General features: G+C 41.2%; 50 protein-coding genes, 1 tRNA gene, 2 pseudogenes and 1 riboswitch (1 of these 54 running past the window's edge). Of the genes and pseudogenes, 1 reads left to right on the top strand and 52 read right to left on the bottom strand.

The features are described 5' to 3' along the window. The 44 genes and pseudogenes from GT508_RS05965 to GT508_RS05770 form a co-directional block, all read right to left on the bottom strand. Nucleotides 1–1,167 carry the 5' portion of an alanine/glycine:cation symporter family protein gene (locus GT508_RS05965; protein ID WP_161143779.1) on the bottom strand. 231 nt of this gene lie to the left of the window's left edge, so only the first 1,167 of its 1,398 coding nucleotides appear in the window; it begins with the start codon at nt 1,165–1,167; its stop codon lies beyond the left edge, outside the window. 132 nt (nt 1,168–1,299) lie between these two features. Then, the gene (locus GT508_RS05960; protein ID WP_161143778.1) at nt 1,300–2,289 is read right to left on the bottom strand and encodes a guanosine polyphosphate pyrophosphohydrolase; all 990 of its coding nucleotides are present in this window, start codon (nt 2,287–2,289) and stop codon (nt 1,300–1,302) included. A 31-nt stretch (nt 2,290–2,320) separates the two neighbouring features. Beyond that, nucleotides 2,321–5,476, bottom strand: coding sequence for a diguanylate cyclase domain-containing protein (locus tag GT508_RS05955; protein WP_161143777.1), 3,156 nt, complete (start codon nt 5,474–5,476; stop codon nt 2,321–2,323). Nucleotides 5,477–5,501: 25 nt separating this feature from the next. Continuing rightward, nucleotides 5,502–6,869, bottom strand: coding sequence for an MATE family efflux transporter (locus GT508_RS05950; protein ID WP_161143776.1), 1,368 nt, complete (start codon nt 6,867–6,869; stop codon nt 5,502–5,504). Nucleotides 6,870–6,896: 27 nt separating this feature from the next. Continuing rightward, nucleotides 6,897–7,748, bottom strand: a complete 852-nt coding sequence (locus GT508_RS05945; protein WP_161143775.1) for a bifunctional 5,10-methylenetetrahydrofolate dehydrogenase/5,10-methenyltetrahydrofolate cyclohydrolase — start codon at nt 7,746–7,748, stop codon at nt 6,897–6,899. 51 nt (nt 7,749–7,799) lie between these two features. Continuing rightward, nucleotides 7,800–8,444 carry a cyclodeaminase/cyclohydrolase family protein gene (locus GT508_RS05940; RefSeq protein WP_161143774.1) on the bottom strand — a complete coding sequence of 215 codons (645 nt, stop codon included), beginning with the start codon at nt 8,442–8,444 and terminating at the stop codon, nt 7,800–7,802. Between the two features lie 78 nt (nt 8,445–8,522). Next, on the bottom strand, nt 8,523–9,275 hold the full coding sequence (locus tag GT508_RS05935; RefSeq protein WP_161143773.1) for a TSUP family transporter: 753 nt from the start codon (nt 9,273–9,275) through the stop codon (nt 8,523–8,525). 100 nt (nt 9,276–9,375) lie between these two features. Beyond that, nucleotides 9,376–10,077 (bottom strand): pentapeptide repeat-containing protein, encoded by a 702-nt coding sequence (locus GT508_RS05930; protein ID WP_055283554.1) that lies wholly within the window; start codon nt 10,075–10,077, stop codon nt 9,376–9,378. A 149-nt stretch (nt 10,078–10,226) separates the two neighbouring features. Further along, entirely contained in the window at nt 10,227–11,288 is a 1,062-nt protein-coding gene (gene trpS / locus GT508_RS05925; protein WP_055283552.1) for a tryptophan--tRNA ligase, read from the bottom strand. A 189-nt stretch (nt 11,289–11,477) separates the two neighbouring features. Continuing rightward, on the bottom strand, nt 11,478–12,491 hold the full coding sequence (locus tag GT508_RS05920) for a DnaJ C-terminal domain-containing protein (protein ID WP_161143772.1): 1,014 nt from the start codon (nt 12,489–12,491) through the stop codon (nt 11,478–11,480). 110 nt (nt 12,492–12,601) lie between these two features. After that, nucleotides 12,602–13,054: an Hsp20/alpha crystallin family protein gene (locus GT508_RS05915; protein ID WP_118225082.1), complete on the bottom strand. Its 453-nt coding sequence runs from the start codon at nt 13,052–13,054 to the stop codon at nt 12,602–12,604. A gap of 377 nt (nt 13,055–13,431) precedes the next feature. Next, entirely contained in the window at nt 13,432–15,171 is a 1,740-nt protein-coding gene (locus tag GT508_RS05910; protein ID WP_161143771.1) for an ABC transporter ATP-binding protein, read from the bottom strand. A gap of 1 nt (nt 15,172) precedes the next feature. Beyond that, complete coding sequence (locus GT508_RS05905) at nt 15,173–16,927, bottom strand: ABC transporter ATP-binding protein (protein WP_161143770.1); 1,755 nt, start codon at nt 16,925–16,927, stop codon at nt 15,173–15,175. A 106-nt stretch (nt 16,928–17,033) separates the two neighbouring features. Beyond that, nucleotides 17,034–17,663: a TetR/AcrR family transcriptional regulator gene (locus GT508_RS05900; protein ID WP_161143769.1), complete on the bottom strand. Its 630-nt coding sequence runs from the start codon at nt 17,661–17,663 to the stop codon at nt 17,034–17,036. Between the two features lie 451 nt (nt 17,664–18,114). Next, nucleotides 18,115–18,237 (bottom strand): helix-turn-helix domain-containing protein, encoded by a 123-nt coding sequence (locus tag GT508_RS14615; protein WP_227275352.1) that lies wholly within the window; start codon nt 18,235–18,237, stop codon nt 18,115–18,117. After that, nucleotides 18,237–19,025: a helix-turn-helix domain-containing protein gene (locus GT508_RS05895; protein ID WP_243144077.1), complete on the bottom strand. Its 789-nt coding sequence runs from the start codon at nt 19,023–19,025 to the stop codon at nt 18,237–18,239. Before GT508_RS05895 ends, GT508_RS14615 begins: the two co-directional genes overlap by 1 nt. A 120-nt stretch (nt 19,026–19,145) precedes the next feature. Then, nucleotides 19,146–19,322 carry a helix-turn-helix domain-containing protein gene (locus tag GT508_RS05890; RefSeq protein ID WP_003864535.1) on the bottom strand — a complete coding sequence of 59 codons (177 nt, stop codon included), beginning with the start codon at nt 19,320–19,322 and terminating at the stop codon, nt 19,146–19,148. 247 nt (nt 19,323–19,569) lie between these two features. Beyond that, nucleotides 19,570–20,322: an alpha/beta fold hydrolase gene (locus GT508_RS05885; protein WP_044925292.1), complete on the bottom strand. Its 753-nt coding sequence runs from the start codon at nt 20,320–20,322 to the stop codon at nt 19,570–19,572. A gap of 59 nt (nt 20,323–20,381) precedes the next feature. After that, nucleotides 20,382–20,870, bottom strand: a complete 489-nt coding sequence (locus tag GT508_RS05880) for a hypothetical protein (RefSeq protein ID WP_161143768.1) — start codon at nt 20,868–20,870, stop codon at nt 20,382–20,384. A 17-nt stretch (nt 20,871–20,887) separates the two neighbouring features. Beyond that, on the bottom strand, nt 20,888–21,130 hold the full coding sequence (locus GT508_RS14610) for a hypothetical protein (RefSeq protein WP_243144076.1): 243 nt from the start codon (nt 21,128–21,130) through the stop codon (nt 20,888–20,890). Continuing rightward, nucleotides 21,120–21,641 carry a hypothetical protein gene (locus GT508_RS05875; RefSeq protein WP_243144075.1) on the bottom strand — a complete coding sequence of 174 codons (522 nt, stop codon included), beginning with the start codon at nt 21,639–21,641 and terminating at the stop codon, nt 21,120–21,122. The genes GT508_RS14610 and GT508_RS05875 overlap by 11 nt, the downstream gene beginning before the upstream one ends. A 25-nt stretch (nt 21,642–21,666) precedes the next feature. After that, nucleotides 21,667–22,602 carry an acyl-CoA thioester hydrolase/BAAT C-terminal domain-containing protein gene (locus GT508_RS05870; RefSeq protein WP_161143767.1) on the bottom strand — a complete coding sequence of 312 codons (936 nt, stop codon included), beginning with the start codon at nt 22,600–22,602 and terminating at the stop codon, nt 21,667–21,669. A gap of 13 nt (nt 22,603–22,615) precedes the next feature. Further along, the gene (locus GT508_RS05865) at nt 22,616–23,422 is read right to left on the bottom strand and encodes a class I SAM-dependent methyltransferase (protein WP_161143766.1); all 807 of its coding nucleotides are present in this window, start codon (nt 23,420–23,422) and stop codon (nt 22,616–22,618) included. Next, nucleotides 23,422–24,201: a hypothetical protein gene (locus GT508_RS05860; RefSeq protein ID WP_161143765.1), complete on the bottom strand. Its 780-nt coding sequence runs from the start codon at nt 24,199–24,201 to the stop codon at nt 23,422–23,424. Before GT508_RS05860 ends, GT508_RS05865 begins: the two co-directional genes overlap by 1 nt. Then, nucleotides 24,188–25,090 carry a ketopantoate reductase family protein gene (locus tag GT508_RS05855; protein ID WP_161143764.1) on the bottom strand — a complete coding sequence of 301 codons (903 nt, stop codon included), beginning with the start codon at nt 25,088–25,090 and terminating at the stop codon, nt 24,188–24,190. Before GT508_RS05855 ends, GT508_RS05860 begins: the two co-directional genes overlap by 14 nt. A gap of 263 nt (nt 25,091–25,353) precedes the next feature. Next, nucleotides 25,354–25,518: a DUF6040 family protein gene (locus tag GT508_RS15045; protein WP_334296712.1), complete on the bottom strand. Its 165-nt coding sequence runs from the start codon at nt 25,516–25,518 to the stop codon at nt 25,354–25,356. A 57-nt stretch (nt 25,519–25,575) separates the two neighbouring features. Beyond that, nucleotides 25,576–25,872, bottom strand: a pseudogene (locus tag GT508_RS15040) (TnpV protein); the annotation flags it as partial. A gap of 61 nt (nt 25,873–25,933) precedes the next feature. Further along, on the bottom strand, nt 25,934–27,754 hold the full coding sequence (locus tag GT508_RS05845) for an amylosucrase (protein ID WP_161143784.1): 1,821 nt from the start codon (nt 27,752–27,754) through the stop codon (nt 25,934–25,936). Nucleotides 27,755–27,859: 105 nt separating this feature from the next. After that, nucleotides 27,860–29,344 carry a glycoside hydrolase family 32 protein gene (locus tag GT508_RS05840; protein ID WP_161143762.1) on the bottom strand — a complete coding sequence of 495 codons (1,485 nt, stop codon included), beginning with the start codon at nt 29,342–29,344 and terminating at the stop codon, nt 27,860–27,862. 377 nt (nt 29,345–29,721) lie between these two features. Beyond that, the gene (locus GT508_RS14410; protein ID WP_117598541.1) at nt 29,722–29,922 is read right to left on the bottom strand and encodes a hypothetical protein; all 201 of its coding nucleotides are present in this window, start codon (nt 29,920–29,922) and stop codon (nt 29,722–29,724) included. Further along, nucleotides 29,885–30,478, bottom strand: a complete 594-nt coding sequence (locus tag GT508_RS05835; RefSeq protein WP_138375812.1) for a cytidylate kinase-like family protein — start codon at nt 30,476–30,478, stop codon at nt 29,885–29,887. Before GT508_RS05835 ends, GT508_RS14410 begins: the two co-directional genes overlap by 38 nt. Nucleotides 30,479–30,491: 13 nt before the next feature. Next, the gene (locus GT508_RS05830) at nt 30,492–31,859 is read right to left on the bottom strand and encodes an MATE family efflux transporter (RefSeq protein ID WP_161143761.1); all 1,368 of its coding nucleotides are present in this window, start codon (nt 31,857–31,859) and stop codon (nt 30,492–30,494) included. A 350-nt stretch (nt 31,860–32,209) separates the two neighbouring features. Further along, nucleotides 32,210–32,881 (bottom strand): ABC-2 transporter permease, encoded by a 672-nt coding sequence (locus GT508_RS05825; protein WP_055282737.1) that lies wholly within the window; start codon nt 32,879–32,881, stop codon nt 32,210–32,212. Beyond that, complete coding sequence (locus GT508_RS05820) at nt 32,881–33,729, bottom strand: ABC transporter ATP-binding protein (protein WP_161143760.1); 849 nt, start codon at nt 33,727–33,729, stop codon at nt 32,881–32,883. The genes GT508_RS05825 and GT508_RS05820 overlap by 1 nt, the downstream gene beginning before the upstream one ends. Continuing rightward, on the bottom strand, nt 33,723–34,106 hold the full coding sequence (locus tag GT508_RS05815) for a GntR family transcriptional regulator (RefSeq protein ID WP_028086730.1): 384 nt from the start codon (nt 34,104–34,106) through the stop codon (nt 33,723–33,725). The genes GT508_RS05820 and GT508_RS05815 overlap by 7 nt, the downstream gene beginning before the upstream one ends. A 229-nt stretch (nt 34,107–34,335) precedes the next feature. Continuing rightward, a complete protein-coding gene (locus tag GT508_RS05810) occupies nt 34,336–35,046 on the bottom strand; it encodes a hypothetical protein (protein WP_161143759.1) in 711 nt (236 codons plus the stop codon). A gap of 12 nt (nt 35,047–35,058) precedes the next feature. Then, nucleotides 35,059–35,553, bottom strand: coding sequence for a hypothetical protein (locus GT508_RS05805; protein WP_117598547.1), 495 nt, complete (start codon nt 35,551–35,553; stop codon nt 35,059–35,061). Between the two features lie 14 nt (nt 35,554–35,567). Next, nucleotides 35,568–36,056 carry a hypothetical protein gene (locus GT508_RS05800; protein WP_161143758.1) on the bottom strand — a complete coding sequence of 163 codons (489 nt, stop codon included), beginning with the start codon at nt 36,054–36,056 and terminating at the stop codon, nt 35,568–35,570. A gap of 10 nt (nt 36,057–36,066) precedes the next feature. After that, nucleotides 36,067–44,268, bottom strand: coding sequence for an InlB B-repeat-containing protein (locus GT508_RS05795; protein ID WP_161143757.1), 8,202 nt, complete (start codon nt 44,266–44,268; stop codon nt 36,067–36,069). 152 nt (nt 44,269–44,420) lie between these two features. Continuing rightward, nucleotides 44,421–45,431 (bottom strand): response regulator transcription factor, encoded by a 1,011-nt coding sequence (locus GT508_RS05790; RefSeq protein WP_161143756.1) that lies wholly within the window; start codon nt 45,429–45,431, stop codon nt 44,421–44,423. A gap of 15 nt (nt 45,432–45,446) precedes the next feature. Beyond that, the gene (locus GT508_RS14600; RefSeq protein WP_243144074.1) at nt 45,447–45,812 is read right to left on the bottom strand and encodes a hypothetical protein; all 366 of its coding nucleotides are present in this window, start codon (nt 45,810–45,812) and stop codon (nt 45,447–45,449) included. Further along, nucleotides 45,802–46,432, bottom strand: a pseudogene (locus GT508_RS15035) (substrate-binding periplasmic protein). Before GT508_RS15035 ends, GT508_RS14600 begins: the two are co-directional and overlap by 11 nt. Nucleotides 46,433–46,490: 58 nt before the next feature. Continuing rightward, a riboswitch (cyclic di-GMP riboswitch) is annotated at nt 46,491–46,566 on the bottom strand. Between the two features lie 59 nt (nt 46,567–46,625). Then, the gene (locus tag GT508_RS05775) at nt 46,626–47,099 is read right to left on the bottom strand and encodes a YbaK/EbsC family protein (RefSeq protein ID WP_028086734.1); all 474 of its coding nucleotides are present in this window, start codon (nt 47,097–47,099) and stop codon (nt 46,626–46,628) included. A gap of 46 nt (nt 47,100–47,145) precedes the next feature. Then, nucleotides 47,146–47,216: transfer RNA gene (locus GT508_RS05770), tRNA-Gly, on the bottom strand. A gap of 196 nt (nt 47,217–47,412) precedes the next feature. Between GT508_RS05770 and GT508_RS05765 the strand changes: the two genes are divergently transcribed. Then, nucleotides 47,413–48,198: a hypothetical protein gene (locus GT508_RS05765; RefSeq protein ID WP_161143755.1), complete on the top strand. Its 786-nt coding sequence runs from the start codon at nt 47,413–47,415 to the stop codon at nt 48,196–48,198. A gap of 39 nt (nt 48,199–48,237) precedes the next feature. Here GT508_RS05765 and GT508_RS05760 read toward each other — a convergent pair whose 3' ends face one another. The 8 genes from GT508_RS05760 to tnpB form a co-directional block, all read right to left on the bottom strand. After that, nucleotides 48,238–48,993 (bottom strand): hypothetical protein, encoded by a 756-nt coding sequence (locus GT508_RS05760; RefSeq protein ID WP_117598553.1) that lies wholly within the window; start codon nt 48,991–48,993, stop codon nt 48,238–48,240. Nucleotides 48,994–48,997: 4 nt separating this feature from the next. After that, entirely contained in the window at nt 48,998–49,681 is a 684-nt protein-coding gene (locus GT508_RS05755; protein ID WP_161143754.1) for a hypothetical protein, read from the bottom strand. Between the two features lie 27 nt (nt 49,682–49,708). Continuing rightward, nucleotides 49,709–52,525, bottom strand: coding sequence for an ABC transporter permease (locus GT508_RS05750; RefSeq protein WP_161143753.1), 2,817 nt, complete (start codon nt 52,523–52,525; stop codon nt 49,709–49,711). Between the two features lie 4 nt (nt 52,526–52,529). Continuing rightward, nucleotides 52,530–53,204, bottom strand: a complete 675-nt coding sequence (locus tag GT508_RS05745; protein ID WP_161143752.1) for an ABC transporter ATP-binding protein — start codon at nt 53,202–53,204, stop codon at nt 52,530–52,532. Between the two features lie 91 nt (nt 53,205–53,295). After that, nucleotides 53,296–54,237, bottom strand: coding sequence for a sensor histidine kinase (locus tag GT508_RS05740; protein WP_161143751.1), 942 nt, complete (start codon nt 54,235–54,237; stop codon nt 53,296–53,298). A gap of 36 nt (nt 54,238–54,273) precedes the next feature. Further along, nucleotides 54,274–54,939, bottom strand: a complete 666-nt coding sequence (locus tag GT508_RS05735) for a response regulator transcription factor (protein ID WP_161143750.1) — start codon at nt 54,937–54,939, stop codon at nt 54,274–54,276. 18 nt (nt 54,940–54,957) lie between these two features. Then, a complete protein-coding gene (locus GT508_RS05730; protein ID WP_117598558.1) occupies nt 54,958–56,304 on the bottom strand; it encodes an MATE family efflux transporter in 1,347 nt (448 codons plus the stop codon). 178 nt (nt 56,305–56,482) lie between these two features. After that, a complete protein-coding gene (tnpB, locus tag GT508_RS05725) occupies nt 56,483–57,586 on the bottom strand; it encodes an IS200/IS605 family element RNA-guided endonuclease TnpB (RefSeq protein ID WP_055282764.1) in 1,104 nt (367 codons plus the stop codon). Nucleotides 57,587–57,671 lie beyond the last annotated feature (85 nt).

Here is a 57,671-nt window from a genome sequence, read left to right as displayed (position 1 = left end):
ATTACTTCTTGCATAGAAGAGGATTCCCAGGAATGTCGAGAAACTGAACAGGAATAAAGTTACTGCAATGAAGATCACTCCAAATTCTCCCAGATGATACTTCATCGCTGTCTGTAAAAGATCCATTCCTTCTTTTCCTGCCACCAGTTTTTCCGGTGCCAGAAGCATGATCATGGCCGTACAGCTGCAGATCACAATCGTATCTATAAATACCCCAAGTGCCTGTGTAAATCCTGCCTTTACCGGTTTGTCACATTCTGCTGCCGCTGCCGCACATGGTGCGGAACCGGATCCGGCTTCATTTGAAAACAGTCCGCGCTTTACTCCATTCATCAACACTGCTCCGAATCCACCCGCTACTACCTGACGGGCTCCGAATGCCTCCTGGATAATCCTTGCAAATACTCCAGGAAGACTTCCGATATTCGTTACGATGATGAAGATTGTAATAAAGAAATAACATACCGCCATAAACGGAACCATCAGATCCAGTACTTTCACTGTGGCATTTTTACGAAGTACAATGACAGCCGCAAGGATTACCAGCACAATCGTCGTGTAAAGCGGCGGAATCGAAAATGCATTTTCAAAAGAAGCGGCTACCGAATTACTGATCACCTGGCTGATCCCACACCAGCAGATCAGTCCGGAGACAGCAAATAGCACCGATACCAATACATGTTTTTTCTCTTTTCCTGTCCTGCCTTCTATATAATCATGGATATAATATGCCGGACCTCCGCGGAATCCACCATACAGGGGATCTCTTTCTTTATGAATCTGTGCAAGCGTTGCCTCTATGAATGCAGTTGACGATCCGATCAGTGCCGTCACCCACATCCAGAAGACAGCTCCTGCGCCTCCGGCCGATACTGCCGCAACCACACCTACCAGATTACCCATACCGACACGGGTTGCCGTTGATACGATCAATGTCTGGAAAGTAGACAGACTGTTCTTATCATCCTTTTTACCGGTCAATGCCACCACCATATCCGGGAACAGGCGGATGGGAAGTCCCCTTGTGCGGATCGTAAAGTAGATTCCCGCCGGGATCAGCAGGATGATTAGCAATGAGATCCCGACACTTCCGCCGCCCGGAAGCGGTATCTGTAACAAATCTCCCCACAAAAAGCCATATATCCGTTCTATCAAATTAACTATCATAGTATAAATATCCTTTCAAAATCTCAGGACTTTAAAGCACTACACTTTAAAGCCCTGAATCATATCATACTATATTCTGCTTTGTATTGCAAATTCAAACTGTATTTTCATCACTTTTTCTGCGATTCTTCCCTAATCGATCAGATCATTCTGAAATCTGGACAAGTGCTCATACGGCAGGATCAGACGTCCCCGGTAAAGTCCACATCCATCATTGATCAGACTGTTATTAACCGCAGAGAACATATTCACATCCAGTTCTGCAAGATCCAGATTCAGCAGTTTCATTCCTCTCTCATAGGCCTCATCAAAATACTGACATTCACCCTCCGGGACTGCGTCTCTCCTTGCCCTGTCATGCTCCTGCTCTTTCTCATATCCAATATGATTCGCCGTACCGATCTCTGCCACATCATCCATCATTTTTGTCCTGAGCTGTACCTCCATATAACACCTGGAGCTGTTATCATAGAAGGTGATATGAAGAGACTGATAATTATTCAGGCTACTGCTGCAGATATAATCTCTGTAATATGGTTTCACCGACTCGTTCAGAAACGGGGATGTACTCTCCTTAATCCCCATAGCCGGTTCCGCACTGAATCCCTGTTCCTCCAGAAAACCTGGAAGGGCATTTGCAATCTGATATAGATATTTCCGTTCCTGTTCTTCCCTGTCCTCTTCACTGTTCAGATGACATCTCGGAACAGAAATAATGATCCTGTAAGCAATTAAATCTCTAAAGCAACGCAATCGTTTCTTTAGTTCTGCTACACTTGGATACTCCCCATATTCCTCATAATAATCATAGATGAATTCCACAATATATCCGTTGAATTTCTCTTCTGCACGGATCAGAGACTTGATTCTTCCCTTGAAAGTAAATGCCATAAACGGATATTCCTGTGCCATGTATTTGTAGAATTCTCTCATCTTCTGCGACTGGGCTGTCAGGAAGTCATTATGTTCCAGTAATTCCTGAATCTGTAAAAGGAAATTACAATGAATCATGTCAATTTCATTTCCTGTCATTTTGGCATCTTTTCTCAGGTCTTTAATGTAATTATGAAGAATCCGGAGTACTGTATCTCCTGAATAGAGATAATCATTTAATGATACCATGTCTGTCACCTTCCTCTTTTGTCACTTTTCTTTAACGCTTCTGATACATTCTCAATATCCGGATCAGATTCTCCGGATCTACCGGTTTGGATATATATGCATTCATTCCCGCCAGACTGCAGCTTTCTTTACTTTCTCTTTCCGACTGTGCGGTCATTGCAATGATCGGGATTTCTTTTCCCCCATTCTTTTCCTTGCGCCGGATATTCCTTGCGGCTTCTATACCATTCATCACAGGCATCATGATATCCATCAGTATTGCACTGTAATACCCCTTTGGTGTACCTTCATATTTCTCTACAGCCTCTTTGCCGTTCCATGCTTTCTCTACGATTATTCCTGCATCTGTCAGATAGAATTCTGCAATTTCCATATTGATATCATTATCTTCTACCAATAATACACGCATTCCTGCCAGATCATCTTTCGCGTCTTCCTTATTATCAGCCGCCTGCTGCCTTTCCTCTTCTGCCAGACGAAATGCCAGCCGGAATGTGAATTCACTCCCCTCTCCCGGGGTACTGCGGACACTGATCGTACCATTCATTCTATCAATCAGACCTTTAACAATCGACATTCCAAGTCCGGTTCCTTTATACTGCGTTCTTGCATCTGCCTTTTCCTGCGTAAACGGCTGGAACAATTCATGTTCCATATATTCCCTGCTCATACCGATCCCACTGTCTTCAATCCTGAATTCATACAAAACATTCTTACCGTCACACGAAATCTCTGTCACATAAGTATCTATGGTTCCATTTTTTTTATTGTATTTGACTGCGTTGCCAAACAGATTCATCATAATTCTCTGTAGCTGAAGCGCATCCCCTTTCAGCATAGTATGTTGCATATTTTCCCTGTGCTTGCGGTGTATAATTCCAGTTTCTTCCAGCTGTCCCTGCATCAGTACTGCCACTTCTTTCATAAGATCTTCCAGATCAAACGGTTCTTCATGCACTGTCAGATGTCCCGATTCAAGCTTACTCATATCAAGTACATCATTCACCAGATCCATCAGATGTCTTGTCGAAATCTCGATCTTATCTACCGAATCTTCCAGCTTCTCCTGATTGTTCCAGCTCTTTCGGATCACATGTATCATTCCCAGGATTCCATTGATCGGGGTTCGTAGATCATGACTCATCCGATTCATGAATTCTGTCTTTGTCTTACTTTCCATATCTGCCTTTTCATAGGCAATCTGCAATTGTTCTTTTTCTTTCTGATCCTTTTCGTGGAATTCCGAAGTATTCCGGAACATAATGATTCCGCGAACCACTGTATGCTCCCGTTCTTTCTCGTTATCATAGACTGTATCCTGCGACATCAGCACTGTCTTCTGGATCCAGATTTCTTTTCCGTCTTTGTTGCTTTCCTGATATTCCACAGTCACCTGCTTCTCACCGGCATAAAAACGATCCAGAAGACTCTTTGATGTATCTATGATCTTATACGTTTCCAATGTATCTTCTGTAATATGCTGCCGTATTTTCCTGCAATATCCATCATACGAACATGGAAGTTCTCCCTGAAAGTCAAATATACGCTCTTCTTTCTTTCTATGCTGAAATATCTGTTCCAGACGATCCTGTGTCAGGTTCACTGTATACAAAGCTTCCGCTGTTTCAAGAAGCGCTTCTATATAATTACTATTTTCCAGAATAGACTGCTTCATCTGCTCATAATACTGTTCCAAGTGCAGCCTCTCATCTTCCAGAACCTGCTCCATGTCATGAAACACTTCAAATCCAACAATAAAGTGATGCAGCTTCCCGGCTGCCATATCATCCAGACGCAGAAATGTCATACGGCCTCTCAGTATCTCTTTTCCATTCTTCCTGCAATAAGGGAGTTCATATCTTGCACTTTCTTCTTTCTTTTCCGAAAGATTGGAAATGATATATGGGATCTGCAGCCGTTCCCACATTCTTTTTCTTGATGAATCATCTGCAAATTTCTGCACGATCTGTTCTACCGCTCCTGAATAACTTCCATCTTCTGCAAGGAAGAAATTCGAGCTTGCACGTAAAACTGTATACTGATCCTGCAAAGCATCACAATACAGGCAGTCCGAAAATTGAAATCCCTGCTGTCTGATTCCATCCAGGATCTGAATATGAAGCGCCCGGCGGTCCGCTGCCTCTTTTATCTTCGCCTGATTCTTATCTATATACATATTCTTATCGGCATGCCGGAAGAGTTCCCGCATCGTACATCCTTCAAAATCTTCCGCCAGTGCATATCCTACCGCATAACTGATCGGCATCTCCGGATGTTCCTGGGAATATCTGGCAATTTCCGAACGTATTGTCCCCAATATTTCCCGTACTTTTTCATGATCCACACACTCAAGTACAGCAATAAACTCATCTCCGCCATCGCGCCCTGCAAAATATTCTTCCGGCAGCGCTTTTCTTAACTGCACCGCAAATGAACGGATATACGCATCCCCTTGAGCATGTCCGAACCTGTTATTAATAATACGCAGATTATTCAGATCGAATACACACAATGCTACTGACCCATTCGTACATTCCGGCATTTCTCCGTCTAAGATCTCCTCACAGCGGTTCTTATTCGGAAGTCCGGTTGCCTCATCCAGATAGACTTTTTTCTTAAGTGCTTTATTCTGCGCCGCGTATTTTACAGCCTTAATCAGTTCATATGCCAGAAGACACACCAGACCGATAATATCTGCGATCACAATCTTTTCCAGCCGTTCCAGTGCAGTTGCTTTCTTCTGTGCATACTTTTCCGCAAGCCCGGTCGCTTCATCACAGATTACAAAGAACTCTTCGCTTTTTTCTATGATTTCCGTATTCTCATAACCTTCTTTACGCACTTGCCGGATCTCTTTTTGCAACTTCTGAAAATGTTCATCCAGTTCTTTCATCTTATTCTGGAATGCGTGGTCATCCAGACGGACCAGATTCAGCTCATCACTTCCATACCGAAGTCCTTCTATAAATGAAGCTACCGATTCAATCATCTCATCCTGCGGTTCTTTTGCATCCTCAAGTTTGATAATACGCTGCGTCTTTCCGCGGACCAGTCCGGCATAATTTACGACACGGGCTGTTCCCTGAATCTTACTCACCAGAACCATGAGCGTCAAAAACAGTGCAATCAATATGACTGTCAGAGCCGTCATCAGTCCTCTTGTTATTTTTAAAATCTTTTTATCCATATCTCCCCTAAAAATCACATCATTTTTATTCTCTTGCTTCCATTCTTTTCAGCTCCGGCAGTACCGTACAAAGCATCGTGATAAAGCAGATACTTCCACCGATCACATTCGAAACCGGTTCTGCAAGAAATACCCCATCCGTTCCCATATGCAATGCATACGGCATGAGATAAGTGAGCGGAACTACAATTACCCCTTTCCGAAGTATTGAGAAAAAGATTGCCTGTTTCTTTTTATTCAATGATTTGAATACTGTCTGCCCCATATACTGCAGATCCATGAAAATAAATGCGGCGAAATACTGTCTGAGTGCAGGTACCGCATCTTTTAACAGCATCTTATCAGAACTGAAAATACGGATAAGAACTTCCGGAATTACAATAATACTCCCCCACATCACAGCAGTATAGAGAAGGATCATAACTGCAAGCACTACCATAGCTTTTCTCACACGTCCGGGACGGCGTGCGCCGTAATTATAACTCAGGATCGGAGATGTACCTTCATTTATCGCACTGATCGGTGTCTCCACAAGCTGACGCACACTGCTAATAATTGTCATAACCGAAATGTAGATATCTCCTCCTGTAACGGAAAGTACATGATTGCAGCAGATTGATACCAGACTGTTCGTAAGCTGCATAATAAATCCTGCCATTCCAAGACTTACAATATTCCCGGCATATCCGATACATGCTCCAATCTCTCCTTTTCGTAAAATCCGGACTTTCAATTCTGCTCTTCTTGAAAGGAAGAAATATACAAATATTGCGGATATCGTCTGTGACAATACTGTTGCGATTGCTGCTCCTCTTACGCCGAGTCCAAGGATAAAAATAAATACCGGATCCAGGATCAGATTTGCAGCTGCTCCGACAGCAACCGAAGACATCCCTATCACCGAGTATCCCTGTGCATTAATAAACGGATTCATTCCCACCGCAATCATCGAAGGTAGTGTACCGATCAAATAGATCATCATATATGGGTATGCATAGAGCATTGCATCTTTGGAAGCTCCAAACAAAATCAAAACAGGATACGCAAAAAGGAATCCTCCGATCATCAGCAGTACTGCACTGGCACAGATCATGGAAAACGATGTATTCATAATTTTGACTGCTGTCTTCTCTTCTTTTTTTCCTCTGTAAATTGAAAACAGAGGTGCACCACCGCCACCGAAGAGATTTGCAAAAGCAGTAATGATCATGATTAACGGAAAACAGATCCCGACTGCCCCGAGTGCTGCCGTTCCCACATGCGGAATACGTGCAATGTATACACGGTCTACAATGTTATACAGCAGATTTAACAGCTGGGCAGCAAGCATTGGAAGAGCCGCTCCAAGAATGTTCCCTGTTACTGTTCCATTTTCGAAATCTATCCTCTTCATTTTCTCTGCCTCTCGCCTCTTAACTCTCTATCTGTTCTGTGCAATTGCAGCATCCACCACATGCTCCAGCAGAATGGAAGTCGTTACCCCTCCGACTCCACGCGGAACCGGTGTGATCGCATCTACAATCTTCTCTGCTTCCTCAAAATTCACATCTCCACAGAGTTTTCCTTCTTCATTCACATTAATTCCGACATCAATAACGATCTGTCCTTCTCTCAGATAGTTTCCATCGATAACTCCGGCTTTTCCGGCCGCTACAACTACAATATCCGCCTCTTTTACCACGGACGGCATGTCCACTGTTCTGGTATGGCAGACAGTTACGGTCGCATTCTTCTTCAGCAGCATCATGGCTGCCGGTTTTCCGACTACCAGACTTCTTCCGATAACTACCACTTTTTTACCTGTGCAGTCTATTCCGTAATGCTCCAGCACCTCCATGCAGGCACTTGGCGTACATGGTGCGTATCCCATATCTTTTCCCATGAAAACTCCTGCCATAGAAAGATCCGTAATTCCATCTACATCTTTTTCTACCGCCAGCGCATTGACAATCCTGTCCTCGTTCAGATGCTTCGGAAGAGGTCTGAACAACAAAACGCCATGAATTTTATCATTCTTATTTACCTGACTGATCGTCTTTAATACCTCTTCTTCTTTTACATCTGCCGGAAGAAGGAATTTCTCATATGCTACGCCAAGCGTCTCACATCGTTTTGCTGCACCTTTTTCATATGCGATATCGTCTTCTCTTTCGCCGATACGGATGATTCCAAGCACCGGTGTAATATCCTGTGCTTTTAACTTTTCTACTTTTGCCTTGATTTCTTCATTAATAGAAGCATTTACTTCTTTTCCTAATAGTAATTTTGCCATTATTTGTCCTGCTGCTTTCTTTCTACTTTCTTTTTCTTTCTAACACTGTCTTTACCGGATGCGGCTGCTTACTTCCTCAAATATACGGTCTGCTTTTGCTTCATATTCTTCCCTGAGGGAATCTGCCAGCTGATTGAGTTCTTCCGCTCTTTTTCTGTCTTTCATTGATTTCGTATTGATGTATACATTCAATGATGCTCCCTGCATGGCAGATTTTAAAAGTGTTGCTCCGACTCCAGCGTCACTTAATGCGATCCGGCTGCCCTTTGCAGCAAATACTTCGACAAGGTCAATGCCTCTGGCACAGGTCTTCATGATCTCGATCGGAACACCACATGCCACATTCAATGCATTCTCCATGATCTCTTCTTTTTCTGCAATCTCTTCCGGCGTAGACTTCGGAAGTCCGTATGCTCTACTGAGCGGCTCAAATGCTTCCGCATCCTTATCCATCAGTTCTAAGAATTCTTTTGCGATCTCATCCGCCTCTTTCTTGCATTCGATAATTTCATCTTCTACATCTGCATATGTTTTCTTTCCCACTGTCAGGCTTCCAACCATATTGCCAAGCGCAATTCCGATAGCCCCGGTTAAAGCGGCCGCTCCGCCACCTCCCGGAACAGCCGCTTTACTTGCAAGCACTTCTATAAAATCTTCACATGTCTGTAATTTAAAGTTTCTATTTGAATCTTCCATGTTATACCTCATTTCCTAAAATTATGGGTACATTATACACTGCGGGCTCTTTTACTGCAATATGCTAAATTGTTCCATCTATATTCCGAGAATAATCTTGATCATCAGTAATACGAGCACAAGTAAGATAATCGGCTTGATGACCTTTACCCCGTTCTTCACAACCATGTGTGCACCAAGATAATGTCCTGCAATGCTGAATATGGATGCCGAAAGTCCCAGTACCCATAAGATCTTCCCTGCCAGAACAAATGTAATTAACGCCGATATATTCGATGTCAAATTGACAACTTTTACGTTTCCTGTTGCTTTCTCTATATTGAGCTTTCCTAATTTGGTAAATGTAAGCAGTAAAAATGTCCCGGTTCCCGGTCCATAAAATCCATCATAGATGCCGATCACGAATGAACATGCCGCCATGATCAGATACTGTTTCTTTCTGGTAAATCCTTCCGGGATCACCGGCTTCAGATTTTTGTCACGTAACACACAGAACGCCACAACCGGAAGAACAAAGACCAGTACCGTCTTTAATACTTTGTCACTGATGATCAGTGCCAGGTTCGCCCCTGCGATCGAACCAACGAACGCACATGCTACCGTTCCCGGAACCAGAAACAGATCCACACATCTGCTCTTCACAAGATGCCATGTTGACACCGCCGTTCCCGTTGCCGATGATAATTTATTCGTTGCAATTGCATTGTGTACCGGAACCCCTGCGAACATATAGGCCGGCAATGAAATCAAGCCTCCTCCTCCAGCAATCGCATCCACAAATCCGGCAAGAAATACCAGCGGGCATACGATAAAAAATTCATGTAAATTCATAAGTTTCTCTCCTTCATACTCTCTAATCCATAAATTAATCTATCGCATCGCTGTATTCATGTCAAGTTTCTGAGTCCTGATTTCTAATGCCTGTTAGATATCAATAACCAAGAGCCTCTTTTCTCTCCATCCAGAAATGAATCCCTGTCGTGGAATCCATCCATCTGTCCTCATTAAAATCTTTCACCTCAACCCACTGTCCTTTTCTGTATACAAAATTTTCATCGACCAGCGACCAGGCTTCTTCAAATTCTTCCGTCTCATCAAAACTTTTTATCGAAAGCACCTTTGCCTTACTGCAGCGGCAGGATGGAAGTGTTGCCGAAGTACGCTTTGCATCAGCAGGAATCAGAAGCTGTACCACCCTGTCATTCACACATTTCTTATATCCCAGGATTGGTCCGGTCTCCGGGCAGTGCATACGGAACCACTGGGTTGTATGATCGGACTGAATGCCGTCTAACTTTGCATGCTCAAGTACTGCTCCATAAAGGTTCGCTCCCCTGATATTGCATTCACGCATATCGCATTCACGAAATGCTGCTGTCTTCATATTCGCATTCTGAAAATCCGCACCATGCAGGGAATTCCCGTCAAACAATGCATTTTCCACACTGCTGTTTTTCAAATTCACATACTCCAGATTTACATTCTGAAACGAACTTAATGTGAAGTCCATATTATGCAGATCTGCTCCGCTCAGATCCATGTCTTTGAACTCACATTCCCGGAACGCCGGATGTTCTCCGGTATCTCTTAATTTTAAAGCTTCCAGAAGTGCTTCTTTTGTTATCTCTTTCATATGATCACGCCTCTTCACTCCCATTATTATCTATACAATTTCCATTTTTTACTGATAGTTTTATTATACAACAATTCCCAATAAAAGAAATCCCCAAAATACCAGGTATCGTCTGATATTTCGAGGATTCTATAATATCTCTGCTATTCTTAATTCAGGAAATCTGCATCATCAAAATAGTTGATTCTCATAGCAGCCTTTACATCCTGCAGTGTCTCTGCTGCTTTTGCCTCGGCTGCTTTGCTTCCTTCTTTCAGTATTGCGAATACTTCCGGAAGCTTCTGCTCCCATTCTTTTCTTCTCGCACGGATTGGTGCCAGCTCCGCCTGAAGTACCTTGTTCAGGAACTTCTTAACTTTGACATCACCAAGACCTCCTCGCTGATAGTGTGCTTTTAACTCATCCAGATTCTTATATTCCGGCCAGAATTCTTCAAAATATTCATCTTTGCAGAATGCATCGAGATAAATGAATACCGGATTACCTTCTACCTGCCCCGGATCTTCTACACGAAGATGGTTCGGATCTGTAAACATAGACATCACTTTCTTCTTCACAACATCTTCTTCGTCAGAAAGATAGATACAGTTGCCAAGCGATTTACTCATCTTGGCCTTTCCATCGATTCCCGGAAGTCTTAAGCATGACTTGTTAGATGGAAGTACGATTTCCGGATCTGTTAATGTCTCACCGTATACACTGTTGAACTTGTGCACGATCTCTTTACACTGCTCGATCATCGGCATCTGGTCTTCTCCAACCGGAACTGTTGTTGCACGGAATGCTGTAATATCGGCAGCCTGGCTGATCGGGTAACAGAAGAAGCCTACCGGGATACTTGCTTCAAAGTTTCTCTGCTTGATCTCTGCTTTTACCGTAGGGTTTCTCTGCACTCTGGATACTGTAACCAGATTCATATAATAGAATGTTAATTCTGTAAGCTCAGGAACCATTGACTGGATAAAAATGTGACATTTCTCAGGATCGATTCCACAAGCCAGATAATCCAGTGCTACGTTCATGATGTTCTGACGTACTTTTTCCGGATGTTCGGCGTTATCTGTCAGTGCCTGCGCATCTGCAATCATAATATAGATCTCATCATATTCTCCTGAATTCTGTAATTTTACACGTTCTTTTAATGAACCTACATAATGACCAACGTGAAGACGTCCTGTCGGGCGGTCACCTGTTAAAATAATCTTGCTCATCTTACTTATCTCCTTAGCATATATTTTCATAACCTGTATGGAAATACAGATTCTTTGTCCTAATTCTTTTATTATAATTCTTTCTAAAGAGAGCGTCAATACAGAAAAAAATGCATCCTTCTACCTTCCGGATCCAAGCTGGATTCTTCTGATAAAACAATGCATTTATTCTATATTTATATTTAAAATTTATGCTGCTCCCCGGCTTCCGTTCCTGCATGCAGCTTCAAATTCTTTTAATTTTCTCTTAGCTTCGTTACTGAGATTCTTTGGTACATCTATCTGAACAGTCACATACTGATCTCCATATCTTCCTGCATCCTTCATAGACACGATTCCTTTACCTTTTAGCCGGATCTTCGTTCCGGACTGCGTTCCCGGATTGATCTTGCAGACCACTCTTCCGGTAAGTGTCTGTACCACTGCTTCTCCTCCCAGCACTGCTGTAGTAAACGGAATCGTGACTTTTGAATATACATCCATATCTTTTCGTTCGAATCCCGGACGTTTACCGACTCTGACTTTTAATAACAGATCTCCTGCTTTACCTCCGGACACTCCCGGCATTCCTTTTCCTCTCAGACGGATGCTTTTTCCGTCGCTGATACCTGCCGGAATATGCACTTTCAATGATTTTCCTGCCACATTGCTGCCCTGTGCATCTGACAGCCGGATAACTTTATCTCCACCGAATGCAGCCTCATCAAATGTTACATCTATTTCAGCTGTCACATCGGAACCATCCTGCCGGAAATTTCCGCCACCGCTAAATCCTTTTCCGAATCCTTCAAATCCGTGAAAGCCACTTCCTGCTCCTTCCGAGAATCCACCGCCGAATATATTCTTCAGGATGTCATCCATATCGCCGCCTTCAAAATGATATTCATGAAAACTCCCATTCGGTCCGTTATAGCTATAGGTGCCGCCTCCCGGTTCACTTCCATAACCGTAAGCTCCACTGCCCCCGGCACTGCCGTCAAAAGCTGCGTGGCCAAACTGATCATACAATTTCTTTTTTTCCGGATCACTCAGCACATTATAGGCTTCCGTTGCTTCCTTGAACTTCTCTTCCGCCTGTGCATTTCCGGCATTGGTATCCGGGTGGTATTTCTTGGCCAGTTTACGATATGCTCTTTTGATCGTTCCCTTGTCTGCACTCCTGCTGATTCCAAGAACATCATAATAATCTCTTTTTGCCGCCATTGTTCTCCCTCCCGTCATTTGCTTTTCTATATGTGTTTTTATGATATGATACCCCACAGGCTCAATACCTGTGGGGTACCATCACTCTTTTTTATGTCTATGAGCTTTCATTAACCTTCAATTGAAATGTAATGTTTCTTCTCTTCTACCGGTTTTGCTTCCTCTTTCGGAACACTGAATGAAAGGATTCCACTTTCATATTTCGGATGTACATCCTCTACCGTTACATGTTTTCCTACATAGAAGCTTCTGCTCATGCTGCCCGCATAACGTTCTTTTCTGATATAGTTACCTTTCTTATCTTCCTCGTCTTTATCCAGTCCTTTAGCTGCACTGACGGTAAGTACACCGTCTTTCAGTTCCATCTGGATCTCATCTTTCTTAAATCCCGGAAGATCAATATCAATCTCGTATGCATTTCCGGTCTCTTTTACATCTGTCTTCATCAGATTCTTAGCATGTTTTCCATACAGTTCTTTGTCGACATTCGGAAATGTCGGGAATGAAAAATCATCCATAAAGTCATCAAATAAGTTTTCTCCAAAAATACTAGGCATCATCATAAGTCATATCTCCTTCCAAATGATAAAAAATATATTATTTGCACGTTCGGAGAATTCCGAGGTGTTGTTTACTAAAACTTCAGGATTCCAGATTTCAAATCATCTATGAATGCTGTCTGCTTCATATCTTTGATTCTTTTTCTCTCTTCCTTTGTTCTATTTGTACTATAGCACCTAATATTAGCACTGTCAACACTTGAGTGCTAATTTTTTGAGATTTTTTTTGCAAACCTTGATTCCAACGGTTTTCAGTGCTTTTTCCATATTACTTTATTGAATATCCCTCATTCTGCCTATATAAGTGAAACTTAACGAAACTTAAATTAAATCTCTTTCAGACAATTCAATTTGGATATTCACCAACTGTGGATTATTTCTCAGTGCACCAGTTTCCAGCTTACCGCCTGCTGCCTTGCATCCACAAATCTCTTATAAATACCTTCCTGCTTCATTAGTTGCTCATGTATTCCCTGCTGCACAATTCGTCCTTTGTCAACAACCACAATCTGGTCTGCATGTCTGACTGTTTTTAATCTGTGGGCAATCATAATAATCGTTTTTTCCTTTGTAAGTGCATCTACTGCATCCATCAGCTCCTTTTCATTCTCCGGATCAACATTTGCCGTTGCTTCATCCAATATGACGATTGGCGCATCCTTCATAATCGCTCTGGCTATCGAAATACGCTGCTTCTCACCACCGGAAAGTGTGGCTCCTCCTTCTCCGATCACTGTGTTGTATCCATTCGGAAGTTTGCTGATGAAATCATGACAACATGCTTTCTTCGCCGCTTCCACCACTTCCTCATGACTTGCATCCTGGCGTCCGAATTTAATATTATTCTCAATGGTGTCTGCGAACAAATACACCGACTGAAATACAAATGAGAAATTACTCATCAGACTGTTCATGCTGTAGTCTTTTACATTCACGCCTCCAAGTGTCACTTCCCCGGAATCCACATCCCAAAATCTGGCAATCAGATTGCAAAGTGTTGATTTTCCTCCACCAGATGGTCCAACGATTGCTGTCGTCGTTTTCTGCGGAATAGAGAGCGATATATCATCAATGATCTTCCGTTTGTCATAAGAAAACGAAACACTAGAAAGTCTGATATCGTAATTTTCCGGCTGTATTTCTTTACCGTCGATATCCATGGTATCCAGCTCCAATATTGCATTTGCTTTATCTACACATACGCTTACCACATGTAAAAGAGATGAATAATTCCCTGCACATTCCAGACTGGCATAAAGCATAAATGCTGAGATTGTCATACCAATTGCATAGACCGCACTCATAGTTCCATTAATATAAAAATATGCACTGCACGCTACGATTACCGCACCTGTGATTTTTGTTATGACGCTTTGCAGAAAATGATAGGGCACAAACAGCATTTCCATCTTTGTATTGATCTTTTCACATGCTTCATTTGCATCATTTAATCTTTTCGCCTGTTTTCCAAGCAGATTGTATGATTTTACTTCTGATATTCCTTGCAGATACTCCATGATCTGGTTTACAAGCTCTGTATCGCATACCACTTTTTGCTCTGAATCTTTTTTACCCGCATTCTGCATCACAGAATTGACCCCAAAGAAAAAAAATACTCCTGCTGCAGCGATCAGTCCAATTCTCCAGTCAAAAATAAACAGCATAAGAATGATCATTGATGTTTCCAGAATTCCCTGCATGGTCAGCATGACCACTCTCGCAGCCACATCGCCAAGTATTTCCATTGTATTGGTTGTAATAGAAGAAATTTCCCCGATACTATTGGAATTAAAATATCCCATCGGCAGATAGCGCAGATGCTCTGCAATCTTGATTCTCATAAAAGCACTTGCATTATATCCACCTTCTGTCTGAAGCACTGTAGAATATCTCTTACAAATTACATCGATTACAATTGCAAGAACCATAATCGCAATGGAGCCTCCAATATATTTTCCTGTCGGTTTCCCACTCAGCAGACCAATCAGTATGTACATAATAGCCGGAATTTTCATTGCTGAGGCAAGAGCCTCTATGAGTCCGATCACTATCGACAGTTTAAATTTATTGCCATTTTCTCTGCCTGAAAAACGAAAGAATTTTGCCAGAATCCCAAACATATCATTCTCCCTCCTTCACAGTATCTTTTACAGAAATATGAGCATTCCACATTTCCTTATAAAGTGGGCATGACACCAGAAGTTCCTCATGTGTGCCATGTGTTGTTACATTTCCATCATTTACAACAAAGATCTGGTCACTGTCCTTAACGGTAGAAAGCCTGTGTGCTATTACGATCAGGGTCTTCCCTGCTACCAGTTTTGCAATAGAATTCTGCAGGATTGCCTCATTTTCCGGATCTGTGTAAGCAGTTGCCTCATCAAGGATCACGACCGGAGCATCTTTTAACATTGCTCTTGCAATCGAGATACGCTGTCTCTCGCCTCCTGACAGATGTCCTCCTGCGCCTCCTACAACCGTATCAAATCCATTCTCCAGCTGCATGATAAATTCATAGCATCCACTTTTCTTTGTCACCTCGATGATCTGTTCATCTGTAGCATTCGGATTTCCCTGTCTGATATTTTCACGGACTGTTTCATTAAACAGATAATTGTCCTGTGCAACATATGCAATTTTCCGGTTAAAATCTGCAAGTGCCATTTCTTTTACATCAACTCCGCCGATTTTGATACTTCCAGAATCCGCATCCCACAGGGATGCAATCAGCTTTGCAATGGTTGACTTTCCGCTTCCGGAAGGTCCTACGATTGCATTTACCGTTCCTGCTTTCAACTCCATAGTTACGCCATGCAAAATCTCTTTGTCGTGATAACCAAATCTGACATCTTCAAGAGTAACGGAATTATCTTTTGGAACACTTTTACTTTTCTCCGGACGTTCAAGCTCCGGCTGTTCCAGAATTCCTGCCACTTCACCAACAATCACTCCGATCTTGCCAAGATCATCTGTATAGGAACCCACTGTGATCAACGGTCCAACGATTCCAAGTGATAAAATAATGCAGATGACAAAATCAGAAACCGCAAGTGTTCCATTCGCTACATAATGTGCCCCAAACGGCAATACCGTAAGAAGCGTATAAGGTGTGACCACCATCATCAGTGCATGAAAGATCGAGCACCGTTTCATCCAGGAAATAAAGGAATCCGCATATTCAAAAGCCGCCTTTGTAAATTTGGCATAAGAACTTTCAGTCTTTCCAAATGCCTTTATTACTTCGATCCCGTCAATATATTCCACTGCCGCATCATTCAGATCTTTTGTTGTCTGAACCGTTCTCTCGAAACTTGGCTTATAATCCAGCATCATTCCAAAATAGGAAAGAAATCCCACTATAACCGGCACCAATGACCAGAGTGCCAGTCTCCAGTCTATCAGGAAGAAATAGATCAAAATCACAACCGGTGCCAGCAGATTGGACGTGAATTCCGGGACAATATGCGCCAGTGTTGTCTCGATACTGTCGATTCTTTCCACCATAATATTTTTAAATGTACCGGAAGGTGTGTCTTTCACATAGCCAAGAGGTACCCGCGCCAGCTTGTCACAGCAGGATTTTCTTATATTTGCGAGTACCGCAAACGTTGCTTTATGTGACAATGCTGTCGAGAGCGAATGAAGCAGTTCTGCAATGATAAACGACAGTGCAATGAAAACTGCTTTTGCAAGATATGGTTCAAACTCCTTTTCACCACTTAAAAACAGCTTAACTACATCTGCAATGATAAAATACGGAAAAATCTTAAAAATCACATTTCCTATTGCAAGTAACACACTCCACACATAGGCAATTCTTTTTTGTCCGGCCCATGTCAGGATCCAGCTGACTGCCGACTTCTTTTTTTCTTTCACATCTGTTCACTCCTTACTTTGATTTTATTGTTGTTTCTTTCGTTAGTTCTTTCTAACTCGCGTATAATAAAATAGGTGGCTTACTGGCATTAGCCACCTGTATCAGTTATACCGGAAATTCAATATTCCACAATCGTTCCCAGCCACCTGTATTAAATTCTTTCAGCTGATGCACATTTTTCTTTGCAGTCTCTCTATCTATATCATGCTCAATGATCTGAAATACTGATGAAAAAAATCCCGTATAGATCATATGCATAAGGCTTTCCTCTACAATCGGTATTTTTACACCGTTCTCTTTCATCTTTTCCATATAATTCAAGCTGGACTTCATTTCCCGCTCTACCATATTGTGTATGAATAATTCAAATTTTCCACTGTCTCCGCATTTCAACAATAATCTGAAATTATCATAATGATCATAGATATAATCAACCATCTGTTCCATCCCAGCACTGGATGTATCCGACATATTCCTTGTCTGATCACTGGCAGAAAGCTTTTCAAACTCCTCAACGATCTGGTCATAAATCTGATAAATATGTTCCATATAGGGATCCGTCAGTGCATCAAAAAGTGCCTCTTTCGTCGGATAATATTTGTAAAATGCGCCTGTAGTAAGTCCGGCATCTTTTACAATGTTTCTTAAAGATGCTCCGGTCAGACCATCTTTCAGGAAATGTTTTCTGGCTGTATCTAATATATTTTTTTGTGTATCTTCTGCTTTCGTCGACATGCTTTTTGTATCCTCAAAATTTTCTTTTCATAAATATAACAGTGTTATATAGCACTGTTATATTTTAACTCATTATAGAAATTTGTCAAGTCTGCTCTTTAGATTTTTTATTTTCCCTTGTATTCAGTTTCCACTTAGCAGATACTGGTCCTATGTCAAGAAAAAGTACAAATTAAATGTTCATAGATCAGAAATCTGTATCTCTTTCTAAGTTTTTCAGCATATGGCATCCACAACCGTTGTTTGATATGGGAATTTTTGCTGAAAAATATCATATTCTTTCTTGAAATCTCTGTTATTGCTCATAATTGTTATCCCCCTTAACTTTCGCTTTCACACTCTCTTTAATTACTCGACAAACTGTTAAGGAAACAATCGGAATTGGTGTAATCGAAAAAGCAGCCTTGAGTTCTGATAAAAACTGCCATTTCGTTCTCTTATTGATGCCATATCACTGTATGCTCCTTTCCAGATTCCGCTGTTCCAGCCATGCCTCAAAATCCTCTCTACTAATCCGGACACGGCTTCCTACTTTTATCACTTTAAACTTTCCTTTATCCGCCCATTTATTGATCAGGCTTCTGCTGACTTTTGCCAGATATGATGCTTCATCAAATGTAAGATACCCAAGGCAAGTTCTTCATAATCATTTGCCGGGTCCAGATGAAACTGATTCTGTCCTTCCAGGCATTTTTGAAAGTTCTCTTTTGTGATGCGTTTCTTTTCTGCAATCACAATCGTTTCAAAAAAATGGCTATACTTCGGATTTCTCAAGATCTGATACACCTGCGATCTGGTCAAGCCAAGAAGTCTTGCCATTTCTGGCATTGTGATCGTTGCTTCTTCTACAATGGCATCCTTTTCCCTGTCTTCTTTTGTTCGATACCGGGACTGACTGTCATACCATTTCTGAAAAGAATCTTTCGGAATCCGTTTCCAGTAATCTACCACTACGACTTCCATATTGTTTTTGTTGATCAGGTCATAAACAACGGTGTCATTAATCTCAAGAATTTCAGCTATTTCTGGTACAGAATATGACCACGCTTTTAATTCCTTTCCTGGCTCTTCACCGGTCACCTTATGATATTTAATCTGATTGGCATACCATTTTTCAAAACTGGCGATATTGATTCGCATCTTTCCGGCAATCTCTTTAGATTCAAAAACATTTTTATGTACCAGCCAGTATCGATCTGTCTTTTTTAATCCCAGCAGCTTTCCCATTTCCGGCACGGTCATCCAGGTTCTCTTTTTCGTTGGATGACGTTTGTAATGACTGTCCTCTGATATCTTCGAAATGATCTCTGCAACATCATCCATTTCCGGAACTTCTTTTTGTTTCATAATTGCTGTTGCCATTTATTCTTCACTTCCTGTCTTTTTTAGTGTTAGTGTTTTTTCTTATATCATATCTCAAATCCAGATAAAAATTTAGGATGTCGATTGCAGACAAAATCTGCCTGATCAACACCCTGTTTTTTACTGTTCCAAGTTATCGAGCCAGTCATCGAAACTCTTCTTAGAAATGCGATACTTTCCACCATCCAACTGGATCCACCGAAATTCCTTTTTCTTTAAAAGGTTATAAATAGTAGGTCTGCTGACTCCTAAGATTTCCTGTAACTCTTGAACTGTATAACATCTTTTCTCTGACATTTCTTTATCCTCTTTTCTTTGAAATACGAAAGAAAAATTATTCCTTCATATAACGAAACGCTCAGAGCAGATTTTACAGTGGTCAAAAGCAAATTTTTTTACTTTTTTTCTTACGAGTCTTCTTGCGAGTTTTTTTTATACCACTCGTAAGAAACTCGTAACATTAGATTTCTGCATTTTTCCTGGAATTAAGTAAAAAAAGAGCATATGAAGTTTGAATCCATACACTCTATAAAAAGTTCACATCTCACGAAAGTTTACAAATCATTTCTGAGAATACTTCAGGTTTCAGTAAAACTAACCCTCCATGTCCCAAGTCCGGCAATTTTGTAAATTCTGTTTGAGGAAACTTGCGTTTCATATAGGCAATATCCTGTTTCCGCTCTTTTTCCTCATTTTTTGCACACCAGTAATGAATTTGCGTGTTAATATCCGAAACAGGCTCAGGTACTCTGTAATTATTGCAGGAATCAAAGGTACGCCATAGTGTTTTTCTGCTACAATGTCGCAGAACATCTACCACATATTGTAAATCTTCCTTAGAATATTCATCTGTTGCAAATGCCTTTTCCAATAAGCTAATGCCACCCACCCTTCCAAGCATCATCATCAAATAATCCTTTAGAGCGATAAAACGTGTTACAAACCACGGAAGCTGATACGGTGTGATTCCGCCGTCCATAATACAATGATTTATCTTGATCCTTTGTTCCAATGTTACCATTAATGCAATAGATCCACCCATGGAGCAGCCATATACTGCATATAGATTTCTGTAACCTCTTGTACTGAGCCAATCATTCAATTCTGAGGCAATTTGTTCTACGCTTGTAAAATCACTATCATTCTCAAAATCATATCCTGGAAGTGCCGGAATCAGCAAATGGTATTTTTCCTGTAATAAAGGAATCACGTTTTCAAAATAATCCCACTTTACGACTGATGGATGAATCAGCAAAATAATTTCATTATTTTCTTTACCAAATTCATGGATATTCATAATTAAATACACCTCTGTCTCTACAACAAAATATTTTTACTTAATGAAACTGAAATTTATCATATTTTACCAAGTAATTCCACAATCCCTGCTACTACAAATGCAACCACCAAATACAGTACAGTAGCCGCTCCTCGTTTTACCAACACAGTCTTCCAAGGCTTTACATACGGAATTCCTTCCATACCATCTATATGCCAGATTCTGCTGTGTCCCACCCATAATCTGTCAATCACAATACCATCAAACCAGTTCATGACCACAAGAAAAAGGCAGGCTTGAAGATATGCTGTTTTAAAATCCATAACATGATTCCAAACAGAAATAATCAAAATCAGAGCCACAAATATAATAATACAAAATGGTATCATAAACCACTTTGACCTTTTCATCACAGTTTCTTTATCAGCAATTCCACGTTTCTGTGCTTCTTCTATATATTCTTTTGGATAAAAATATAAACAGTTACGCCCGTCGTTCCTCACTGCACATTTTATCAGTGATGCATACAGCAGACAATACAATACATTTTGCAACAATAATAACATTTTTCTGATACCTTCTTTCAAAATAGCAATTCAGGTAATCTATCTATCTCAATAATTTTTTTGAGCATTCTGGCAAATCCTTCCGGATTTTGGATTTGATACTGCATATGGTTAAATCCCTCAAAAACGGGAAAGTTACCGTGTATATAGGTCTGCATCACTGCATTTCTATATTTAAAATGTTCTTCTATACTTCCAAATTCCCAAAATGTATGTTTCTGCAATTCTTCTGACAGTTCTGGAAATGGTTTATCTTCCAAGCTGTCTTCTCAGATTCCCATATGTCAAGTTCTTCCCTGCCTCTATAAAATAGGGTTTAATTTTGTCATCGTCACACCACATGATTCTCTTTAGTGTCTTTCCTTTTGACCAATATAAACTTTTCATTGCTATATATAAGAACGGGACCATGATTCTGCGAGTTGCTTTTCCAATCTGGGCAAACTGTCCGCCATCAAAAAAAACATGCTTTACCGTTATTTTTGTCTCTGTCAGGAATACCATGGCAAGATCTGCACCAATCGAAGATGCAACTGCAAGTTCTATCTCTTTGATTCCATGATTTTCCAGAAATCGTACAATTTGCTGTATTTCATCTCTTTTACTTTGATATCTCTGCCCAGAGCAATACACGGTTGATGTTGGCATAATACAGTAATATTTTTCTTTCATTTTCTCTGCAACCAGCATACTACTTTCCCCAATTACTCCCATTGCATGGAAAAACAAGATGACTGGATTTGATTTATTTCCTATTGTTTTAAATACCATACTTATACCTTCTATCTATTTTAATCTATCTTTCTGTACTCTTCCATTCAGCAACAGCATTTCTCACCCGCTGGTCAATATCCAGCCGTGCTCTCTGGCATTCTTTCGGATACTTTCTTGTCGCCTGAAATGCCAGTTTCATAAAGATTCCAGAACCAATTGGCAGCATCATCTCTAACATACTCTCCGGAAAAACGAAATGGGTCGCATGCTCGTAAATAACAGACTCCAACCTGCATGTGTGGGGACGCTCTTTCATACGCAGCTCCATACGGCGTATATATTTTGCAGTATCCCACAACACATCATCTTCTGCGCCAATCAGCAATAATGTTCCATGAATTTTTTCAATCTTGATCATTTCTTCTTCTGTAATTGGATGAGCTGTTTCTGAGTCATCAAACAATTTTCTCGAATTAATCATATCACCGGTCCGTTTTGTTTCTTTCTCAATCACGTGCCAATAGTCCGGATGTTTATAACAAAACGGCATATACGGAAGCGGTTCACCTTTATAAGAGAAAAGTGATTCTCCCTCAATCGGCCATTCCTTACAACCATCTTTTTTCCCCTGCATAAACCCCTGCCAGATAAAATCACTCGGTGTCAGACCTATTGTCAATGTAAGATCTTCAAAATAAGAAGCGGCAGTTAAAGCAAGTGTTCCTGTAGTAGATGCCCCGACAATTCCTATCTTCCGATTACCATGTGTTTTTAACCAACTGATTGCTTTTTCTATACGTTCCAGCGGATAATTATGATGTCCATAATCCTTTTTTGCCGGAGACATTGTCATCACATTCACACCAAGTTTATGTAACCATTTTACGGATGTTCGTGCCAGATAATCTTCCGAATCATCTCCGATCATTGCAATCATTGCACAGTCTGAGTCGGTTTTACATTTCCAATATGCACCATAAAATCCATCTGTTTCCACATCAAAATGTCTTTTCTCCATTTGTATCATCTCCTTAATATCGGCCACGTTTCTCCAAAACTATTATTTTGTTTGAGATATTCCGAACGATTTGAATCTTTCCTATCACACGATAAATCGGCATAAGCTTTTTCATTCCTTCAACCAGACTGACTTCCTGTTGAACAGAAAATCCCGGCACAATTCTTTGCAGTTCTGTTCCGTTCTTAACTCCCCATGTGAATTTTGCATTGCTTCCCTCTATGGATTTTTCTTTCACATGGTTTACAACAAAAGGTGACATGGTTTCGACCATTACGGTTACTTCCTGAAATGATTTTTCAATAATAAAAAACATCTTTCTGATATCTTTTTCACACAAATACATTGTAAGCCCTTCGATTATTACCAGAACATTCTCACAGTGGTAATCTATATCATCTACATAGGAATCATCCATTGCAGACTTTGCAATCTGATATATCGGACCTGTTTCTGGAAGAAACTGCCGCCTTATCTTCATAGTCTCAGGCAGATCCACATTGTACCAGCGCAGATATTTTCCCTTCATCCGATAACATCTGGTATCCAGTCCGCATGCAATATTTACAACAACTGTATTTTCATGCTTCTTCAAATATTGCTCAACCATCCGGTCTAATACAATTGTTCTTGCAATCACACCATAGTTCATAGCGTTATCTTTATCTGCTATAGAAAAGTCATAGTCCAGCTTTTCCACAAGTTCTACTGCAATCTCATCCTTAATCTTTGCATTTTGTTTTTTTGTTTCTTTTGCTCTTGCATACAAGGTCTGTACCATCGTTTCCGGAACACCTGTCACATTCACTTTTTCTTTCATTATCTATCGCCTTCCACTGCCTTTCTTACTTCTTCCACCCACTCTGCACTATGACAGCAAAACAGTTCTTCATGCTGCATGTTGTGTCTCCGAATATCCGGATTTTTAAAATAAGTACAATATCTCTTTTCATATTTTCTGCCCATCTTTGTTGCGTAAAACACGTGTATCGTAGTTCCCGGCACATCAATTCCATGCTGGACTTTCGTAACCAAATCCGAATAGAACTGATTATAAATACTCTGTTTTGTAATCCACGGATTTCCTCCTTTACCGATTCCAAACATATTCAAAAATCCATTATATAATTCTTTTTTAACCTCATCTGTCTTATTCAGTTTTTTCTGCATAAATTTCGGAAGAGCACCTGTATGTATCATTTTATACATGAAAGGGACTACCATGGATGACTTGATTTTTGCCACAAGACGACCTGCTTCGTCCATATCACTGCTCCCAATAATACCATGATCTATATGAATTCTTTTTCGCTGAATCAAAAGGGATACAAAACTTCCTCCAAGGGAACACCCATACGCTGCTTTAATTCTTCCATCATACTTTTTCTTGATTTCCTGCTCAATCTTTTCGCATTCATCTTCCATTGAATAAAATTCTGTTTTCTCATTTGGATCAAATCCATCATAAGAAACTGTTACCGTGTAAAAATAAGAATGTAATCTATCCAGTATATGATCAAAGCTGCTATACAAGCAACAGGTACCAGGAAATAAAAATATCACTGGTTTACTACTGTCTCCACTTTCATAAAATTTCATATCTGGCCTCCTTTAGTTTTTTCATATAAGCATAAAATTGCTTATGCAGCTCCCTCATTTCATCTGGTGCCTTCCTGGCATGTTGATACATAAATTTATCTCCAAAGCTACTTTCGAATGTAACAGCAAGCATAATCGTCATAATTGGCAGTGGTAAAAAACGAAAAATATTCATTTTACAAGGTGACAACCTACCTGCCTGTTTTCGCAAAAAGCTAAAATTTCTTTTCAATTTTTTTGCTGTTTTCTTCATAATCTTCCAGTCTTTTCCCGCTCTTTCCGGGCAATCTGCTTCGTAATATGCATCTGCAATCGGCACCACCATGGCAAGATGACATAATTGCCACATATGCATATCCACTACTTTCTGATATGGTATATGAGCATGCCTTAATATCTTTGAAAACTGCTTTGTCTTTTCGGATTTATTTCCTGATATTTCTGCAAATGTTGTCGGCTGAATCATTCTTGGAGTGAGTGCTGCATCAAGGATACCATCATTATTTATACTTCCGCCCGCTCCTGGAAAAGCAGGCAATATTCTCCCTTTTCCAACAATATCTTCCCATTTTTTATAACTGTCCAATGAATTTACCATTGTAACAATTATATTGCTTTTATTATTTTTTAATTCAGCAAGTGCTTCATATAGCTGATTTTCCCTGACAGTTAGCAAAATAAAATCGTAAGCATCATTATCTGACAATTCTCCAAGAATCGTAGCTTCTGCCCGCCTTATGTTCTGTTTTTTTTTATAAAGCAGTCCATTTTTCTTTAAAAACTCAAGTCTTTTACCTCTGGCATAAATACTCGTATCATAACCAGTTTCTGCAAATAAGACCGCATACAAGGATCCAATCACACCTGCACCATAAATCAATATTCTCATAGAAATCCGTCCTCTTTTTCATTTTCAAAAAAACTGCCAGTGCCTATGTTAGTAATATCTAACTCTCATTTTCTAAAAAACCGTGTGAAAACAAAACTGTAATTCCACACGGTTTCTTTTCTTATGCATTCAGTATATCACTTTTACCTGGTTAATCAACCAAATTTTGTCTTCATAATATTTAAAATTTCATGTTCATGCGCATTATATTCACTGCACTTGGAATGCAATTTATACCCTCATCTGGTCATTGAAATAATAATTTACATACTCTTCCGAAGATACATTCTAATCAGTATGATTCCCATATTGACAAACACAAATAACACAATTAAATTCACAAGCAGATATTCTCTGATTACATCTCCTAGCACTGCAATCCCCGAAAGACTTCCAAGTAAAAACATCTGAGAAATTTTATCCCTCATTTTTTCGATTCTGGCCTTTACTTCTTTTTTCGTTTTACGGATTTCCATCTCTGCACGTTTCTTTTCATTACGGGCTTTTGCTTCTGCCTGTTCCATCTTTTTCTCTGCTTCTTTGTCCGGCAGTGGTTCTTTTTCTTCCAACTGTTTCAGAATTACCTCTTCCCGTTCTCTGGCTGCCTTGTCCACTTCCAGAAGATGCTTTCCAATGGTATCCTGCAAAAGCATCACCTGATAGGTTGAATTTCGATGATTTTTCAGATAATCTCTGCGAAGAAAACCATACCTGCCAAGTTGCTCCATCTGCTCACCGGATTTATAGGTGAGATTCAGGATCAGATATCCATTTCTCATCATTTTTTGACCACAAATTTACGACATTTACGACAAATCTGACACTGCTTTTTTCATAAGATTCCTATTTTTTCACGCACCATCTGTACTGATAAGGATTCATCCATACCGAATTCATTTCCAGTTTTTCTCCTGTAAATAAATCCTCATATTCACCTTCCAGACAGTTCAGCCATGCATTCTGCCCATATTCTGAAAAATTAGCCAGACAGATTAATTCTTCATTTCCTACTGTTCTTCTGATTGCAAAAACCGCATAATTTCCTGTGTCCCAGGTAGAAATACTGGCAGTCTCACCAAAACAATCCTCCTGACGCCTCATTTCTTCCATCTGCTTCAGGCCATGCCAAATTTCATACTGTACAGTACCTGCTTCTTTTCTCTTGTCTGCATTGTCCCACCGGAACAAACTGCGGTGCAGATACCTGCTATCCGCAGCAATATCCGGGTTTTTCTTATAATCATAATCATTTACCTGACCAATCTCGTCCCCGGATGAAAGCATTATAAATCCTTCCATACTCATACATGCTGCATGCATCATGAGCACTCTCTGGATTCCCTGTTTCACCTGCTCAAGATCTCCTTCAAATCCACCTTTTTCGATTCCACACAGACTTGCCGTTGTTCCACAGCTTCTGGCATCTTTGGTCACCGGATCGTAATTATACAGCTCTCCACGAGCAAAGCTGTACGGATATGTTCCCTCGAAGAAATGATATAAATATTCCTTGTGCTGAATCGGATCTATTTCCAGCTTTTTCTCCTGTTCTTCATCCAGCCCCCAGCCAATATCATCATGACAGCGAAGGTAATTGACAAAATAGCAATTCTTCGGAAGGCTGTGGATCACATCCATCTGGTGTTTCAACATCCTTGTGTCCCTCGTAGCCAGTGCTGCCCACAGATTTACCATGCTGGAAACTCCGTATAACATATGACATTCCGGTTCACTCTCTGTTCCAAAATAGACCGGAAGTTCTTTTGGTTCCATAACAACCTCGCCTTTTAGTATCACAGCCGGACAGATCATCTCAAGAATCATTCGCAGCATACGGACAATGAGGTGCACTTGTGGAAGATTTCTGCAATTCGTTCCTAACTCTTTCCAGATATAAGGAACTGCATCAATACGAAACACTTCGACTCCCATATTTGCCAGATACAGGATATTCCCAATCATTTCATTAAATACTTTCGGATTATGATAATTCAAATCCCATTGATAAGGATAGAATGTTGTCAGTACATGTCTGTGCATCTCTTCACACCATGTGAAATTTCCTGGAGCAGTTTCCGGAAACACCTGCGGCATTGTCTTTTCAAATTGATCCGGAATTTCTCGCGTCTCATAGCACTGATAGCGATCCATATATTCCTGTTCGCCTCTCTTGGCTCGTATCGCCCACTCATGTGTATCTGCCGTATGATTCATAACTACATCCAGACATAAGCTGATGCCACGCTTTCTCAGCTCTTTTGTCAGTCTTTTTAACTCTTCGTTTGTTCCTATTTCCGGGTCGACCTGCTTGAAATCTTCCACCGCATACCCACCGTCATTATATGGATGAGGCATCTTTAAAAGCGGCATTAAATGAAGATAGGTAATCTTCTGCTCTGACAGATAATCCAAGTGTTCTATCACACCTTTTAATCCACCCGCAAACAACTTCGGATACATCGTCATTCCAAGCATGGTTCTGTTACGATACCAGTTTGGTTCTTTCTCTCTTCTGTCATCTAATCGCCTAAGTTCCGCTGGTCTGTTCTGATAAGCTTCTTCCAGCATCTGCATTAGTTCTTCATAACATTGTTCATTGTGATATAACTGCAGATATTTTTCATGCAGTTCCTTCTCATATTTTTTTCTTCTTTCCTCTATCATCAATACTCTATGCTCCTATACTGCAAAGGAGATTCCCGTTTTAGGAATCCCCCCTATCATTATCCATGCGTCTTCAAACTCTATGCAAGTTTTATCATGCATTTCCTAAACCAAATCATATTTCACTATATCTATTTTAGCTGCGCCTTCAGCAAAGAATGAAATTCCTTTTGCCTCTTGTTCTGTAAATATGACAGCCGACATAACCTGCTCGCCATCATTGATAAATATTTCTACGCTAAATCTATCCAAAACCACACGAAGCTTTAATTCATCGGCATCTCCATTTACCAGACATCTTCTCTGATGAACCAATGCTCGTTCGCTTCCTGAAAATTTTCTGTCAATTTTCAGGACAGACTCATCCGGGCGGAAGCACAATTCTGTATGAAACCTCTCATTCTGTGCAAAACGTAATGCGAATTTCTTATAGCCATTTTCTTTATCTTCCGGACGTATCACAAGTTCCATATCTATCGTTCGTCCTTCGATTTTATCTAATGAGATCGCATCATTATTTATTACTACATTATTGTACTCAACTCTGTTTTTACGCATTGCATCAAGTTCTTTAATCGGCGTTTGATAAAGTCTTCCGTTTTTCACAGATAATTCTCTCGGCAGACTCATTTGTGCAAACCACTTCGAATCATTATCACGATGAGCCAGTGTGTCCCAGTTCTGCATCCAGCCAATCATAATTCTGCGGCCGTCCGATGCTTTCACCGTCTGCATTGCATAAAAATCAATTCCATAATCCACAGACTGCGTAAACTGCTCTTTTAAGGTATATGTATCCTTGTCCATTTCTCCTATGATACATAAAGTGCCGTTTCCGTTATGATATTCCAAGCCTTCCGGCAACATATCCTGCGGACTTGTCAGGAGAACGTGTTTTCCATCCAGTTCAAAGAAATCCGGACATTCCCACATTTTTCCAAAACGTTTCTTATTTTCTGCAAGGATGCTGACAAATTCCCAGTCAAATCCATTCTCACTTCTGTAAAGAAGAATCTGTCCGCTTCCATCTGCCGGTCTGCTTCCGATCACACAATAGAAGTTTCCATCTTTTCCTTTCCAGATTTTTGGATCACGGAAATCTACTTTACTTGCACCTTCCGGAAGATCCTTTTCTGTTAAAACCGGATTCTTCTCATATTTCACATAATCTCTTCCGTCTCCGACAGCTACCGCCTGTGTCTGTATATCTCTTTTACTTCCATCTTCTAATGTTTCATGATCTACAGCTGTATACATAAGCAATTGTCTACCGTCATCCAACTCTATTGCACTTCCCGAAAAACATCCACCCTTATCGTATTCTTCATCTGGTGCAAGAGCTGCTGGAAGATATTTCCAATGTAATAAGTCTTTACTTACCACATGCCCCCAATGCATACTGTCCCAGTGTGTATCATATGGATAATACTGATAAAATAAATGGTATTCACCCTGATAATACGAAAATCCATTCGGATCATTCATCCATCCGACATATGGACTCACATGAAAAGCCGGTCTGTCTTCTGCTTTTATCTGCTTTCCTTGTTCTTCTTCATATTTTCTAGCCTTTTCTAACATCTCACTCATGCAAATTCTCCTGTTGTTCGTATCGTTATTTTTCTTCGCTCACTGACTTCTGATATTGATCAAAGTATTTCTGTTTAATTGAAAGATAATTGGATAAACATATTTGCTGTTCATATCCTGTAGATAAGTTTCATGCACTTCTTCCTCCATTCCTCTATTAACCCTTCGCGTATAACCGGTTACGTAACCGGTTACTTTATAGTTCGATAATACTATATCCATCTCTTTCTGTCAACACTTTTGTGTATTAAATTAACCAGTTACGTAATCGGTTATTTTAGCATTGCGTTTTTTCATGAGAATTGTTATACCAAAAGATATTACAGGTAACTTTTGCAGATATTGCCGAATACACACATTTTTCAAAAACTACCATATCAAGATACTTCAATCATCCCGATTCTCCGATTGCCAAAACTGCCATGGATCTTCTGGTCCGGCAGATGGATGAACAGAAAAAGCGTGTTCCCTGCTCCCAGTTTTACGATAGAATTCTGCAGGATCGCCTCGTTTTCCGGATCTGTGTAAGCAGTTGCCTCATCAAGGATTACAACTACACTCCATAATAATCTTCTCACATCTGTTATATCCAAGCTGCGAGCTGTTCAGACACAACGTATAATTACTTGCCTTTCCCCATTTCTGATCGGTATAAAAATTATAATTCGTCATACGCCTTTTATCCGTATCTGCCATCATTTTGACAGCTTCCTTTTCTCCTACATTATATAAGTCCATAATACGCTGTGTTTTTTCCGGCATATCCCCATGGATAAATACGTTCAATACATCATCCCGATCCTTCAGGATATAATCTGCATTTCTTCCGATAATTACACAAGATTCCCTATCAGCCAGTTCTAAAATAACCTTTCTCTGCGCCTCATACACCATGTCTTCTATGGATTTTCCTGTGATATCACGTCCGGCAAATGCATATGCAAATAATCCTTTCTTCGGAGATAATTCTGCACTTTCCCGGACATATTCAGGAGATAAACCAGACTTCTCTGCAATCTCATTAATGATATTTTTATCATAATAAGTAATCCCAAGTTTCTTCGCTGTTTCTTCTCCGATAAAACGTCCGCCACTTCCAAATTCTCTGCTGATTGTAATGATTCTTTTTTCCATCTCTGATTCCCCCTTAATTCAAAACATCAACTTTATTTTTACTGATTCTCTTCAAAAACACATATCCTACAAAGCATGAAATAATTTCAGTAATTGGAAATGCCCACCAGATCAGCGAAACTGTCATCTCACCATTTCTGACAAACACGGAAAAAATTCCAGCCAGCGGCAGAATAATAATAAACTGTCTCAGAAGCGAAATAACCAGTGATTCCACGCCACCATTCAATGCCTGATAAATGCCCTGATAAGCAATATTGATTCCGGCAAACAAGAAGCTTACTGAGATTATCCTCATTGCTCCGATAAAATATTCTCTGGACGCCCCTGCATTAAACAGCGTTGCAAATCCCCCTGGAAAAATCTCTGTAATTACAATTCCCAGAATCATTAATATAACCGTATAGAGCAGACCATATTTGATTCCATCCTGAATTCTCTTTTTGCTTCTCATTCCATAAGCAAATGCAATGATCGGAGTGATCGCATCTCGCAGACCGAAAGCAAGAAACAGTACAAACTGCTGAACTTTATAAAATAATCCATAAGCTGTCTGTGCTGACGGATTGAATTTCAGAATCAGATTCATTACATAAACCATAATGGACATCAGTGCCTGTGCAATGATTGCCGGAAGTCCGATTGTATAGATTTCTTTTATAACACCAACATCCGGCTTCATGTATTTCGCCCCATGCTCGAATTCCTTATTTAATTTGATATGAAAAATGAGCAGTAATGCCGCGGATGCTACCTGACCAATTACAGTTGCATAAGCCGCTCCTTTCACTCCCATTTCCGGGCAGGGACCAATACCATAGATCATGATCGGATCAAGAATGATATTTACAACTGCGCCAACCACCTGTCCAATCGTGGAATAAAGAGAACGTCCTGTTGCCTGCAATAACTTTTCAAATAAAGAAAAGAAAATAATACCAAATGAAATCACGCAGCATATCCTCAGATAGCTGACTCCCATCTCCAATACTTCTGCATCTACTGTCTGCGATGAAATATATGCTTTCACCCCAAAGATACCAAACAATAAGCAGACCACATAAATGATCATGCCAAGAAACAGGCTGTTTCCTGCTACCTTTGCAGCTTTTTTACTGTTCCCCTGTCCAAGTGTCCTTGCAAGAAGTGCATTGGTTCCTACACCGGTTCCGATCCCCACTGCCACCATAAGCATCTGAACCGGAAATACCAGTGTCAAAGCATTTAGTGCTGCTTCACTGCCTACTCTCATATTTCCCACAAACGCACTGTCTACTATGTTATAGACTGCCTGCAATGCCATGGATAAGATCATCGGGATTCCCATCTGGACCATCAACTTATTCACCGGCATCTCCTTCATCTTGTTGCTTTCCGCCATTTCGTTTAAACTCCTTTCTTTTTGACACAAAAAAAGTGCGTACCCTGTCATATAAGCTGGACTTACGCTGACACGCTACACACTTTTTCTTGGCGATATTTACTTTTTGCAAAATAAAAAACGAGTAGCCGGTAAACTGGATTTACGCTTACTTGCTACTCGTTTCTTGTAATTATATTACCTCTTTTTCAAAAAGTCAAACACCAGGACAACCGGAATAATCTTTTTTCCGGTCTTTAATGCCAGATTCACCGGGCCGTCATAGAGTGGTTTTATCAATCTGTTTAAATCATAATTGTGCGAACCCTCCGGGAATATCAGAATGCTTTGTGTCTGAATCCTTATAATTGTTAAAACTCTTTCTTTTTCATAACTCTCATACTGTACTTATACGAAGCAAACCATACAATCAGACTTAATACAATCAGTGCAATCGCGATTCCAAAATCGCCTGTTTCTCCTATCATATACGAAATACTTTCTTTTAATCCCGAGTTAGCCCTCACAAAAGATCCAATTATATAACAACTTGCAAAAACAATTAAAACTGCAATTGGCAGTGCAAATCGTCCTTTCTCTCCTACAAACCTTAACCGAATTGCAATCACAATCCCCGCAATCGCCTGAAACACAAAAATTGTGATCAGCTCCATTGCCAACATTTCCAAATCAAAAACTTCTCCCGGCTTTATGAATACAGCAATTCCTGCACAGATTACTCCAATCCCCCATCCAAACACTGTCATAATAAAGGAAAACATGTATTTTTCTCTGACATATATTTTTTTGTTTACAGGTAAAGAAAATAAATACGTGTAGCCATGTTCATTTTCATCATAACTGATCGTATTCCCTGAATATACTGCCATAACGGATGGAATATACATTGCAATGAAGGTAGCTCCTGTTTTTCCCGTTAGTATAAAGAATAATGCCATAAACGCCAACATCAGAAAAAGATTGCTGCCTTGCCGGAAAAACAACCGAAAATCCTTTTCCAGCAGTCCTCTGATTCCTTTCATTATCTCTCGCCTCCTGTCAACATAAGAATCACCTGATCAAGTGAGCCGCTCTCCACTACGATCTCCGGATAATTTTCTATATAATACTGCTTCTCGTTCGTCAGGCAGGAAATTCCAAAGTTCTCTTTTTTCTCTTTCAAAATGTAACTTTTATCCACTGCCTGATATTGCGCCTCACTGACTTTCAACACCGCATATTTTTCAAGAATCGTATCCATCTCTTCATGAAGTACAATCTTTCCTTTATGAATCACATAGATGTCATCACACAAATGCTCCAGATCCGAAGAAATATGTGAACTGATCAGGATGCTTCTCTCCGGCTCTTCTTCCATATATTCTCTTAAAATGTCCAGCATCGCTTCCCTTGCTCCGACATCAAGTCCTGCTGTCGGCTCATCCATCATTAGAAATTCTGCCTGGTGTGTCAATGCAATGATCAGATTCAATTTTGCTTTCGTACCTGTTGAATACTCTTTTATAAATTTATTCAACGGAATCTGATATCTGTCACACATCAGATGGAATTTTTCTGCTTCAAATCTTGGATACAATCTTGCCAGAACTGCCTCAACATCTTTCCCTTTCAAATAACCGCTGAATCCGGCTTCTGCCAGAACAACTCCCAACTCTTCTTTCTCTTTTTCACCTAACTGTTCCGGTGTTTTTCCCATGATCTTTATCTCGCCGCCATCATAAGAAATAAGTCCGAGCATTGCTTTGAATAAGGTACTCTTACCGGCTCCGTTCTCTCCGACCAGACCAGTAATTCTTCCTTTTTCTACATTTAATGAACAGTCTAACTGAAATTCGCCGTAGCTTTTCTTAACCCCTTTGATTTCTAACATAAGTATTCATCCTCCATGATGAGTTCAAATAATGAACGAATCTCTTCCTCTTTCATTCCGCAGCGCCTTCCCTTCTGGATCGCTGCTTCCAGATCTGTCTCAACTTCTTTTCTGCGTTCTTCTTCCATCAGCTGTGTATTGGATGCCGCAACATAAGTTCCCTTCCCATGAACCGTGACTGTCATGCCTTCCGCTTCCAGATTGTCATATGCTTTCTTCACAGTAAGTGCACTGATCTTCAGTTCCTTTGCCATCGTTCTCACGGACGGCAATATATCATTTTCTTTTAATTCTCCGGAGATAATCTGTGCTTTGATCTGCTCCATAATTTGTTCATAGATTGGTACCATCGACGAATTATTGATTATAATCTTCATATGTTTCCTCCTGTTGTAAACAGTATATAACAGCATAGCACTGTTGTCAACTGTTATATACTGTTTATCTTTTTTTCTGTTGCAAAATACGAGGGGTTTACATTTCCAGAATATGTACCGGCTAATTGGGAAAAGGTCATGCCTGTATAATATTTTATCCCCTTCCCAGATGCATGACACCTGAGAGGGGGATAAAATCTTTTGATATCTGTACCGATACGCCCTTTTGTTATTTATTTTTTCTTCTTATAACCGTCACACTGATCACAGCTGCTGCTGCAATTGCTGCCAGTGCATAAAGCATCGGTCTTGCTTCGTCTCCTGTGACTGCTGCTATCTGGTTTTTCAGCTTATTTAACGGTGTCTTTTTTTCTGATTCATGTCCCTTTCCAGTGCCCGGTGTTCCTTTATTCGGATCTTTATCCTTATCTGGATTTTTTCCCGGATCTTTATCCTTACCCGGGTCTTTGCTTTCGCCGCCGCTGGTATCTTCTGCTGTCTCAATGATCAGTGTCGTATCCTCGCAGACTTCTTCCAGAGTCAGATATCCGTCCTGGAACTGTTCCGTAACATCTTCCCCGTTCAGAAGAATCCTTGAAACCTTCCATCCTTCTTCCGGTGTGATCCGTATCTTCGGCTCGGCAAAACGATCCACAACAAAGTTATCTATGTTGCCTTCTATCTGATCTTCTTCCCCTTCTATCACTACATCTGTGTGACTTTTTTCCACACGGATATTATGGGAGTCCGGCACGGTTGTACTGATGGTGCTCTGGGAATTCGATGAGTTTCCTGCATCTGCTGCCAGAACGGACATGGTCGTAAAAAACATTGCTGCGATTGCAGCCAGCATAGTCATCACTGTCACAAACACTGCCGTTGTAACGCGGACAGTCTTTTTATCCACAATGATATCCATATTTTCTGTCTTTTTCCTCATATGCACGCCCCCTTACTCACTTTTGTCCACGTATGATATAGTAAATGTTACCGTATCTGCGTACTCTCCGGCCGCCGCCTTCTTCCAGTCTTCTTTTTTAATCGCGATAGTAAGAGGTGTCTCTTCCCCGGCTTTTGTATACTGCGCTGATGTAAATGGCCGGCTTCCCGCCTCATCCTGCGCCAAAATCTGATAAGGAATCACTGCCTTTGAATTGTTGGAATTCTTTAAGTTAAGATCAGATAGCAATGACACCTGGATACATTTTCCATCCTCAATCTGCGCCTGCTCTACTACAATATTCCCGTAAGAGGTTTCTGTCTCATTAAACTGCATGCTTGTATCTACCGGAATCGTCACCTGGTAAGCCGGGTCCACATGATAACTGACTGTCGCACTTCCCGCCGTCTGGGTGGTGGCTGCATAGATTGGATTTTCTGCACATATTAACAGCACTGGAGTCAGTAGTGCGAAAAGAATTCCTGTTCTTATACTTCTCTTTTTCATCGTTCTCCCTCCCGTTACTGTGCAATGATTGTCGTCTCTACATTTGCTCCGTTCATGGCGGAACCATCGGTGAGTGATGCGGTCGTAATCTTGATGGTCGCCGGATATTCTCCCGCTGCAAGTGCCTTCTCTAATGTCACCTCTGTAATCGCCTTCCCCGGTTCCACCATCTTCGATGTGTAAATCGTCTCATCTGTGTCGTTAAGCACGATTTCAAATGTAAAGTAACATGGGTTTCCTTCCGGATTCATCAGGTTCATCTGCACGTCTTTTTTGTCTGCCTCGATCGTAATGGACGGATAGCCCGGTATCCGGATTCCTGTCGGCTTTTCCCCGGTATCGTCTGCCGTCTGGGTCTTCGCATTTGAATCCAGATCCGGCTTAAATGCCGAATCTGAACCTCCTTTTAATTTCATGAAATAAATCAGTCCCGCAATGATGACCGCACACAGACAGATGATAATGACAATAAATATTTTATTTTTTCCTGTATGTTCTTTCATCTGTTTCCTCCTACTCAAATGTAATATCTACATTCAGATTGCTGAGATCATATCGATCCGGTCCTACTCCATGTGCATCAAATTCCAGCGTCAGACTGTCCACATCAATCTTGCTTCCGGTCGTAAGTGTATATTCACAGGTAATCGTTTTACCGTTTTTCTTCTTCAGATCCTCCGTATTTTTCTTCCACTCTGTGTGATCCTTATTATCGGATTTCGTATGGTAGGAAATTCTCAGATCTGAATAACCATCTTTTACCATTTTAATCTTGTAACTAATCCTAATCCTCATCTTTGAATAATTCTGATGTACTGCATTATAGGAAATATTCTTCATATTCAAATGATATCTTGCCGGATCCAGTCCACTGTCTCCGGTTGTCTTTACAGAAGTCTGATTACCGTCTACATAATAAGTAAATCTGGTATACTCATGTTTATCTGTCACACGATATGTATTGCCGGAATTTGATGGTCTGTAAGAATATTTTTGGTTCGCTTTCCAGCTTGCGTATAAGGTAATATTTTTTGCGTCCTGAAGCTGCAGCTCTTTCGTACTCATGTCAAATGCTGTGTTGGCTCCTTCTTTTTTCCAGCCTTTGAACTCCCAGCCGTAACGAGTCGGATCTGACGGGAACTGGTACTTATCACCGTATTTGGTCTTTCTAACTGTCTTCGCTCTTCCGTCACCATAGTCAAATGTAACATTGTACACATTTGCCTCCCATTCCGGATAGAGTGTCACAACGCCTCCATTCACATCGGTCAGCTTCGACACCTTCTGTCGGTCAGAGTAATAAGTCTTCTTGCCCTTCTTATCCACGGTGTACCATCTCTTAAAGGAGTGGCCTTTGCATGTAAATCCGCATTTTGGAAGTGTTACATTTTCCGTGTAATTGACCGTCTTGGCTGCCATGGAACCTTTCGCCTCCGTACCGCTTAAGATAAATGTAATCTGATATGTATTCTCTCTCCAGTTCGCCTTATACTCCCGTTTTTCTATAGAGCCCTGTTTTACAGACACATTGTCACTTACTCCTGTAATTTCGGTTCCACTCCAGCCTGTAAATGTATATCCGGCGCGGACTGGATTTTTCAGTTTAAATACGGTGGTGTCCACGTTGTAAGTCGTCGGATTCTTCTCCCCGGACTTCATGCTTCCGCCATTTAAGTCATAAGTAATCTGGTATGTCTCCCGCTCCCATATTGCTGTGTAAATATGACTTTCGGCCGGCATAGTCGTCGGAAGCTTGTCCACTTTCTTACCATTCTCACTCCAGTACTTGAAAATGTATCCGGTTCTTGTCGGGTCTTTTGGTACACTTATCTTATCACCATAATTTCCTTTGATTGGTGAAACAAACGTTCCTTCTCCTGTCTTGAACTGAAGGGTATATTCCATCTTCAGCCACTGTGCTTTATAAGTCAGATCTTTATCCGGAACCGTCATTTCCACCTCCTCGTCCCAGCCAAGGAACTGGTATCCGGTTCTTGCCGGCGCTTTCGGCACTGTGATATTCGCACCATAGCGTCCGGTCACGACGATCTTACTGTCGTCCCCGCCCTTTTCTGCAGCGAATGTTCCGGAATCTGCGTCAAATGTGACTGTATGTACCTTTCTCTTATAGTAGTACTTCACTGTCGTCTGTCCGTCTCCGGAAATGGTAACTTTCTCCGTCTTTGGTTCCTCGAAGCCTTTATATTTCATGACCTCTGGTGTCACTTCGCTATCCACAGCCGCCCGTGCATGACTGCTTTCTTTCAGCGTATAACCGTCACCTTGTACATTTTGCTGATAATGTTCTACTACATAGTTGACGATGTTTGCTTCCCATTTTGCATAGAGTGTCAGATCCTGATCCGGCATATTCGCTTTGTACTCTTTCGTACATTTTGCATCTGTATACCAGCCTGCAAATGCATAACCGGCTCTTGTCGGCTTCGGTATGGACATTTCATATCTTGCTTCTACCGTCTTATCTGTCTTACCATCGTAGTTCTTAAGCGTCAGCGTATGCACATTTCTTGTGTAACGGTAAATGACTGTTGTTCTTCCATCACCTTCGACTGTCACCTGCTGTTTCTCCGGTGCTGTAAATCCATCAAAGTTCTTTACTTCCGGTGTGACAACCGTATCCGTATCAGCGTTGAAGTTCTCCTGTGCTCCCAGCGAATATCCGTCATCATTGGCATTTTGCAGACAATGCTTGACTGTGTAGTTTACACTCTGCACATCCCATTTTGCATAAATTGTGATGTCACGATCTGGAACCACTCCGTCAAATGCTTTTGTAAACTCTGCGTCTGTATACCAGCCTGCAAATGCATAACCGGCACGATATGGTTTTTCCTCCCATTTCTCACCATATGCAAGTTCTTTTGTCTCGCTGTCATTACCGTTATTGTAATGGATCGTTACCTGATGACGGTCACGCGTATATTTGTAATCTACATACGTAACCTCTCCATCGTCTACCACATCATAGCTAACCGGCTTTGGTGCTGTAAATCCTTCATACGCTTTTACTGCCAGCGTAAGATGTTCTCCTGTTTTAGCTGTGACAGTTTCTGTCTCTGCCAGATCATACTGCTCTGAATTGCCAATAGACTGTTGATAATGTCTCACCTGATAAGTCTTCATTCCGGCTTCCCATTTTGCATAGAGTGTCAGGTCATGTGCCGGCATGGTCGTCTGTACGTACGGCTGTGTCAGTGCTTCGTCCGTGTACCAGCCTGCAAATGCATAGCCTGTCCGCGACGGAGTATTTGTAATATCTGCCTCATAGCGGACTTTTGAAGTCTTGTTATCTTCTCCATTGTTCAGGACATAAGTCAGATTGTAGCTGTTCCGCTTATAGTGATACCAGATATCCGGTCCGCCCCAGCCATTTACCTGTCCTGTTTTGGCCTCCGGTGAAGTAAATCCTTCATATTGTTTTGGCTGCGGAGTCACTTCTGATTCTGTCAGGCCGCTTAATACTTCTTCGTCCGTTAGTCCAAAGTAAGAACCATCTACAGATTCTTTATAATGATAGACAGTATAGCTGCTCATCACCGGTGTCTGTTTTGCATAGAGCGTCAGATCTTTGTCCGGCATGGTTCCATCGAATCGATTCTTGAAATCCTTATCTGTATACCAGCCTTCAAAGAGATATCCTTCCCGGATCGCTACTTCTGTAATTGCCGCACCAAATGGCATTCCGAATCCTTCCATATTATTTTCATCGACCCCGCGGTCTACCAGCTTCAGCTTATGGATATTTCTCGCATACTTGTATTCAATAACTGTGTTGCTGTTTCCGTCCACTGCCACGGTCTGTGTTTCCGGTGAAGTAAAGCCTTCGTAACGCTTCACGTCCGGCGTCACTTTATCTTCCGGATATGCCGCAAAGACTTCCTCTTCATATAAGATATATGAATTTTCTTCCTCAACCGGTTTATCTAAGTCCGGATACTCTTCTTTATCTCCACCCGGATTTTCTTTTTCTGCATCTGGTAATTTTTCCATTAGATGCCGGACTGTATAGTTGACTTTCTGCTTCTCCCATTTTGCATAGACCGTCATATCTTTTGCCGGCATCGTCTGGCCAAATGCGTTCTCACATGCCTCGTCTGTATACCATCCTTCAAATACATAGCCTTTTCTTGTCGGCATCGGTGATGCAATCTTGTCACCATATCTTGCCGTCACTTCTGTCTGGTCTGATTCTCCGCCTTTTGCATCGAAGGTCAGTTTGTACTCATTCAGATCATAGTACACTTTCAGTACAAGACTGCCATCTGCCTTGATCGTTCCCTTCGGCAGTTCACCTTTTAAGTGATAGACTTTCTCGTCAAAATCTGCTGCTTTTGCTGTGACTTCCTCTCCCATCTGTCCGGTCAGAGCTGCAGTCTCACTTAAGCTGTATCCGCTGTTATCCGTATTCTGCACGTAGTATTTCACGGTATAAGTAATGCCTTCCAGTGCTTTCCATTTTGCAATGTAGGTCTTATTCTCAGATGGAACTTTCTTTGGAACCCCAGCGCCTTCTTCGTCCTCCCAGCCAAGGAATTCATATCCCGGTCTGTAGACTGCCGGTGTCGGCATCATGGTTCCATATCGGTAATTTCCGTCTGCGATCACTTCTGTCTCCGTTCCATTCTCCGTCTCTTTTTCGGACTTGAATGTCTGTGTATATTTATTTCTTGCATAATAGTAATTGATGACCAGGCTGCCGTCTGCTTTTACAGTCTCCGTAAGCTGCGGCGGTGTTACAAATCCCGTACGCTCTTTTGGAACCGGGCTTACTTCCTCTTCCGTCCTGCCACTCATTTTGACCGGAGTCTGTGCTTCATAGGTTCCATTTGTTCCTTCTATATAATCTACGACTGTATAACCCACATCGGCTGCTTCCCATTTTGCATAGACAAGTCTGTCTTCTTCCGGCATGGTTTCCGGAATTGTGTATGGAATGGTGAGATCCATGTCCTCATACCAGCCGGCAAATGTGTATCCGAGTCTTACCGGATCTTCCGGCTTCTTGATCTCTGCGTTATATTTTCCGGTAATTGCATCGACGAAAGATCCGCCATTACTCTGGAATGCAATATAGTAACCATCTCGCAGGCGGTCCCAGTGAAGCTTGATCTTTCTTGCACATGGCTTTGTATTAAAGGTACCTTCCTGGTTTTTCCATGTAATGATCATCTCACCGTCCTGCTCCGGCTCATCACCTGGATTTACACGGATAATATTGGTCGCCGGATCATACGTAAACGCACTGTTCGTCATGGAAATGTTGAAATACTTTGTATCATCTTCGTAAATCTTCTCGTAATATTTTCCGTCGTCCAGTCCGGTCTTCATATCCATGTACTGCATCTTGAAATATTCATCCGGGATCTGAACCGACTGAATCTCTCGCTTCATATTAATCTCGGCAACCTTATCCTGGGTATAAGCAAAATCCAGTACATTTTCCAGAACACCTACCTTATAAAGCGGCCACTCATTTTCGTAAAGTGTCGGATTATAGGTAAATGCATTGGACAGTGCCTGTGCCTCGAACTTCACTTCCAGATAAATACCGATTTCCAGATACATAGCTCCCATAGCACGGCTGCTTCGTCCTGCCGATGCCGTATACTTCAATTCGTAGTAGAGGTAACCCCAGACCTGTGCATAACCGCCCACATCCGCCGAGATACCGACACTGGCGATGGACGTTGATAATAATCCCACACGCACCGTCAGTCTCACACCGGCTTTGATGCCAAGAGTTCCCATAGCATATGCCGTAAATTCATACTGCTCCTCTACCAGATCTATCGTATCATTGGTCGCCGTCCGCTCTTTGACCCGTACACAGAAGACATACTCTTTCGCATTCTTATACCAGTACGTCATTCCGATGGAAATGTTCACATTTGCGGAAACAACGAATTCCAGCTTCACCTGAATATCAATGATCAGAAGCACACGGAAATGCTGGTCTACCAGCGGACGCTTGTAGATTTCCACCCAGTCTGCCTCGTCTGCCAGAAGTTCCGAGTACCTCTCTGCCAGAGACTTGGATACGGATATTTCATCTCCGCCACTGACGAGACCTGATGCAGAATTTAGATAATCCTCGCCATTCTCCATCATATTTTTCAGCTCTTCGGTAATCTTGTTGACACCTTTTCGTAATTTCGAACTGGAATCAGATACTGGGTTTCCGGTTTCTGCAGTCTTGAAGTTGACATTCAGTCCGATTCCTGTGTATTCATATAATTCCAGAGATGCCGTTACACGGTAATCTGCAATGTACGGAATAAATCCCCATGTTTTCCACACGGCTGAACCGTCCACATCGATGGATACTCGCACTTCCTGTTCAAATGTCGCCGTGATCATGATCTCGATGTCTGCGCCCCGGTTCACATGAACTGTAATCGGCACGCCGATCTCCAGTGCAAGCCTTAGTCCACTCACATCTCCGTCAAAATGTTTTAGTGTCGTGCCGAGATTTGCTTTTACCGTCGGTACTCCTAATTCCACACGGGAACCGCCTGCGGCTCTTGCCCTTCTCAACTGGCCATAGCCCTGGCTCTGAACCATGATGTCTGCATTCATATCTTCCTTGAGAGATTCCTGAAGCTCCTCAAAAGATTCTGTCTCCATTGCCGCATCGGCAACTCTTTCTGCTACTTCGGATGCAAATCCGCTGTCTACTGCCTGTGTCTCAATATCCTCTTCCAGCGCCTGCACATCGGTATCTTCCAGAAGGTCCTCCCCTTCTACATTTTCCTTTTGGTACACGTCCATAGTCTGGCGCATATCTTCTTCGCTCACAGGCATATAGCTTACTATGTATCTTTCTCCTGATAACAGAACATTCGTAATCTCTCCATAGAGAGACACGGTTCCGCTTCCATTTTCTCCCATTGTACCTGTGTAAAGTGCCAGATAATCGCCCTCATCTACGGTTGTCTCACTGTCCAGATCCATAGCCCGGCTCATAGCATCATCACCAAAGGTCAGGTCGCTGACATTAATCGTTACACTGTTATTATCCGGGTCACCGTCCTGATCTTTGTCCATAGAAAGCGGCAGCACATCCGGCATAAAGAGCACGTCTTCCGGTCTGGAGCCACGATATGTATACTTGTCCCCATCCGCTCCTGTAATCTCGATAAATGACACATCACTGTTGTCACCAGAGGACATATCCATGGTCGGTATCACATCACCGGAATAAATTGCGACCTGGTCGCCGACTTCTAACTGCTTCTTATAAGTAAATGTTCCGGTCGTATCACTGCCTTCTTCGGTCAGGGAACCGTCTGTTCCAATCGTCATTGCCGCGATTGAAACTTCCTCTACTTTCTTTCCATTTACAGTCAGATTGGAAAGCTCTTTCTTATGAATATACTTGATCTCTTTATTTAACTCTACATTTTTGACTTCTTCGCGGTAGACCGTAAAATCATAGACACGGATCGTCGGGTCAAATCCTGTAAAATATAACGCCTTTTCCTGAAGCTCCAGCTTATAGGCTGCCCCCGGTGTCCATCCGTTCGGATTGCTGATCGTAAATGTATGGTCTGCTCCTTCGGTCACATCTACCGTAACCGTTTCGGAAGAATCTGTCACGTTTTTTATCGTGAAATTTTTCCGCACCTGGTCAGGCGTCATGGCAGCACTTGTATCCGTCATCGGAATCGAAAAATCTGCTGCCACATCATTTGCTCTGGCATAAGTCGCCATGGACACCTCTTCCATCGGCTGGTTGTCTGCATAAGAGGCATACAATGTCACATCACTCAGAAGACGGTCCTTACTGTCCACATATCTGGTGCATGCTTCATCGTAACACCAGCCAAGAAATGTACTGGACTTTTTCACCGGTACCGGCAGATCCTTCAGAACGGTTCCTGCCTGGTACTGCTCCTGTGTTACTGTGATCATCTGATCTGCCTGCTGCGGATTCTTCTTCGTGATAGTCCCGCCATTTGTCTCATATGTAATGTTGTACGCTGTATTCTGAAATGCAATGTCAAAAGTCAGGTGATCTGTATAATCACCTGTATAGTTCGGTTTGTCCAGAATGTTGCAGTCATATTCCTGCTGCTTATGGCTCTCATCTTTCGTAAGACTTGCGACAACCGAACCATTTTCCAGTGCCGAACCACTCTGCGGATTTCTCAGTTCATATGCAAGACTATGTAATCCACTCTTTAATTTCCAGTCATTTTCAGACCGGACTGTCACGCTCACATGATCCTTGTCATATAATCCACCTGCATCCGCTTTTATCGTAAGCTTATCCCCATCCGCATTGACCGTCTGTGGAATATCCACATAGTAGTAGCGTTCCGTCCACTTTGCATAGAGGACAACGCTGCCGGAATGATCCGCAGTGCTAAGTGAAGTAACCGGCTCTCCGTTAAACTTCTCATTATCATACCAGCCGGCAAATTCATATCCCGCTTTTGTGATCTGCTCCGCTCCCGGAAGCTCTGTCACCGGCTCATCGTAATTAGACGGAGCCGTGTAACCTTCTGCAAACGTTCCTCCATTTTTCTTATAGTCAATGCCAGATTCCTTCCGCGCATTCGACCCCTGAGACGTTCCTTCCTCCGAATGCATAACCGGATTCTGCGTATTCGCATCTTCAGCAAATGCTGCGACCGGCACTGATGTTGCAAACAGCACCACGCTCAAAATCATACTGACCAGACGTTTCTTCATATGTATTATCCCTCCTCATTTTTTCTCAAAAATAAGTCTCTATACATATTGTATCAAAAAAAATACATTCCTCACATGCCCGTTGAAAGCCCAAAAAGTGCCTGTTTTACAATTCCTTTTGTAAAACAGACACTTTTTCGTATCCTGTTATTCTATTGATTTACGAATTCTTTAATCTTATCGCGTTTATCAATCTGTAGTTTTTCCAGAATTCCGGAGACATAATGCTTCACCGTATTCACAGACAGTCCCAAATGTTCTGCAATCTCCTGGTTCGTCCAATCACGGCACGCCAGCATGGCTATGGAAAATTCCAGCGGGCTCAGAAGATCCGTCACTGCCTTTTGCATCTTGGGATTGTGAATCTTCATCCAGCCACGGCTGAATGCAAGTACACCATCTACAAGCTTCTTGTACATTTCCGGCTCTTTTTTCCGGATACAGACTTCCAAAACTCCCTGCAGCAGACCATGATACTCGATAAATGGTTCCATGAATTTGTCCGCTCTTGCCCACTCCCATGCCTGGCTCACCGTCTGAATCGCCTCTTCTTGTTCTTTCAGATTGATCTGACACATTGCCTGCACACAGCCCAGATAAATCATGGAGATCGGGTATACTCCGTCTGCCATCAGAAATGCACCCTGCACAACACCTTTTGCCTTAGCATAATCCTGTCTCAGATAAATCTCATGCGCCAGAAGGCTCACCGCAAATAACCGCTGTCCGATTGGCAGATACGGAATGTACTGCTGAAGCGGCGGTGTTCCTTCCTCCGGCGGTATATGAAGAAATGTGCTGATTACATAAAATGCGAACAGACACGCCGCCTTTACATTCACAGGCGTGTCCTCCTGCATTGCCCATGTCAGACACTGATGCACATCTTCCCTTGTATGCTGTGCTGCCTGAGAATCTCCAAGTGTAAGATTCGCAAATGTGTAAAGCATATCTGCCGATAGCCGAAGCATCACATCATCGTGATCCAGATAATCTTTTATCGTCTCCACACATCTTTCTGCCTGAGCTGAGAAGAAATAATATTCTCCCTGTGCAATCTGTGCCAGTTCCTTATCTTCTATTTTTTCAATTGCTTCTGCTGCCTTTCCCGGTTGAAATGCACTTCCAACCAAAGGAAGGATGACTCTGTCAGATATTTCCATTTCTTTCACCACTTCTTATAAAATTATATTTTCCGTCAATATAGTCTTTAATGTCGACAGCAGCTTATCAACCTGGATCGGCTTTGCTATATGACCATTCATTCCGGCCGCAAGCTTTGCGACAGCTTCTGCTTTTCTTGCCTTTTGTAAAAGTACAAGGATAATGCTCATTATGCTAAGTACAAATAATCCTACAGCGACAAAAAAAGCAAGCATATTGTCTTTTACAAAATCAGAAAATGTTACTTTATCTGCAGTACTGTCATAGATGGCAAGTGCACTCGTAAGCATATAAATCAGAGAGACTACAGCCACACAGATTCCAATCAGACCACCGAGCAGCCGGATTCGTTTTTCTTTTTTCTTTCTCTTAATATCCAAGATCATCCACCTCCAAATACTTCTGGGGATCATCCAGATATTTTTCAATGATTTTCAGAGATATGCCATCCTGACGCATCTCTTCCAACGTATAGATCAGTTCCCTGTGTCCGAGACTGATCAGATTTTCCAGTTTGGGGATTCTCTCATCCATCCGGTTCAGGAAGATTCCCTCCGGTTTGGTTGTAAACTGGACGGCCAGGTTCTTTCCCTCCAGGTCACTCAGTTTATAGATATCGCTGTTCTCATTTACAGCAACCACCTGGCGGCTTGCGATGTACGGTCCCGCCCAACGGTAATCGTCAAAGCGTCCTTCCATGGAAAAACATCCCATAATACAGTCAATCTCTCCACCAGTTCTTTTTTCTTCTCCCAGTTAATCTGTACAACATCCACCTGATATCCCATTCTTTTGAATGCTTCTGTAGCCAGTTCTACATCTATACCAGTTGGTACACCATCCTCATTCAGATAATTGTATGGAGGATAGTTGTCGCTGCCGAGCATAATGACCGGCTTTTCTGTCTCTTTTTACTACTGTCTGTATGTTTACACCCTGTCAGGGTGACCGCTATAATTCCCACAAGCAGAATGCCTGCGATCACTCTTTTTCCTTTCATTTTCTTTTCACTCCTGCTATAAAAAAACAGCACTGCTAAACAAGCAGTGCCTACTATTATCTGCAACTAGCTGCCATTTTACAGGCCCTGTAGCTTTGCGTCGCAGACTTTCGTCTGTTTTGCCACAAATGTTTCCTTTATTCTACCATGTCATGTTTTTTCTTGTCTATTCTTTTCTGCTTTATAGCAAAATTTATAGCAAAATTTCTTTACACACATCAATCCATCCACATGCCCCGGCGACATCTTCCAGTTCCGCAATTGTAAGCCTGACTGCACTGTGATCATTGCCGGCTGCCGGATAGACTGTTTCAAAACGTTTTAATGACTCATCCAGATAGACTGTGATTCCCTCTTTAATCCCAAATGGACACACTCCGCCCGGAGCATGTCCAATATATTCTTCTACTTCACCAAACGGAATCATCTTCGCCTTTACATGAAACAGATCCTTATACTTACGGTTATCAACCTTCGCCGTTCCTTCTGTCAGGATCAGTATCGGTTCTCCATCAACCAGAAATGACATCGTCTTTGCGATCATTCCCGGTTCTACACCAAGTGCCTCTGCTGCAAGCTGCACCGTTGCGCTTGATTCTTCCAGTTCAATGATGTGATCTGCATAACCTTTTTCTTCCAGATACTTCTTTGCTTTTTCTAATGACATAATTCATGCTTCCTTTCCTGCATACCCTAAAAAAGGGTAGCAAAAAAGCGGGTGATGGGAATCGAACCCACGTATCCAGCTTGGAAGGCTGGTGTTCTACCATTGAACTACACCCGCATCAACAATGCTCATTTATAGTAGCATGGAATTTTATGAAATGCAAGTACTTTTTTAAATTTTTTTAATTTTTTTGATATTTAACTCAATTTCATATCTACAAGACCTGCCACTACTAATTCTCCTATTTGCAATATTTTTTCAAAGTGCTACAATATGTAACCGAAAAAATATTACATCAAAGAAGGTATATGATATGTTCCAATATTATCTGATTCATTATTTTAATTTTAAGAATGCCGGAGGCTTCATGCTTGTCTCCCTGCTCTGCCTGATCGCAGTGCTTGCGATCGTTGTTCTGGCAGCAAAGTTTAAGAAACACTATAAACTTAATACACAGGATCTGACGCCAAAACAGATCCGGAAGCTGAACCATATCCACAAAGTAAAAGAAATCTCGCTTATTGAAAGCTTTTATGAGATGGTATTTTCCAGTACTTCGGTACTGTTGTTCCTGTCTCTTTATTATATTATCGATGAGCGGATCCCACAGGCTGCCTTTTACTGGCAGAAATACCAGAACATTATCTTACTTTTATTTCTGATATTTTCTGTATTTATGACAAACTGGTTCGATATCCTGTTTGTTCCGTTAACTGCAATTCCGACCAGACAAAAGGCGTCCGTGCGGCTGATCTCTGCCTTTTATATTATTCTGATCTTATTATATATCAAGTTCATCTACCATGATTCGAACTATGATTCACTGATCATGTATTTTATCACACTGGCAGTCGGCCGTTTCCTGTACTTTGATTCTACACTGGAAGATATCAAAGAAACACTGCAGGGTGTCGCAAGAAATCTGCCGCTTCTGGTACTGATGGGAAGTTATTCCGCCATCGTATGCTGGTATGGATTCCACTGTGGATTCCTGTTGACTTCCAACGGTGTGATCCTTAGTACGCTGCTGGCGCATCTTTTTATGGATGTATCGATTTTTGTGCTGGATAAGACGCGGTTAGTGAAATTATTTATTTAGGCTCACGCTCATTCACCAACCGCTCCTTTTTAATAGCGATCAGTTCAAAATACCTTTATACCGTTCAATCTGATATTTTAATACATTACGTTCCATCGAATCCGGCTCTGTATCCAACCAATCCAGAGCCGAATTCACATCGACAGAAAACCCTTTTCCAAAATACTCCATCATTTTTTCATGCGAACCAGAAAACGGCCGGGCTACAACTCTTTTCACATTATCCGCAATAGGAAAATGCCGGTTTACACTCTGATTTGCTGTCAAAAGTGCAATTCCGTTATCAAAAATCGGTGCCGGTGTAAATTTGTCTCCATTCATAATAATCGCAAGATTATTTAAATGCCGGTCCTCATTCAGACAGATCATATCCAACATAAATATCTTACTTAAATATTCTTTTACATCTAATTCACAGCTTTCTTTTATAAATGACACCACATATTCTATCCTTTCTTCCATCGTATCCATATTTCCGATTACTTTTGAAAGATCTTTTCCTACTTCGTTGTAATATAATCTGTAAAATGTAATCAGTTCTTCTTCTCCAGTCAGGAAATTCCTGCTTCTGCATCCAGAACTTCCATTAATTGTTCCCTCTTCATATGTGACATATTCTGAAGTTTTTAATGACGTAAATTCCATAAATTTTGATACCAGATATTCTGCACGTCCTTCATGTCCTCTGTTATCCTTTTTATACCAAAAGCCATCTTTTCTATATTTTATCTGTGTTCCCTCACTGGTTCCTTCTTGAATTACAATAAACTCATTTCCAATTTCTTCTTTGAACATCTTCTCACCTTACCAATACATCTTTACTGGTCAATTTTTCTCCCGGAAAACGAAACCAAATAAAATCATTATAACTTACTCCATGTGTTTTTCTGACTATTTCATAAGGATTGTATTCTGATAATCCCAGATGATTTAGAATTTCATTGATATCCGGTCTTCCCTTCTCCCAACATCTCATTTCCATAATCTTTCCCAGTTGAAAACGCGTCATCTCTTTTGATGCAAATAATTGTTTTCCCGGATTCTCCGTATAACGCGATACAATGACTTTCTTTTTCTTTACATATACTCTCGCCGTAATTTCATCTTTCCAATATACTTCAAAAGAAAAATTATTCATAACAGGTTCTTTTTTTTCCCTTTTTTTGTAATACTCCATCATTTTTTCCAGACTCTCAATATTCCACTCTAATTCTTTGATTTCTTCTGTCAGACATTCTATTTTATTTTGTTTTTCTTCTATATCTGCAATTGTTCCCGGAATTACAGGACCTAAATATTGACTGTTCACTTTTCCCGCCCTTTTGCACTGTGCATAATAATATAATTCCCCATGAATTTTTTTAATTGTAATGTTTTTTCTTTCTTCTTTTGTGTCTTTTAACACATTTTTCTTTCTTGTTAACTCCTGCTCATAATACAATTTTTGTTCATTTAAACTTTTATATACATTTTTCATCTCCATTATACTATCACCCACTAATATTTTAACCTACTTTTTTATTTTTTTCAATACAAGTAGGTTACAAATTATAACGCACAATATTTCCAGAATTACAATACTTCCGGCAATCGCTCCGACCGGATAATGAAAGGTAAAATAAGAAAGCTGTTTTCTCATATAAACGTCGATTCCTTTTAGTATGATTGTTCCAACTAACGCTACAAGGCCTGCGATAAGCAGTACATAATAGCTGCCTTCCAGCAATAACAGCTTTCTTTCCTGCCGGCGTGTCATTCCAATCTTTCTCATAATCTCCAGTTCTTTTTTCCTGCCCACAATTCCTGTAAACATAATATTAAAATAATTAACCAGTCCGACACACAATAATATTACACTGATACTTCCGAACATAATTCTGTTTCCCCGGATGTAGTCTGCATTTTTCTGCATAAGATCTGATCTTGCAATGTAGAAAATGCCTGCTTCTCCTTCGCCGTCCAGGCTTGTCTGTGTATTGCTTTTCCGCCGCTGGTTTTCTTCCGAAAGAATCTTCTGGATTTCATGCATGATCTGTTTTTCTTTCTTTTTCTCTACGTCTAATTCCATGTAGAATGTCTTTCTCTTCGTTGATAACCTGCTAAATCCTTTTTCACTGACCAGATAATAGATATCTCCTTCTGCACCATGCCAGGTCTGGTGGATCTCCGGAAAGCCGTCTGCCTGGTTATCCAGATAGCCGCTTAACGTATATTCTGTAGACGGCGTTTCTGCTTTTATTATCTCATCTTCCTTGTCTCTTTCTTTGTCCGTCATGGAATTCCACCGGATACACGTTTCTTTATTCTTTAACGGAGATAAACATACCGTTTCTCCCACTGCTTTTTCTGCCTGTCTTTCCTGCTTTTGTGACAACTTATGATCATGAACAATCATTACGCCTGTTCCGGCTTCCAGACTGTTCATATCGACTTTCAGTTTGTTCTTCTCCACATATGTTTTTAATGCTTTTAACTCATTTTCACTGACAATCTGAACAGTATCTGCATCCAGTCCTTCGATCATCTTTGCCCCGGATTCATAATCAGTACTGCTTTCTTCTGCATATTCCACATTTTTTCCCAGATAAGTATCCTTTTCCAGTGGACGTAGTCCATCTCTGGATATGCTGGAAAGCATATAGGCTCCTTCGGTTATATAAGATTTCTTTTTCTTCACACCGTCAAGATTCCACAAGCGGTTCCGCACCTTTTCGGATATCGGTGAAAATTCACCATATTCATTGTCATATAAGAGTTCGAAATTATCTCCTTCTGATTTCATTGGATCTTGATCCGGCGACTGTGTCTGATATTCTGTCCCGCTTCCCTCTTTTTTTGCAAACTCACTGAATTCCCCTGCGATCAGGAAATCCGGTCTCTGATTAATGATATTCGCATAATCACTTCCAGTTGTGATCACCATAACGATCAGGAACATTTCTATTCCAAGGAACATTGAAATGACTGTGATGACAAATCTCTGCCGGTATCTTGTGACGTTTTTCCACGCCATAAAGCACAGTTCCTGTGTTTCGCTTCTTTTTTTCTTATTAAAAGTGCCTTTTCCCAGGTCGTTCCTTCTACGATGCCTTTTCTTTCTTCCGGTCTGCTCCGTGTAATGCATTCCCTCTATACAGGTTCTGTTTACCGTCTGCCTGATCACCTGTTCCGATGCCCCCAGAATTACCAGTAACGTGAAGGCTACCGCTAACAACAAGATTTCCATCCGAAAAATCTGCAGTTCTTCCGCTCCTCCATACCCATTCAGATACTGCCTTCCCACTAGTTCCGGTATCAGATATCGCAGCAGCAGAACCGACAAAACTGTCCCTGTAATACATCCCGGCACTATCGTCCGCATGATCTGCCGGATATAGATCTTACGGATCTGCTTTTTCGTTGTACCGATCGTATGAAGCAGCGCCATCTGCCGGATATCGCCCGACATGGATATCTGCATCACATTGTAGACAAGTAAGAATATTCCGCAGATAATCACAACGGCCTCTACTACTGCCATCCCGTAACTTCCCGTCATCTCTTTTACGGCCCGGTTCTTTGCCGTATCTGTCGCAATGATCTGTTGGGAATTGTCCTTCATCGGTACATCTTCATATAATTTTTCTTCTGTATCCTTCCAGTCCATGTCATTCGACTGACAGATCAGAATATCCGAACCTTCTTCGATATCATACCCCCAGTCTTTCAGTTTCTTTTCTGACACATATCCGATTGCTTTGCTTCTTCCATTATCTTCTGTATAAGCACTGTACCATCCAGATAATTCGAACTCTTCTTTTTCCATCTGAAAAAAGCTGATTGATACATCAAGTGCTATCTTCATCCCTCTTTTCGGATTATTAATTCCCAGCTTTTTTAATGTCTTTACCGGAAGCATGATTTCCTGCTGCTTTTTGGGATAGGTTCCATGGACACCGGTATAGGCGGGCTTCATCATCTTTTCCCATGCAGTCTGATCCAACACTTGTATGGAACAGATAGATTCTTTCTTTCCGGATTCTGTGGCTTCACCCATTTTCATTCTTCTTCCGGTTTCTCTTACATATCCTAAGGAACGTGCTTTTTCATATTGCTGCTTTGTTCCCTCTTCTATGTAAGTGGATGCCGTTGTTCCATCCATCCGAATATTTTTCGTATATTCTGCATTTATTTTTCCGTAAGCCGTGCCAAAGACAAATGTCAGTGTAAGAATACATAAAACAACTGCTCCCATAAGAATCCGGTTTCTGCCTCTATTACATTTTCTGATTGCTTCCGAAAGCAGCCGGATCACGTTCGTATTGTTATTCGGTGTAAATCCATTCATTTCATTACACCTCCGCATCGTATAATTTTCCGTCTTCCACACGCAGGATACGGTCTGCCATCTGTGCAACTGCTTCCTGATGGGTCACTATAATGACCGTCTGGTGAAATCTTGCGGCACAGGTTTTTAATAGTGAAATTACCTCCATACTTGTGACAGAATCCAGATTTCCTGTCGGTTCGTCACACAAAAGTACCGCCGGTTTTACCATCAGTGCTCTTGCAATAGCTGTCCGCTGTTGTTGTCCTCCCGACAGTTCTTCCGGAAGGTTCTCTAACTTTTTTTCAATCTTCAGCGTTCTGACAATATCTTCCAGTAATGTCTCATCTATCTCTGTGCCGTCCAGCCTGAGTGGAAGAACAATGTTCTCATATACATTGATGACCGGGATCAGATTATATTGTTGAAATACGAATCCGATATTCCGTCTCCGGAAGATCGTGCGTTCATCTTCCGTCATATCTTTCAGACTGTTGCCGCGTATCCAGACGCCACCTGCAGTGGGTTCATCCAGGCCGCCCAGGATCTGAAGTAATGTCGTCTTCCCGCTTCCTGATGTACCGATGATTGCCAGGAATTCCCCTTCTTCTACGGACAGACTCACTCCGTCCAGCGCATGGACTTCGTAATTATCTGTCACATAATATTTCTTTAATCCTGCTGCTTTTATCATTTCCATAAGATTTTTCTCCTTGCTCATAGTTGTGTCTATTTCGTATACAGAACTTTCACATATCTTCTACAGCATACAGGACAAATCTAACAAACTTCTAACAGACCGGAAGATTTATCTCCATCATCAGGCCGTTTTCCGGATATCTGCTTTTTGCGATTATATATCCGCCATGAAGGCTTATAATTTTTCTTGCCAGATAAAGCCCGATTCCATAGCCTTTCTGTGTCGTCACGTTCTTGCCTCTGTAGAATCTCTGGAATACCTTATGCTCTTCTCCTTTTTCAATTCCAAGTCCGTTGTCTTTTACAAGAATCTTTGCACACATTTCATTCTTCTGGACTATCATTTCTATGGTTCCGCCAATCTGACTGTATTTCACGCTATTATCCAGAATATTATCGATTGCTTCTCCGAGCCAGTTGGCATCATGCGGACAGTTGACTTCCTGCGGCAGCTCTATTCGGAATGCAATCCGTTTTTCTTCTGCCTGCTTTTGAATTCTTCCAAGACAGTTTCTCACGGTCTTTAACAGATCTGTCTCTTCTTTTCGTACCTGAATCATGTTCTGCTCAAGTCTGGACATCTTCACGAATCCTTCTGTCAGGAATTCCAGTTGTTGTTCTCCGGATCTCATTGCATTTAGATAGTTATCCACATTTTCATCCGTCTTTGTCCCGGTTTTACTCCATTCTTCCTCTAATAATTCCTGATATGTCCTGATATTGGCAAGGGGTGTCCGCATCTGGTGTGCAATCTCTGAAATCAGCTTCTGGATCTCATCTTTACTCTTCTCCGCAGCTTCTGTCCGTCCATTTAACATTTCCTGGATCCTTACCAGTCTGGATTCCAGTCTTGCATATAATGTCTCTTCCCCTGCTTTTGTTTCCCGGATCTTTTCCTCTCGCAATATCTTTTCCATACATTCTGCCAATAACTTAAGTTCTTTCTGTCTGCATTTTCCCTGATAAACATATATGGCAGTTCCACCCAGAATTACTCCTGTCGTTACTGCCACTACGATTATTATGATATTCATTCTTTTCTCTTCCTTTTTGTATCTGCCATTACTTTTTCAGACGCACTCCAGCTTGTATCCCAATCCAAATACATTTTTCAGATATATCGGTGATCCTGCATCTGTTTCTATCTTTTTCCGCAGGCGGTTGATCGTAACACTGACGGTATTATCCACTACAAACTGGCCATCCAGTCCCCATACATATTCCAGGATATTTTCTTTCGTCAGTACATTTCCCTGATTGTACATCAGATATTCCAGCAACTGATATTCTCTGGCTGTAAGGATAATTTCCTTTTCGTTCTTGTATACTTGCTTCTTATCAGGAAATAATATTATTTCTCCGCATGCCAGTTGTTTTTCTCTGTTGTTCCGTCCGATCACTGCCTCTATGCGCTTTAGAAGCACTTTCATGGAAAATGGTTTTACCACATAATCGTCTGCTCCTGTGTCAAATGCTGTCAACATATCCGTTTCTTCGTCTCTTGCTGTCAGGAAAATGGCCGGTATCTCTGCCTTTTCCCGGATCTTTTTGTAACATGCAAGTCCATTGCCGTCCGGAAGTCCAATGTCAATGAGAAGAAGGCTCTCACTGCCTGTAATTGTAGTAAGAGCCTCTTGTTTTGTGTATGCGGATACAGTCTGATAGCCTGCGTTTTGCAGTGCTGTTTTGAGTGCCTGATGTAATAATGTGTCGTCTTCTATAATTCTGATCGTCATATATTTTCTCTCCAATCACTACGTTCTTTCCATATATTTTTCCGTGTGTTTATTCATCCATACAAACACCCCGACACAGATGACAATAGACACCATCGATCCTGCCGGTGCCGCACACCCCATCGGAAATAATGTATCCGGAAAATGCGTTGCCGCATAATAAGACAGTGGAATTCTGGCACATACGATAGATATGGAATTGTGGATAAATGATACGATAGACAAGCCATATGCATAAAAATATCCACTTAAACAGAAATGCACTCCTGCAAATACGCAGTCCCATGCATAACTTCTTAAATACTGTCCTCCAAGTATCTGTACTGCACCGTCATTCGTAAATAATCCGACAAATGGAACAGATAGAAACTGCACGATCGTTGCCGCAGCTAATCCGTATCCTACTGTCATGTACAATACATACCGCAATGTCAGACGTGCACGGTCATGCTTACCGGCACCGATATTCTGCGAAGCAAGTGCCGATATCGTTGACAGCATCGAAGATGGTACCAGGAACAGTATTCCGATGATCTTTTCCACAATTCCTACAGCCGCCGCATCATTTAATCCACGCTGATTGGCAAATATCGTGATTGCGATAAAGGATATCTGTATAAATCCATCCTGTAATGCAACCGGCACACCAACTTTTAATATGTTTTTCATCGTGTGCCTCTTCGGCCGCAGATCAGACCTTCTTAATTTGATCCCTGTGCCTTTTTTAATGATCACTGTCAATGACACGATAACACTGACTGCCTGTGCGATGGTCGTTCCAAGTGCGGCTCCGGCCGCATCCAGTCCCATCACTCCGATAAACAGATAGTCCAGTCCGATATTCGCCGCACATGCTACCGCAATAAAGTACATCGGACTTTTCGAATCCCCGATTCCTCTGAAAATTGCACTGATAATATTATAGGCCGTAATAAAAGGAATTCCTATAAAGCAGATGGTCAGATAACGGATCGTCCCCTCTACGGCTTCAACCGGAGTAGACATTACACTGACGATCGGTCTGACTGCTGCCAGTAATATGATCATAAGTATGATCGCAATTCCCATGAACATCGTCGCAGTATTCCCTATCGTCTCCGATGCTTTCTTGTAGTCTTTCGCACCAATACATCGTCCGATCATAACCGTCGCTCCCATTGCAAGCCCCACGATCATAACTGTCAGCATATGCATGATCTGACTTCCGATCGATACCGCCGTCGTACTGCTGACACCGCCAAACTGTCCGACTATAAATAAATCTGCCATACCATATAATGTCTGCAAAAAGTACGATAACAGATATGGCAGTGAAAAATAAATGACTGTTTTAAATACACTTCCTGTTGTTAAATCTCTTTCCATATTGTAATGTCCTTATCTTTAGAAATACTCATTTCTTAATTCTATTCCCAATTACAAAGTTAGTCAACGAGTGAACTACCCATTGTCTAAAGCCAATGGGCTTCCTGCTTCGCAGACCTCGTAACCTACTATCTCCACAGGCGTTAATTCGGGCAGTCCCTGCCCTATATTGTTATTTTTATGCTATTTGTCTTAATCCTTCTTCCAGTATATTTTTTGCTGCGTTGATATCCCTGTCATGATTTGTTCCACAGACAGGACATGTCCATTCCCTTACTGATAGATTTTTTGTCTCTGTATTTTGGTATCCACAGACTGAACACAGCTGACTACTGGCATAGAATGTGTCTATTTTGACATATTTCCTGCCATTCCACTTTGCCTTATATTCTAACTGTCTTGTCAGCTCATACCATGATACATCACTTATAGACTTTGCCAAACGGTGATTTTTTACCATGTTTTTTATCTGCAAATCTTCCGAAACTATCACTTGGTTTTCGCTGATAATCTCATGGGACATCTTGTGCAGATAATCTTTTCTGGTATTTGTTATTTTTTCATGGCATATTGCTATCTTTTTCTTTGTTTTGTAGTAATTTTGACTTCTTTTCTCTTTATGGGCTAACTGCCTTTGCAGTTTCACCAGTTTCTTTTCGTATTTTCTGATGATTTTTGGATTTTCGTATTTCTTTCCAGCAGAAGTAATACATAACTCCTTAATACCTAAATCTATTCCTGTATTTTGTTTTATATGTGGCAGTTCCACGTGTTCTGTTTCCACTAAAATTGATACATAATACTTTCCACTCGGAACTTGTGATATCGTTGCCGATTTTATCTGTCCGATAAAATTTCTATGCAGTTTTGCTTTTATTCCTTTTAATTTAGGCAGTTTTACTCTATTGCACCCGAAATCTACTGTTATATTGCCATTCGTAAAATTTGTTGTATATGACTTATGATTATTGTGTTTACTCTTAAACTTCGGATAACCTGCGTGTTCCTTGAAAAACTTCTGGTATGCAGCATCCATGTTGTAAATCGCATTTGTCAGAGCAAATTTATCCACTTCTTTCAGCCATTCATACTCTTTCTTTAATTGTCTATTGCAGTAATTGTTACAGTCGGTTTTACTAACTGTTTTTTTCTCTTTCTCATATACTTCTTTCCGGTATGCCAGTGTCTGATTATATACAAAACGGCAACAGCCAAATGTTTTTGCAATCTGTATTTTCTGCTCATTATTTGGATATATTCTATATTTATATGCCTTTAACATCCACTGTCACTTTCTTTCTCAACCTTGATTTTCTATATATCTCTTCAGCATTTCTTCCGATACATTTCCTACACTACAGGCAAAA

Origin of the sequence: Dorea sp. BIOML-A1 (assembly GCF_009875615.1) — a bacterium.
GTDB lineage: Bacteria > Bacillota > Clostridia > Lachnospirales > Lachnospiraceae > Dorea_A > Dorea_A amylophila.
Note: the sequence above shows the minus strand (reverse complement) of the source record. Positions and strands in the feature narration are given on the sequence as shown.

What these genes read in the sequence shown, in the direction of transcription:
- GT508_RS05910 (WP_161143771.1), bottom strand. Translation starts at nt 15,171, where the DNA reads ATGTTTGGGATTCTGGCAAAATTCTTTCGTTTTTCAGGCAGAGAAAAT.
- GT508_RS05885 (WP_044925292.1), bottom strand. Translation starts at nt 20,322, where the DNA reads ATGAATATCCATGAATTTGGTAAAGAAAATAATGAAATTATTTTGCTG.
- GT508_RS05795 (WP_161143757.1), bottom strand. Translation starts at nt 44,268, where the DNA reads ATGAAGAAACGTCTGGTCAGTATGATTTTGAGCGTGGTGCTGTTTGCA.
- GT508_RS05960 (WP_161143778.1), bottom strand. Translation starts at nt 2,289, where the DNA reads ATGGTATCATTAAATGATTATCTCTATTCAGGAGATACAGTACTCCGG.
- GT508_RS05730 (WP_117598558.1), bottom strand. Translation starts at nt 56,304, where the DNA reads ATGGAAAGAGATTTAACAACAGGAAGTGTATTTAAAACAGTCATTTAT.
- GT508_RS05865 (WP_161143766.1), bottom strand. Translation starts at nt 23,422, where the DNA reads ATGAAAGAAAAAGTGAATGTGACAGGTGTTCCGGAAACGATGGTACAG.
- GT508_RS05765 (WP_161143755.1), top strand. Translation starts at nt 47,413, where the DNA reads ATGTTCCAATATTATCTGATTCATTATTTTAATTTTAAGAATGCCGGA.
- GT508_RS05915 (WP_118225082.1), bottom strand. Translation starts at nt 13,054, where the DNA reads ATGATGATGCCTAGTATTTTTGGAGAAAACTTATTTGATGACTTTATG.
- GT508_RS15045 (WP_334296712.1), bottom strand. Translation starts at nt 25,518, where the DNA reads ATGAGGGATAAAATTTCTCAGATGTTTTTACTTGGAAGTCTTTCGGGG.
- GT508_RS05900 (WP_161143769.1), bottom strand. Translation starts at nt 17,663, where the DNA reads ATGTCGACGAAAGCAGAAGATACACAAAAAAATATATTAGATACAGCC.
- GT508_RS05875 (WP_243144075.1), bottom strand. Translation starts at nt 21,641, where the DNA reads ATGGTATTTAAAACAATAGGAAATAAATCAAATCCAGTCATCTTGTTT.
- GT508_RS05945 (WP_161143775.1), bottom strand. Translation starts at nt 7,748, where the DNA reads ATGGCAAAATTACTATTAGGAAAAGAAGTAAATGCTTCTATTAATGAA.
- GT508_RS05805 (WP_117598547.1), bottom strand. Translation starts at nt 35,553, where the DNA reads ATGAAAAAGAGAAGTATAAGAACAGGAATTCTTTTCGCACTACTGACT.
- GT508_RS05800 (WP_161143758.1), bottom strand. Translation starts at nt 36,056, where the DNA reads ATGAAAGAACATACAGGAAAAAATAAAATATTTATTGTCATTATCATC.
- GT508_RS05775 (WP_028086734.1), bottom strand. Translation starts at nt 47,099, where the DNA reads ATGTCATTAGAAAAAGCAAAGAAGTATCTGGAAGAAAAAGGTTATGCA.
- GT508_RS05815 (WP_028086730.1), bottom strand. Translation starts at nt 34,106, where the DNA reads ATGAAGATTATAATCAATAATTCGTCGATGGTACCAATCTATGAACAA.
- GT508_RS05810 (WP_161143759.1), bottom strand. Translation starts at nt 35,046, where the DNA reads ATGAGGAAAAAGACAGAAAATATGGATATCATTGTGGATAAAAAGACT.
- GT508_RS05735 (WP_161143750.1), bottom strand. Translation starts at nt 54,939, where the DNA reads ATGACGATCAGAATTATAGAAGACGACACATTATTACATCAGGCACTC.
- GT508_RS05755 (WP_161143754.1), bottom strand. Translation starts at nt 49,681, where the DNA reads ATGGAGATGAAAAATGTATATAAAAGTTTAAATGAACAAAAATTGTAT.
- GT508_RS05835 (WP_138375812.1), bottom strand. Translation starts at nt 30,478, where the DNA reads ATGGAAAAAAGAATCATTACAATCAGCAGAGAATTTGGAAGTGGCGGA.
- GT508_RS05745 (WP_161143752.1), bottom strand. Translation starts at nt 53,204, where the DNA reads ATGGAAATGATAAAAGCAGCAGGATTAAAGAAATATTATGTGACAGAT.
- GT508_RS05855 (WP_161143764.1), bottom strand. Translation starts at nt 25,090, where the DNA reads ATGAGAATATTGATTTATGGTGCAGGTGTGATTGGATCCTTGTATGCG.
- GT508_RS05845 (WP_161143784.1), bottom strand. Translation starts at nt 27,754, where the DNA reads ATGATAGAGGAAAGAAGAAAAAAATATGAGAAGGAACTGCATGAAAAA.
- GT508_RS05935 (WP_161143773.1), bottom strand. Translation starts at nt 9,275, where the DNA reads ATGAATTTACATGAATTTTTTATCGTATGCCCGCTGGTATTTCTTGCC.
- GT508_RS05955 (WP_161143777.1), bottom strand. Translation starts at nt 5,476, where the DNA reads ATGGATAAAAAGATTTTAAAAATAACAAGAGGACTGATGACGGCTCTG.
- GT508_RS05950 (WP_161143776.1), bottom strand. Translation starts at nt 6,869, where the DNA reads ATGAAGAGGATAGATTTCGAAAATGGAACAGTAACAGGGAACATTCTT.
- GT508_RS05920 (WP_161143772.1), bottom strand. Translation starts at nt 12,491, where the DNA reads ATGGCGGCAAAAAGAGATTATTATGATGTTCTTGGAATCAGCAGGAGT.
- GT508_RS05825 (WP_055282737.1), bottom strand. Translation starts at nt 32,881, where the DNA reads ATGAAAGGAATCAGAGGACTGCTGGAAAAGGATTTTCGGTTGTTTTTC.
- GT508_RS05890 (WP_003864535.1), bottom strand. Translation starts at nt 19,322, where the DNA reads ATGTCAGAGAAAAGATGTTATACAGTTCAAGAGTTACAGGAAATCTTA.
- GT508_RS05840 (WP_161143762.1), bottom strand. Translation starts at nt 29,344, where the DNA reads ATGAGTGAGATGTTAGAAAAGGCTAGAAAATATGAAGAAGAACAAGGA.
- GT508_RS05760 (WP_117598553.1), bottom strand. Translation starts at nt 48,993, where the DNA reads ATGTTCAAAGAAGAAATTGGAAATGAGTTTATTGTAATTCAAGAAGGA.
- GT508_RS05740 (WP_161143751.1), bottom strand. Translation starts at nt 54,237, where the DNA reads ATGAATATCATAATAATCGTAGTGGCAGTAACGACAGGAGTAATTCTG.
- GT508_RS05895 (WP_243144077.1), bottom strand. Translation starts at nt 19,025, where the DNA reads ATGGCAACAGCAATTATGAAACAAAAAGAAGTTCCGGAAATGGATGAT.
- GT508_RS05860 (WP_161143765.1), bottom strand. Translation starts at nt 24,201, where the DNA reads ATGAAATTTTATGAAAGTGGAGACAGTAGTAAACCAGTGATATTTTTA.
- trpS (WP_055283552.1), bottom strand. Translation starts at nt 11,288, where the DNA reads ATGAGCAAGATTATTTTAACAGGTGACCGCCCGACAGGACGTCTTCAC.
- GT508_RS05820 (WP_161143760.1), bottom strand. Translation starts at nt 33,729, where the DNA reads ATGTTAGAAATCAAAGGGGTTAAGAAAAGCTACGGCGAATTTCAGTTA.
- GT508_RS05790 (WP_161143756.1), bottom strand. Translation starts at nt 45,431, where the DNA reads ATGGAAATATCTGACAGAGTCATCCTTCCTTTGGTTGGAAGTGCATTT.
- GT508_RS05830 (WP_161143761.1), bottom strand. Translation starts at nt 31,859, where the DNA reads ATGGCGGAAAGCAACAAGATGAAGGAGATGCCGGTGAATAAGTTGATG.
- GT508_RS05870 (WP_161143767.1), bottom strand. Translation starts at nt 22,602, where the DNA reads ATGGAGAAAAGACATTTTGATGTGGAAACAGATGGATTTTATGGTGCA.
- GT508_RS05880 (WP_161143768.1), bottom strand. Translation starts at nt 20,870, where the DNA reads ATGTTATTATTGTTGCAAAATGTATTGTATTGTCTGCTGTATGCATCA.
- tnpB (WP_055282764.1), bottom strand. Translation starts at nt 57,586, where the DNA reads ATGTTAAAGGCATATAAATATAGAATATATCCAAATAATGAGCAGAAA.
- GT508_RS05930 (WP_055283554.1), bottom strand. Translation starts at nt 10,077, where the DNA reads ATGAAAGAGATAACAAAAGAAGCACTTCTGGAAGCTTTAAAATTAAGA.
- GT508_RS05750 (WP_161143753.1), bottom strand. Translation starts at nt 52,525, where the DNA reads ATGAATGGATTTACACCGAATAACAATACGAACGTGATCCGGCTGCTT.
- GT508_RS05940 (WP_161143774.1), bottom strand. Translation starts at nt 8,444, where the DNA reads ATGGAAGATTCAAATAGAAACTTTAAATTACAGACATGTGAAGATTTT.